The organism is Neorhizobium sp. T7_12 (assembly GCF_002968535.1).
Classification (GTDB): domain Bacteria; phylum Pseudomonadota; class Alphaproteobacteria; order Rhizobiales; family Rhizobiaceae; genus Neorhizobium; species Neorhizobium tomejilense.
Genome location: NZ_PVBK01000022.1, coordinates 1 through 57671, shown reverse-complemented (window position 1 = coordinate 57671; position 57671 = coordinate 1). Strand labels below are relative to the sequence as shown.

The following is a 57671-nucleotide window of genomic DNA, read 5'->3' as shown; positions in this document are numbered from 1 at the left end:
ACGGCCGGCGCGGTTTCGTCACCGCTTTTTACGAGCCTGAGATCGAGGTCTCGGAAACGCGGGACGACGTCTGGATCCACCCCTTCTATTATCGCCCCGACGACCTCATCGACCTCGACGACGGTAATCGTCCCGCGGGATTGGACTCCGGCTACATGTTCGGTCGGCAGACGCCTGATGGTATAGGGCCCTATCCGGACCGTGGCGAGATCGACCGAGGTTTTCTTGAAGGCCGCGGCCTGGAAATTGCCTATGCGAAGTCCAAGGTCGATGTCTTCTTCATCCACGTTCAGGGCGCCGCAAGGCTGAGGTATCCGGACGGCAACATCCGGCGGATCACCTATGCCGCCAAAGCGGGTCATCCGTTCTCGCCGATCGGCAAGCTGCTGATCGACCGCGGCGAGATCGACCCGGCGAAGATTTCCATGCAGAGCATCCGAACCTGGCTGGCTGAGAATCCGGCTAAGGTTGACGAGGTGCTTTGGCACAATCGTTCCTACATCTTCTTCCGGGAAGCGGATGTCTCCGATCCGTCGCTCGGGCCGGTGGCGGCTGCCAAGGTGCCTCTGATCCCGGGACGCTCGCTGGCGGTCGATCGCCAGATTCACACATTCGGTTTCCCCTTTTTCATCCGGTCCGAGACGCTGACCCATATGGATGGTGGCAAACCCTTCGCGCGGCTGATGCTGGCGCTCGACACCGGATCTGCGATCGTCGGCCCCGCGCGGGGCGACATTTTTACCGGCTCCGGCTTAGAGGCAGGCGAACTCGCTGGAACCGTGCGCAACGATGCGGACTTCTACATCCTCATCCCCAAGGCAGCGTCCGTCAGGTACGGCGGATGAAGGGCGGTCGCAAACTCGATCCGGAAGAGCGGATATTGTGGGGAAGGGTCGCGAAGTCGGCTCGCGCTTTGCCCGGCCGCATGAAGGAGATCTTGCAGTTCGAGGAAGCGGAGGCCGCAAAGATCGCCGCGGAGGAAGCGGCCGTCGAAGCGAAAAAGCCGAAACCCGCGCCGCGGCAGCAGAGTTATGCGGTCGAGCTTCCGGCGCCCGTCCCGGCCAGGCGTCCCGTAGGTTCTCATCAGCCGCTTGAAAAGCCCGTCAAGAAAAAGCTCGCCAAGGGTCGGCTGCCAATCGATGCCCGTCTGGATCTGCACGGACTATTTCAGGGCGAGGCCCACGACCTGCTTCTCGACTTTCTGCTACGAGCCCATGAACGCGGTCTTCGCCATGTGCTGGTGATCACCGGCAAAGGCAGCTCGATGGGCAGCGAAGGCGCATTGCGCCGCGCCGTGCCTCTGTGGTTTTCGAAAGCGGAGTTCCGGTTCCTGATCTCGTCTTACGAATGGGCGGCGCGTCATCATGGCGGGGAGGGCGCCATGTATGTGCGACTTTCCCGCGGCAGAGGGGACAATCGCGGAGATCGGGAATGACCCCATTCGGCCATGCACTGAGAGAGCTGCGCCGCCGCAAGGGCATCACCCAGCGCGAGCTTGCCGAGGCGATCGGCGTCACGCCTGCCTATCTTTCCGCCCTGGAGCATGGAAAGCGCGGCCGCCCGACCTTCGAACTGCTGCAGCGGATCGCCGGTTATTTCAACGTCATCTGGGACGAGGCGGAAGAACTTTTCCGCCTTGCCGAAGCGTCGCATCCGAAAGTCGTGCTTGATACCGCGGGTCTGCCCCCATCATACACCGGCTTTGCCAACCGACTGGCGCAGCGGATTCGCTCTTTGCCACCCGACGTGATAGAGGAAATGGACACGCTCCTCAAAAAAGCCGAGATGCGAGGCTGAATTCGCCACGCATCCACGGCTTTCATGCCGTATTGGCGAGGCTCAACCTTTAGAAACCGCCCCGATTTCCCTATATTCTGAGGGTGGAATGGCCGGTGATTCGCTTAACCGGCATCTCAAACGAATTGGAAGATACTTGATGACCGATACACCCGTCAGCGATAATGGCGCGAGTGCCGAATATGGTGCCGACTCGATCAAGGTTCTGAAGGGCCTCGATGCAGTGCGTAAGCGGCCCGGCATGTATATCGGCGATACGGACGACGGCTCCGGCCTGCATCACATGGTCTACGAAGTCGTGGACAACGCGATCGACGAGGCGCTGGCCGGCCATGCCGACCTGGTGACCGTCACGCTCAACGCGGACGGCTCCGTCACCGTGACGGATAACGGCCGCGGTATCCCGACCGATATTCACACCGGCGAGGGCGTATCGGCTGCCGAAGTGATCATGACCCAGCTCCATGCTGGCGGCAAGTTCGACCAGAATTCCTACAAGGTCTCGGGCGGTCTGCACGGCGTCGGCGTCTCGGTCGTCAACGCGCTGTCCGTCTGGTTGAAGCTGCGCATCCGCCGCAACGGCAAGCTCCACGAAATCTCCTTCACCCACGGCGTTGCCGACGGCCCGCTCAAGGTCATCGGCGAATACGAAGGTCGCTCCGGAACCGAGGTTACCTTCCTCGTAAGCTCCGAAACCTTCACGATGACCGAATACGACTACGGCACGCTCGAGCATCGTCTGCGCGAACTGGCGTTCCTGAATTCCGGCGTCAGAATCCGGCTAACGGACAAGCGCAAGCCGGACGTCAAGGAAGAGGAGATGCTGTATGACGGCGGTCTCGAAGCCTTCGTCCGTTATCTCGATCGCTCCAAGAAGCCGCTGGTCGAAAAGCCGGTCAGCATCAAGGGCGAGAAGGACGGCATGACGGTCGAAGTAGCCATGTGGTGGAACGACAGCTACCACGAAAACATGCTCTGCTTTACCAACAACATTCCCCAGCGCGATGGCGGCACCCATATGGCCGGCTTCCGCGGCGCCCTGACGCGTCAGGTGACGTCCTATGCGGATAGTTCCGGCATCACCAAGAAGGAAAAGGTCACGCTGCAGGGAGAAGACTGCCGCGAAGGCCTCACCGCGGTGCTTTCCGTCAAGGTGCCCGACCCCAAGTTTTCATCGCAGACCAAGGACAAGCTCGTTTCCTCGGAAGTTCGGCCGGTGGTCGAAAGCCTGATGAACGAAGCCCTGAGCACCTGGTTCGAGGAACATCCGACCGAAGCGAAGATTCTCGTCGGCAAGGTGGTGGAGGCGGCCGTCGCCCGCGAAGCCGCCCGCAAGGCCCGCGAACTGACCCGCCGCAAGGGTGTACTCGATATCGCATCGCTGCCCGGCAAGCTTGCCGATTGCTCCGAGCGCGACCCGGCCAAGTCCGAACTGTTCCTCGTCGAGGGCGATTCCGCCGGCGGTTCCGCCAAGCAGGGCCGTTCGCGTGAGAACCAGGCGATTCTCCCGCTCCGCGGCAAGATTCTCAACGTCGAACGTGCCCGTTTCGACAAGATGCTCGGAAGCCAGGAAATCGGCACGCTGATCACCGCGCTCGGCACATCGATCGGCAAGGACGAGTTCAACGCCGACAAGCTGCGTTACCACAAGATCATCATCATGACGGACGCCGACGTCGACGGCGCCCATATCCGCACCCTGCTTCTGACCTTCTTCTTCCGCCAGATGCCGGAATTGATCGAGCGCGGCCATATCTACATCGCCCAGCCGCCGCTCTATAAGGTCAGCCGCGGCAAGTCGATCCAGTACCTGAAGAACGAAGTCGCCCTGGAAGAGTACCTGATCACCATGGGCCTCGAAGAGGCGACGCTGACGCTCGGTTCCGGCGAAGTGCGTGCCGGACAGGATATGCGCGAAGTCATCCAGGATGCGCTGCGCCTGCGCAGCCTGGTCGAAGGCCTGCATTCCCGCTACAGCCGCTCGATCATCGAACAGGCCGCGATCGCGGGTGCCCTCAATCCGGAACTGACTGATAACCGCGAACGGGCCCAGCAGACTGCCGACGAAGTGGCTCGCCGCCTGGACATGATCGCCGAAGAGACTGAACGCGGCTGGACCGGCCATGTGACGGACGAAGGCGGCCTGCGTTTCGAGCGCATGGTGCGCGGCGTCAAGGAAGTCGCCTCCGTAGACGTGGCGCTGATCGGCTCGGCCGATGCCCGCCATATCGACCAGATGACGGCGCGCCTGCAGGAAATCTATCGCACCCCGCCGGTCCTCACCCGCAAGGATGGTCAGCAGGAAATGTCCGGCCCCCGCGCGCTGCTGGAATCGATTTTCGCGACGGGCCGCAAGGGTCTCTCCATGCAGCGTTACAAGGGCCTCGGCGAGATGAATGCCGAGCAGCTCTGGGAAACGACGCTCGATCCGAACGTCCGCTCGCTGCTGCAGGTCAGGGTCAACGATGCGACCGATGCCGACGGCCTCTTCTCGCGCCTGATGGGCGACGAAGTCGAACCGCGCCGCGAGTTCATTCAGGAAAACGCGCTGAGCGTTGCCAACCTCGACATCTGACGTTGAAGCTTTACAAAAAAGCGGCGATCCTCGGGCCGCCGTTTTTTGTTTGTCCAGTTCGAAAGTGTTTCACGTGAATCTTTCCTGTGGATAGGGATTCACGTGAAACAATTTTCGAGGCATCGCCGGCGCTCAGGGCTCTCCGGTGAATTTTCCCTCGAAGGCGATCTCCGAAACCGGCTTGCGCTTGCTTGGAACCTCCCGCTCGGCAAGGTCGTCGGGAAGCGTACTCCGGTCCGCGATGCGGCCGATCGCAGCCGCTGCCTCGGCCCGGTAACCTTCCGGAATGCCCAGCGCTTCGACGGCCTTTTCCTTGTCGAAACCCTCCATGCCATGGGCGTGATAACCGAGTTTCATCGCCTGGCAGATCACCGAGAACCAGGCAGCACCCGTATCGTAGGAATGGGTGTAGGCGAGCCGGCGCTCGCCATTGCTCGCGACCCGATAGGTCTTCGACACGACGATCATCAGCGCTGCCGCGTTCTGCGCCCAGCGCTGGTTACCCGGCGAAAGAATGTCGACGAGCACCGGAAAAGAAGGCGTTCCGCGCAGCGCATAGATGAAACGCCAGGGCTGGTTGTTGCCGGAGGAGGGCGCCCAATGGGCAGCATCGAGGATCGTCAGCATGGTCGCCTGATCGATCGTTTCCTCGGTAAACGCCCGCGGCGACCAGCGGTCGAGGAAGAAGGTATCGATCGGAAACTCCGAGTCGCGGGTGTTGCTGCTGGTCATGAGCATTCTCCGAAATTGCAGGCCGGGAGTAGATTTAACATTAACAATAGGCCCGTCGACCTGCTTGGCAACAGACTTCTGGTTGGCTGAAAACGGGCGTGACAAGCCGGGACGCATGTTCCATAAACCTCCTCGCTTAAATGGAGGATCATGTTTTGAAACTGATGCGCATTGGTGAGCCGGGCCATGAAACGCCGGCACTTTTTGACAACAAGGGCAAGATTCGCGATCTGTCCGGCCATGTCGCCGATATTGCCGGGCCTGCCATTTCCCCGGAGGGCCTTGCCAAGATCGCCGCTCTTGATCCGGAAAGCCTGCCCGAATTGCAGCCGACCCGCATCGGCGCCTGCGTCGCCGGCACCGGAAAGTTCATCTGCATCGGCCTCAACTATTCCGACCACGCGGCCGAAACCGGCGCGACCGTACCGCCGGAGCCGATCATCTTCATGAAGGCGACTTCCGCCATCGTCGGCCCGAACGACGACGTGGTCATCCCGCGGGGTTCCCAGAAGACCGACTGGGAAGTCGAGCTCGGGGTAGTCATCGGCAAGACCGCGAAATATGTCTCGGAAGCTGACGCGATGGATTATGTCGCCGGCTACTGCCTGACCAACGACGTCTCCGAACGCGCCTTCCAGGCCGAACGCTCCGGCCAGTGGACCAAGGGCAAGTCCTGCGACACCTTCGGCCCTATCGGCCCCTGGCTCGTCACCAAGGACGAAATCGCCGATCCGCAGAACCTCGGCATGTGGCTCACGGTCAATGGCGAGAAGATGCAGAACGGCTCCACCAAGACCATGGTCTACGGCGTCCGTTATCTCGTCTCTTACCTCAGCCAATTCATGTCGCTGCATCCGGGCGACATCATCTCCACCGGCACGCCTCCGGGCGTCGGCCTCGGCATGAAGCCGCAGCGTTTCCTGAAGCCTGGCGAAGTCGTCGAGCTCGGCATCGATGGCCTCGGCACCCAGCGCCAGACCTTCGTCGCCGATATCTAAATGATCGGGGACTCATGCCCGCCGGCGGGCATGAGTCCTTAACCAGGCTTGGAAGGTGGAACTTTAAGGCTTACATGTCATTCTCAAGACAGCAGAATGATCTGCGGTTCCGCCTTCCTCTTGGCCAATTCAGCCGGTATCCCCATAATGTTGCACCGCAATAGAAAAGTGCTAGCCTATCCCCACGCTGCTCCTGAACCGATCGGTTCGATGCCCCTGTCGAATGCGCTGTCGGAAATCACGAAAGGTAGCACCTCGATGTTCTATCAGTTCTACGAGATGAACCACGCCGCGATGGCTCCTGTCCGCGCTGCCGCGGATGCCATGCACTTCTTCTATTCCAACCCGCTCAATCCGTTTTCCCATACGACGATGGGCCGGACGCTGTCCGCCGGCCTTGAAGTCTTCGAGCGCGTGACGCGCCGATACGGTAAGCCGGCCTTCGATCTCCCGTTCGCGATCGTCGACGGCGAGACCGTCGCGGTGACGGAAGAGATCGTCTGGAACAAACCGTTCTGCAATCTCCTGCATTTCCGCCGTGACTTGCCGGCCGGCCGTGCACCGGACCAGAAGATCCTGATCGTCGCGCCGATGTCCGGCCATTATGCGACCCTGTTGCGCGGCACCGTGGAAGCGCTGCTGCCAAGCGCCGATGTCTATATCACGGACTGGATCGACGCCCGCATGGTGCCTATCACCGATGGCCGCTTCGATCTCGACGACTATATCGACTACATCATCGAGATGCTGCACGCGATCGGCCCTGGCGCCCATGTCATCGGTGTCTGCCAGCCCTCGGTCCCGGTGCTTGCTGCCGTGGCGGTGATGGAATCGCAGCGCGATTCGATGGTTCCGGCCTCGATGATCCTGATGGGCGGCCCGATCGACACCCGCATCAACCCGACCGCCGTCAACAAGCTCGCGGAAAAACATCCGATCGAATGGTTCCGCGACAAGGTCATCATGAACGTGCCGTGGCCGCATTCCGGTTTCATGCGCCGCGTCTATCCAGGCTTCCTGCAATTGTCCGGCTTCATGTCGATGAACCTCGACCGGCACGTGACCGCCCACAAGGAATTCTTCCAGCACCTCGTCAAGAACGACGGCGAGTCCGCCGAGAAGCACCGCGAGTTCTACGACGAATATCTGGCGGTCATGGACCTCACCGAGGAGTTTTACCTCCAGACGGTCGACACGGTCTTCATCAAGCATTCGCTGCCGAAGGGCGAGATGATGCACCGGAATGTACCGGTCGATACCAAGCTCATCCATCAGGTGGCGCTTCTGACGGTCGAGGGCGAGAACGACGATATTTCCGGTCTCGGCCAGACCAATGCGGCGCAGACCATCTGCCCCAATATCCCCGATGACATGCGCCTGCATTACATGCAGCCGGATGTCGGCCACTACGGCGTGTTCAACGGCTCGCGTTTCCGTCGGGAGATAGCCCCGCGGATCGTCGCCTTCACCCAGAAACATGCCAAGTCCGCACCGAAGAAGACTCCGGTCAAGCGTGTGATAAGGGGCGGCAAGGTCGGTTAAGCTCGGCGGGGTTCTTCGAATTCCGGTTTATATTTCAGCATCTTCTTGAATTTAATGATCCGTCTTCTTGAAGGCGGATCATGGGCTCACCAAATCGGAATGAGACGGGCTGGCATGTGGCCACCCGCTGAAACATCAGGGTGTGACCAATGAACCAGTCAGCATTGATTCGTCCGGATTGGACGCCGGCCACCATCGCGCTCATGGTGCTCGGTTTCGTCGTTTTCTGGCCTCTCGGCCTTGCCATGCTCGCCTATATTCTCTTCGGGGACAGGCTCCGCGGCTTCAAGCGCGATGCCAACGACCGCGCCGATCGCATGTTCGCCGGCTGCCGCCGGGCGAAGTCCCGCTACAACACGCATTTCACCACTGGTAACATCGCCTTCGACGATTGGCGCAAGACCGAGATCGACCGGATCGAAGAAGAACGCCGCAAGCTGGACGAAATGCGCGAAGAATTCGACAACTATGTGCGCGAGCTTCGCCGTGCCAAGGACCAGGAAGAGTTCGATCGCTTCATGCGCGAGCGGCAGAACCGCTCTTCCGGCCAGAACCCGGTTGTCGATCTCTGATCCTCCCAAGGATTCACGTGAAACGTGATGGAAAGCCGGCGTCTGTGAGGCGCCGGCTTTTTTATGTAAGGGAATCGGCTAGAAAGGGTCCATGTTCGCGCTTCTGAAAAAGCCAGTCCGCTCCAAACCTAAACCGCTCGAAACGGTTAAGCGGACTCTTGATGTCGGCGATCGGGCGATGCCGCTGACGATCAGGGAAAACCGCCGTGCCACCCGCATCACGCTCAGGATCGAACCCGGCGGCCGCGCGCTCAATCTCACCGTGCCGGCGGGCCTGCTGAAGCGCGAGATTGACGATTTTCTCGACCGCCATCAGGGCTGGCTGCTGACCAAGCTGGCGAAATTCTCTGCGGACAGTGCGATTCGCCCCGGCGGCCGTATCGCCTTTCGCGGCGTGCCTCACCGGATCGAACATACCGGCACGCTCCGCGGCCTTACCGAGGCGGTGCTGATCGACGGCGAACCGGTGCTGAGGGTGAGCGGCCTTGAGGATCATATGGGCCGCCGGCTCTCCGCCTTTTTCAAGAAGGAAGCGCGCAAGGATCTCGAAGTGCTGGTCGCCCGCCACGCCGCCGCCATCCGCAAGCCGATCAAGTCGGTCTCCATGAAGGATACCCGCAGCCGCTGGGGATCCTGCTCCTGGGATGGAAATCTCAGCTTTTCCTGGCGCATCGTCATGGCTCCGCCTCTGATCATCGACTATCTCGCCGCCCATGAAGTGGCGCACCTGAAGGAGATGAACCACGGTCCGAAATTCTGGGCCCTGTGCAGGGAGCTCTGCCCGCGCATGGAAGAAGCGCGCAAATGGCTGAAACAGCACGGCTCGCAGCTGCACGCGATCGACTTCGAGTAGGAGACCGCCTGTGGATCCTCGGTCAAGCCCTAGGATGACCAGCTTGGATGTTATCGCCCGTTGGCGATCACCAGCCGTCCGCTCCTTAGCCATCCGCCACCTTCTCCGTCGTCATCCTCGGGCTCGACCCGAGGACCCATGCCCCAAACGCGGCGCTCTCGGCTATGATTTGCCTCGACTCCGGCGGAATTTCATGCCAATCCGCACCTCATGAAACCTGATATCAAGATCTGCGGGTTGAAGACCCCCGAGGCTGTCGATCGCGCCGTGGCGCGGGGTGCCTCGCATATCGGCTTCATCTTTTTTGCCAAGAGCCCGCGTTATGTGGAACCGGACCTTGCTGGAGACCTTGCCGATCGAGTCCGTGGACGGGTGAAGCTCGTCGCGGTGACGGTCGATGCCGATGACGAGGAACTGGACGACATCGTATCCATGGTGCGGCCGGATATCCTGCAGCTGCATGGCAACGAGAGCCCGGAACGGGTTCTGCAGGTCAAGGCGCTCTTCGGCCTGCCGGTCATGAAGGCATTTTCCGTGAAGGAAGCCGGCGATCTTGACCAGGTCGATGCGTATATCGGCGTCGCTGACCGTTTTCTCTTCGATGCCAAAGCTCCCGCCGGATCTGAATTGCCGGGCGGCAACGGCATTTCCTTTGACTGGAGCCTGATGGCTTCCCTTGACGAGGGCGTGGATTACATGCTTTCGGGAGGATTGAACAAGGATAATGCCGCCATCGCCCTCAAATCGACGCGGGCGACCGGTATCGATCTATCGTCCGGCGTCGAAAGTGCGCCGGGTATCAAGGACCTTGGAATGATCGATGCGTTTTTCGATGCCGTTGCAGATGCGGGTCGGAAAAGCGCGTGAGGGAGTAGACAGTGAACGAGACGCCAAAACCCAATTCGTTCCGTTCCGGCCCCGATGAGGATGGCCGTTTCGGTATTTTCGGCGGGCGCTTCGTCGCCGAAACGCTGATGCCACTGATCCTGGATCTCCAGGGGGAATGGGAAAAGGCGAAGAACGATCCGGCCTTCCAGAAGGAACTGGCTGATCTCGGCGCCCATTATATCGGCCGCCCGAGCCCGCTCTATTTCGCCGAGCGCCTGACCGAACATCTCGGCGGCGCCAAGATCTATTTCAAGCGCGAAGAGCTGAACCATACCGGTTCGCACAAGATCAACAACTGCATTGGCCAGATCCTGCTCGCCAAGCGCATGGGCAAGACCCGTATCATCGCCGAAACTGGCGCCGGCCAGCATGGCGTTGCCTCCGCGACCGTTGCCGCCCGTTTCGGCTTCCCCTGCGTCGTGTACATGGGCGCAACCGACGTTCAGCGCCAGGCGCCGAACGTCTTCCGCATGAAGCTCCTCGGTGCTGAAGTCCGTCCGGTCACCGCCGGTCACGGCACGCTGAAGGACGCCATGAACGAGGCGCTGCGCGACTGGGTCACCAATGTCGACGACACCTATTACCTGATCGGCACCGCCGCCGGCCCGCATCCCTATCCGGAAATGGTTCGCGACTTCCAGTCGGTCATCGGCACCGAAGCCCGCGCCCAGCTGCTGGAAGCCGAAGGCAGGCTGCCTGACGTGGTCATTGCCGCCGTTGGCGGAGGGTCGAACGCGATCGGCATCTTCCATCCTTTCCTCGATGACGACAGCGTCCGGATCGTCGGCGTCGAAGCCGGTGGCCGTGGTCTCCAGGGCGTCGAGCACTGCGCCTCGATCACCGCCGGATCGCCTGGCGTCCTGCATGGCAACCGTACCTATCTGCTGCAGGACGGCGACGGCCAGATCCTCGAAGGCCATTCGATTTCGGCCGGCCTCGACTATCCGGGCATCGGTCCGGAGCACAGCTGGCTGCATTCCATCGGCCGTGCCGAATACGTGCCGATCATGGATGACGAAGCGCTCGACGCTTTCCAAATGCTGACCCGCCTCGAAGGCATTATCCCGGCGCTGGAGCCGAGCCATGCGCTCGCCGAAGTGATCAAGCGCGCCCCCAAGATGGGCAAGGACGAAATCATCCTGATGAATCTGTCGGGCCGTGGAGACAAGGACATCTTCACCGTCGGCAAGATTCTCGGCATGGAGCTTTGATATGACCGCTCGTATGGACAAACGTTTCGCGGCCCTGAAGGCCGAGGGTCGCCCCGCGCTGATCACCTACATCATGGGCGGCGATCCGGATTTCGAGACTTCGCTCGGCATCATGAAGGCACTGCCGGATGCCGGTGCCGATCTGATCGAGCTCGGCATGCCGTTTTCCGATCCGATGGCCGATGGCCCGGCGGTCCAGATGGCCGGTCAGCGCGCCCTGAAGGACGGTCAGACGCTTGCAAAGACGCTCGAGCTCGCACGCAGGTTCCGCGAAGGCGATACCGAAACGCCGATCGTCATGATGGGCTACTACAACCCGATCTATGTCTATGGCGTCGAAAAATTCCTCGATGACGTGATCGCCTCCGGCATCGACGGCCTGATCGTCGTCGACCTTCCGCCGGAAATGGATGACGAGCTCTGCATTCCGGCACTGGCCAAGGGTGTCAACTTCATCCGCCTCGCCACCCCGACCACCGACGACAAGCGTCTCCCGGCCGTCCTCAAGAACACGTCGGGTTTCGTCTATTACGTCTCGATGAACGGCATCACCGGCTCGGCCCTTCCGGATCCGTCGCTGATCGGCGGAGCCGTCAAGCGCATCAAGGGCCACACGGCTCTGCCGGTCTGCGTCGGTTTCGGCGTCAAGACTGCGGATCACGCCAAGGCAATCGGTGCTGCAGCGGACGGCGTCGTCGTCGGTTCGGCGATCGTCAGCCAGATCGCCGGCAGCCTCACCAAGGATGGCAAGGCCGGTCCGGATACCGTTGCTGCGGTCGCAACCCTGGTTCGGGGCCTTGCAACCGGCGTGCGCGCTGCCCGCCTTGTTGCCGCCGAATAGTTTCCCACATTAGGCTTGAGTTAATCGGGAGTACGCCAAGTGAACTGGATCACCAATTACGTCCGGCCGCGCATCAACTCCATGCTCGGTCGTCCCAACCGGGACGTTCCGGAAAATCTGTGGATCAAATGCCCGGAAACCGGGGAAATGGTCTTTCATAAGGATCTGGAAGAAAACAAGTGGGTCATCCCCGCTTCCGGCTTCCACATGAAGATGCCCGCCAAGGCGCGCCTTGTCGATCTTTTCGACGGCGGTGTCTTCGAGGCGTTCCCGCAGCCGAAGGTCGCCCAGGATCCCCTGAAATTCCGCGATTCGAAACGGTATGCCGACCGCCTGAAGGACAGCCGCATCAAGACCGAGCAGGAAGACACGATTCTTGCCGGCCTCGGCGAGGTCCAGGGCCTGAAGCTGGTCGCTGTCGTGCATGAATTCAACTTCATCGGCGGTTCGCTCGGCATGGCGGCTGGCGAGGCGATCGTCCGGGCCTGCGAACGAGCTCTCACCGAAAAATGCCCGCTGGTGATCTTCCCGGCTTCCGGTGGCGCCCGCATGCAGGAAGGCATCCTGTCGCTGATGCAGCTGCCGCGCACCACGGTTGCGGTCGACATGGTGAAGGAAGCGGGCCTGCCCTATATCGTTGTGCTCACCAACCCGACGACCGGCGGCGTCACGGCCTCCTACGCGATGTTGGGCGACGTCCATATCGCCGAGCCCGGTGCCGAAATCGGCTTTGCCGGCAAGCGCGTCATCGAACAGACGCTGCGCGAAAAGCTGCCCGAAGGTTTCCAGACGTCGGAATATCTGCTGGAGCACGGCATGGTCGACATGGTGGTGAAGCGCCACGACATTCCGTCGACGCTGGCCAAGATCCTGAAGATGCTGACAAAGCAGCCTGTCCAGGAGGCGCTTCCGGCGCCCATCGCGCTCAGCGCCTGACCGAAAGAGAGCATCGAGAGCCGGAGCGGCGGGATGACCACCATGAACGAGCCCGTTGTGAGCGAGGCGGAACGGGAAATCGATAGGCTGATGACCCTTCATCCGAAGGGTTTCGATCTTTCGCTCGACAGGATCACCCGCCTGCTCGAACTCCTCGGCAATCCGCACAGGAAACTGCCGCGCGTCATCCATGTGGCCGGCACCAACGGCAAGGGCTCCGTGACCGCCTTCTGCCGCGCCCTGCTCGAAGCAGGCGGTTACGCCACGCATGTCCACACGTCTCCGCATCTCGTCAACTGGCACGAACGCTACCGAATCGGCGTCAAAGGCGGCCGCAGCCAGATCGTCGGCGACGAGATGCTGGCGGATGCCCTGCGGCGCATCGCGGCGGCCAATAATGGCCAGATGATCACCGTCTTCGAGATCCTGACCGCAGCGACCTTCCTTCTGTTCTCCGAACAACCCGGCGATGCGGTGATCCTCGAAGTCGGCCTCGGCGGCCGTTTCGATGCCACCAACGTCATTTCCGATCCGGCGGTTTCGGTCATCATGCCGATCTCGCTCGACCATCAGGCCTATCTCGGCGATCGGGTCGAGCTGATTGCCGCCGAAAAGGCGGGGATCATGAAGCGCGGCCGCCCGGTGGTCATCGGCCAGCAGGAATTTGAGGCGGCCCGCGACGTGCTGGTTTCGACTGCCGAACGGCTCGGCTGTCCGACCGCCGTCTATGGCCAGGAATTTTCGGCCCACGAGGAATTTGGCCGGCTGATTTATCAAGACGAGTACGGCCTTGCCGACCTGCCTTTGCCGCGCCTGCCGGGGCGTCACCAATACGCCAACGCCGCTGCCGCCATCCGCGCCGTCAAGGCAGCTGGCTTCACCGTCACCGAAGCGATGATGGAAAAGGCGATGGCGACGGTCGAATGGCCCGCCCGCCTCCAGAAGCTGACCGAAGGTAAACTGCTGCAATATGCGCCCGAGGGTTCTGAAATCTGGCTGGATGGCGGGCACAACCCCGGCGCCGGCGAGGTAATCGCCGAGGCAATGGCATCCTTCGAGGAACGCCAGGCCCGGCCGCTTTACATCATTGCCGGCATGATCAACACCAAGGATCCGATCGGCTATTTCCGCGCTTTTGCCGACATCGCCGAACACGTCTTCACCGTGCGCATCCGCGGCAGCGAATCGGGGCTCGACCCGGTGGTTCTCGCCCATGCCGCATTCGACGCGGGCCTGGTGGCCGAACCCGCCGGCTCCACGGCCGAGGCGCTGCAGGAAATCGCCCGCCGCCAGGTGCCGGGGGGCCCGCCGCCGCGTATCCTGATCGGCGGCTCGCTTTATTTCGCCGGCAACGTACTTGCCGACAACGGCACCCCGCCGACCTGACCGGAAGGGCCGGGACCGACATAGAAAAAGCCCGGCTGCAGGGATCAGCCGGGCTTTTTTACGCGGGCATGCGACTGGAAGTTAGGCGGCGCTGGAAATCCAGGCCGAAAGGGCGGTCTTCGGAGCGGCGCCAACCTTGATGTCGGCGACTTCGCCACCCTTGAACATGGCAAGCGTCGGGATCGAGCGCACGCCGAACTGGGCAGCAAGCTCGGGATTTTCGTCGATATTCAGCTTGACGACCTTCACCTTGCCGGCGAGTTCGTTCGAAATTTCTTCGAGGCTCGGGCCAATCATTTTGCAAGGGCCGCACCATTCGGCCCAGAAATCCACGATCACCGGCTCGGCGGCGTCGAGGACTTCGGCCTGGAAGTTGCTGTTATCGACTTTTACGGTAGCCATAGGGCTCTCCTTCACGATTCTCTGTTGGTGTAAATGTGAGCTTCCCGCTCAAAGTTTTCAATGGCCGCTATCTCACTTTGTTTTGAGTTCCGCAAGCGAGCGTGACAGCAGTTCCGCCGGCAGCGTAACCACTTGCGCCGACTCGGTATAGACCAGCACGCATTCAAAATCCTTTGCCGGATAAAGCGGTTTCAGGATCTCGCGATAGATGGCGAGCTGGGCGCGATGGGAGCGCGGCACGTCCTCCGAGGTCTTCGGCGGCACGCGATTGGTCTTGTAGTCGAGGACGATCACCCGATCCTCGGTCACCACCAGCCGGTCGATGCGGCCGGAAATCGCATAGTCGCGGCCTTCCAGCGCCAGCGTGCCCATGATCGAGACTTCCGATTGGCTGCGCTCGGAAAACACAGGCCCGAGTTCGGCGTGCGAAAGCACCGACATGACCCCGGCGACGAGCTTTTCGCGCTCCGCTGCCGGCCAGAAACGGGCCGCACGGTCCGCATAACGACGGGCGGCGGAGGCACGTTCAGGCTCTGGAAAATCCGTCAGCATCTGCAGCATGCGGTGGACCAGCTTGCCCTTCTGCAGCGCCAGTCCCGCACTGTCTTTCTGATCGGCAAACAGCGGCGAAGCGACGATCAGGTCATCCGCGTCGTCATCGATCATCGTGCCGGCGCCGGAAGGGCTGAGCGGCCGCGGCAGGATTTTTTGCGCGGGCAAGGGACGGGAAAGCGCTGGCGGAAGCGGCTTTCTGTCCGCTGCCGCCGCCTCCTTGTGCGCCGCCTTCGGCGTCTGTCCGGGAGCGGCCGGAAGCCGCCATTTGAAACCGCCCCATTCGCCATCCGAGCCGTGGAACTCCGCCGGGCTGCAATGGTGTTCGTCGGCAGCGAGCGCCTTCGAGATCATCGACTGCCAGGTATCGGGATTGTCGATCTTGCCGCGATAACCGCAGACGATCAGCCGGTCCGCAGCCCGTGTCATCCCCACGTAGAGCAGCCGGCGATATTCTTCCTCGGTGGAAGTCCTGATCCGATCGTCGTCGGCTGATGTCATCGCGTTGGTCAGCATCTTGCCGGGCATCCAGGCGGGCACATTCTCGCCGGCGATCCGAAGCAGCCGGAATTTCGGCACATGCGAGGAAATGAAGGCCTTCGAGCCGCTGTCGACTAGGAACACCACCGGCGCTTCCAGGCCTTTGGAAGCGTGCACGGTCATGATCCGCACCTCGTTGCGGCCGCCGTCCTGTTCGCGCTTCACCTCCGGCGATTCGATTTCCAGCGTCGAGATGAAGGCCTGCAGGCCCGGCAATCCATTTGTTTCGTGGTCGAGCGCGAAAGTCAGGAACTCGTCGAGAATATCGCCCGCCTCGGTACCGAGCCGGCCAAGGAATTTCCGTCGCCCGCCTTGCGCCCCGAGAATCCGGGCAAACAGATCGTGAGGGCTGAGCTGCCGCGAGAGGCCGAGAAGATGCTGGAGCCGGTCGGCCGCATCTCGGAACCGGAGCGGCTGTTCGTCGCCCAGGCGGTTGAGCTGAGCCCAGGCGCTGGTATTCTCCGCCCGCAGCGCCGCGACTTCGAAGACGTCCTCTTCCGAGAGATTGAAGAGCGGGCTTTTAAGCAGCGCCGCCAGCGAAAGATCGTCCTGCGGCAGCAGCAGAAAGCGGCCGAGCGCCAGGAGATCCTGCACCGCGATATGGCTCGTCAGCCGCAGCCGGTCGGCGCCGGCGACGGGAATATTGTCGCGGCGTTTCAGTGCCCGGGTCAGCGCGTTGACGAAAGCGTCGCGCTTTCGGACCAGAACGAGGATGTCACCGGCCTCGATCGGCCGTTCGACGCCCTTTTCGATGATCGTTTCCTTGCCGATCATCTCCTCGATCCGGTTGGCGATCCGGCCGGCGAGAATGGCGGAAGGTGCCTTGTCGGGCGTCGAATCGAATGGCGCCGTCCAGTCCTCCTCCTGTTCGGCGATTTCCGGCACCACGACATCCCAGAGGTCGACGGCGCCCGGGTGGCCGATCCGGTTGGAACGGTGCTGCACCGGTTCGCCCAGTGCGCTGAGACCTCGAAAGTTCTCCTCCAGAGAAAACACCTGGTCGACGGCTGCGAGCACATCGGCCGTTGAGCGGAAGGAGAGCGGCAGCCGCACCGAGTGGAAGGCCTGGTCGCTGGCCCGCACCCGCTTCTCCGTCTCGCTGCGTTCCTCCGCGAATCGCTCCGGCCGGGCGCCCTGAAAGGAATAGATCGACTGTTTTTCGTCGCCGACGGCAAAGATGGTGCGGCGGGTCTCGCGAGCGCTGGCGCCGGAATAGAAATCCTCCGCGAGCGACTTGATCACGGTCCACTGGATCGGGCTGGTGTCCTGCGCCTCGTCGACGAGAATGTGGTCTATGCCCTGGTCGAGCTTGTAATGCACCCACGCGCCGACGCCGTCGCGGGTCAGAAGATCGGCGGTACGGGCGATCAGATCCTCGAAGTCGAGCAGGCTGCGCTGTTTCTTCAGGTCCTCGTAATCGTCGTTGAGGCGTTGCGCCAGCGTCAGCGCCGCCTTGGTAGCGAGGAACATCCGGATCAGCCGCAGTCGGTCGCGGCAAGCGACGACATGGGCACGACCGGCCGCCACGGCGTCGGTCAGTTCCGGTGCCGTCGTTGTCATCGCCTTGGCGACCAGCGAACTGTCGGCTTTCGGCTTGCCCTCGCGGGTAAGGAAAATCTGATCGAGATGCTGGGCTCGCTTCAGGACATCCGGCTCCTTGGCGACCAGTCGAAGGCCGTAAGCGACTTCCGTGACCTTCTGCCCGCCCTTCTGGTCGGCAAGCGCCAGATAGAGATCGAGCGTCAGGCCGGAGAGACCGGGCAGGGGCCAGTAGGCTGCTGCTATACTGTCTTCCGTGTCGGCTGGCCCCAACCCCAGCGCGCGCTTCAGCTCGACGCCGATGCCGCCGTGACGTTCGGCATGGGCAATGAAACGGCGGATCGCGGTGCGGTTGGCGATGATATCGCCGAGCAGCGTTTCGAGCCCGAATTCGTCGCCGAGATCCAGGACGTGCGCAAAGGCTTCTGCGAGCACCGGGTCTTCTTCCGCAGAGGTCGCCGTCAGCAGCGAGCGCCGCGCATCGGCAAGCAGGGCGGAGGCGGCGCGGTCGTCGAGCACCGAAAAATGCCCGGCGACATTGGCTTCGAGCGGAAATTGGTGCAGCAGCGCTTCGCAGAAGGCGTGGATGGTTTGGATCTTCAGCCCGCCCGGCGTTTCCAGAGCCTTCGCGAACAGCCGCCGCGCCTCCGCGAGCTTAAAAACATCCGGCTCAGCGCCTTCGATGCCAGCGATCCGCTTGCGCAGCTCGTCGTCCGAAAGCACCGTCCATTCCGAAAGCCGCTGGAAGACACGGTTCGACATTTCCGATGCGGCCGCCTTGGTATAGGTGAGGCAGAGGATCGATGAAGGCCGGCAACCGGCGAGCAGCAGGCGGATGACCCGCTGGGTCAGCACATGCGTCTTGCCGGAGCCGGCATTGGCGGAAACCCAGGCGGAACTTATAGGATCGGAGGCGAGCGATTGCTGCACCGTCGTCCAGTCGATCCACTTGATCGGGTCGTCGCCCTCCGGAGCCAGATCACTCATCGACTTCCGCCTCCTCGTCGTCGGCCGTCGACCATTCGGCAACACGGGCGAGGTGGTCGTATTCGCCGCCGAAATCATTCTGCGCCATCGGGACGAGCCGCGATGCGAAGCCGGCTTCTCCATTGCGCAGCGTGATCACGAACCGGGTGAGCTGTTCGAGGGATTCGTCGGCCAGATCGATCGCGGATTTCGGCTGCCGCTTGGCCGTCGCGCTCGAACCCTCGTTGTTGACCTTGTCTTCCCGGAACCGGTCGCCGGGACGCAGCCGGACATAGAGCAGCTGGTCAGGCGTCAACGGACCCGCATCCTTGAACGCTCCGGCCCGAAGCGCCGCCGCCTCAAGCCCGAGCTGAGGATCGAGCAGCGCCCGAGCCTGGGAAACGGAAGGGCTGAGGCCCGTCTTGTAGTCGACGATGTCCGCAAGGCCCGAACCTTTGATGTCGATCCGGTCGGCGATCCCGGTGACGCGGATGCCGGCGGGCTCCAGATCCCAGCCGGCACCGACTTCCGTCATCGTCCTGAGGATATCCGGCGCCCGCTCGACTTCCCAGTCCAGGAAGGCGCGGGCGACTTCGACAAAACGGGGCCGCCAGACGCGGTCGATATGGGTCGGCAGCTGTTCGGCGTCGAACAGTTCCTGGGTGATCCGGCGCATCGCCTCTTTGGCCGCAGGCGTGCCGGGCTTGTGGCCCTCGCGCGTGTAGCGGTCCACGATCGCGTGGTAGAGTGTACCGCGTTCGGAGGCGCCAGGATCGCGGTTGAACGGGGCGAGCGGATCGAGCTTCAGGATCCGGCGGGCATAGATGGAATAGGGGTCGCGGCGCAGGCGCCCGACCTCGCTGAAGGAATATTTTACAGGCTGCAGGTCCGCCGGAGGTTTCGGGGCCGGGCGCTTGGCAACCGGCTGGTTTTCGCCGGCGTCGATCATGGAAGCCCAATCGCGGTATTGGTGGCCGCGGCCCTTGAGATCTTCCGCAAATTGTCTTCCGCCCAGGGCCAGCAGCCGCTGCAGCCAGCGCGAGGCGACGGTCGGCGTCGATCCCTGCCGCGTCGAGCGCGACAGGATCAGATGCCGGGTGCCGCAGGCCATTTCGAAATCGTGGGCAAGCTGGCCGATCCGGCGTTCCGGCGGTTCCAGCCCCATGTCGGTCTTCATGGTGCGGGACAGGAAGGGGTTGTTGACGGTCTGGCCCGGCCAGGATCCTTCGTTGAGGCCGCCGAGTATCATCGTATCGACGCTCTGCAGCCGGGCTTCCAGCGTGCCGAAGATGAAGATGCGCGGATGGCTGAGCGAACGGGGCTTTACCGCCTCGCCTGTTGTCAGTGCCATGACGATGTCGATCCATTGGGGACCGTCCGCCTCCATCTGCCCGTCGGTGTCGATGACTTCGGAGAGCAACCCCGCCAGCCGCTCGCCAGCTTCGCCGGACCAGAGCGCCGCGAGGTTTTTCCCTTCATCCACGCAGATGGCTTCCAGCGCGCGGCCCGTGCGTTCGGCCCAGTCGGAGAGCGTCAGCTTGGCGGTGAGGCCGCGCCCGTCCGGCCGGCGGCGGATGAGGGCGGAGGCGAGCGGCTCGACCGCCTTCGCCAGCCGCCGGGCGAGGTCGCGGGCCTTGTCGACGGCGTCGGCAGGCAGCGACAGCCGCCAGTGAGGCGTATGCCGGTCTTTGAGCTGGGCAGCAAGCTGGGTTTCGAGCAGCGGCTCCAGCGCCGAAATGTCCATGTCGCCGAGGCCGCCGCGCAGCGCCAGGATTTCGAGCGCTTCGACCGCTGAACGCAGATCTTCGACTGGCAGGCCGAGGCGCATCAGCGGGTGTTTGATGAGCGCGACGATCGCCACCGGATCGCCCGGCCGGAGCGTTGCTTCGAGCAGAAGCTGGGTCAGTGTGCCCTGCGGCGTGCCGGAAAGCGGAGAACCGGCGGAATCGTCGGCGAGCAGGCCGAAACGGGAAAGCTCGGCGGTGACCCGGCGGGCCAGCGCACGATCGGGTGTGATCAGTGCCGCCTGGCTCTCGCCGCCGTCTTTTCCCGGCTGCTCAAGCGCCAGCCGGAGCGCGATGGCGATCGCCACAGCCTCCTCGCGTTCGTTCGAGGCTTCGATCAGCGAGACATCGGCAAAGGCCTGGGCCAGGAGGGAGGGGTCGGCGCTGTCTCGCCAGGTGCTCCAGCGGTCGGTCGCCTTGGCGGGCACCAGCGCCTGGGAGAGGGCTTCGGCGCGGAAGGCGAGATCGCCCGGAACTTCGCCGAGCACTTCCACGTCTTCCCGCGTCACGCCGAGCTTCCTGAGCAGCCGCGACAGGCCGAATTGCGAATGGCTGCGGCTGGCGGGTTCGGGTTTACCGTCAAATGTTTCTTCGCCGATCATCGCCCACTGATCCGCCGGCATCGAGAGGTCGAGCCCCGGCAGAACGACGGTACCGTTCGGAAGGTTAGAGATCGCGGCGATCAGATCGGCAGCGGCCGGCACCGACCCGGTCGAACCCGCGACGATCACCGGTCCCTTGTGATCCCTGGACGAAATCCGCCGTGCCTCGCCGCGCAGGATCGCCGCCTGGTGTTTCGCTGGCGAAGAACGGCGCAGTTCTTCAAGACGAAGCGGCCAGAAGGCGCTGGCGATCGACAGGAACTCGGCGGTCAGCTGCCACCAGAGCGCATGTTCGCCGGTGTCGAGTTTTTTAAGATCCGCCCAGTCGCGCTCTTCAGTCTCGACCGCGTCGATGAGCTCCGCAAGCGCCCGGGCGAGCCATATGGCATCGGCGGGGCTGGCCGGTGCGACGAGCGGTGATTCCGAATGCACGTCGAGCACGATCTTCGGAAGCTGGTTGCGCCAGGCAAGGATCAGCCGGCCGAGTTCGAGCAGGCGCGCGGTGCCGCCGATCGGCAGCGCCAGGTCCATCTCCTCAGGCGCTACGAGGTCGAAATAGCCGCTGTCGTCATCGGTTTCGCCAAGCGGCCGGATGACCGGCAGGATTGCCGAGCGGCCGCCGAGCAAATCGACGAATTCCGAGCGCAGCACGCGGGCCGAACGGCGCGTCGGCACATAGATGGTCACGTCGGCGAGCGAAAGCGGGTCGGCCGGGTCGTAGCGGAAGGTCTCGTCGAGCCGGCCGTCGCAGAGTGCCGCTGCCACGGTCTTGAGGAACGGCGCTCCGGCGGGGATCGAAAAGACCCGCTTCTTGCCGGATAGCGTGGTCATGCCTCCACCGGATAGCGGGCGATCACCGCTTCGGCTTCCGGCAGCGCTTCCGGCGTGCCGACGGTGATCCAGTGGCCGTCGAGCATGGTGCCAAAGAGCCGGCCGCGAGCGATGGCCTTGTCGAAATAGATATTGATGTTGAAGGCATCGGACGGCGCGTCATCCAGAAAAGACGGGCTCATCGCGAAGGCGCCGGCATAGACGACCGGATTGGTCGGATCGTCCCGGTAACGCCTCAACAGGCCATCCGCATCCATGCCGAAATCGTTGATACCATTGTGCCCGGTCGTGTTGTCGATATCGACGCAGAGCATCGCGATGTCCATGCGCTCGGGGTCGAAGAAATTTGCCAGGTGCTGCAGGTTGGTCGGTTTGCCGGGTGCCTCGCCGATCCAGAAGAGGTCGGCATTCATGATGAAAACCGTGCCGCGATCGAGGAGCTTCAGCCCCTTTACGATACCGCCGCCATTGTTCATCAGCGCGTCGCGCTCGTCGGAGATCAGGATTTCGAGGCCCTTGTAAGCTTCAAGATGCCCTGCCATCTGGTCGGCGAAGTGGTGCACATTGACCACCGCACGCTCGACGCCAGCTTCTTTCAGCGAATCCAGCACGTAATCGATCATCGGCTTACCGGCGACCGGCACCAGCGGCTTCGGCATTGTGTTGGTGATCGGCCGCATGCGAGTGCCGAGCCCTGCGGCAAGCACCATGGCCTGTTTGATGGGGGCTCGTTGAATGGTCATCGGCAACCGTAATTATGATTCGGGCAGTTCTATTCCAGCCCGGCGACACCAATCGCGCAAGGGGGTGAGCACATCATGCTTCAGTGCCGTCGCGAGATGGCGGAGCGTCCGCGGCATATGCTTCAGATAGCCTGGCTTGCCATCCCGCTGCAAGAGCCGAACCCAAAGGCCGGCGAGTTTGCAGTTGCGCTGCGCCGCCATGATCGCCCAGGCCTTCAGGAACGTCGGCTCGTCGAAGGCTCCGAGTGCGCGGCGGAGCGTCACGTAATCCAGCATCAACTGGTCGGCCAGCGCCTTTGGGATATCCACCCGCGCGTCCTGGACGATCGAGGCCAGGTCATAGGCGGTCGGGCCGATCATCGAATCCTGGAAATCGATCAGGCCGACGCGCCGGACGCCCGATTCATGCGGCCGCCAGATGATATTGGGCGAATGGAAATCGCGCAGCAGCAGGTTCTTCTCGACGCCGTCGAGTTCGCGGATGAGATTGTCCCAGATCTCCAGGTATTCCTGCCGCTCCTCGTCGGTCGCCGCCGTGCCGCGCTTCCAGGGTAGGTGCCAGTCGATCAGAAGCCGGGCTTCCATCTTCATCGCGGTCGGGTCGAAGTCGGGAATGTGGTGGATATGGCCGTCCCCGACCGGCAGGTCCTGGCGCATCTCGTGGCTGTGCAGGAAGGCTAGGCACACGACGCTTTCGCGGTAGCGTTCCTCGATGGGATTGCCGTCTTCGTCGACGGCCCCCTCTTCGCCGAGATTTTCGATCAGCAGGATGCCCTGGTCGTAATCCACGTGCAGCACTTCCGGCGCCGCCAGGCCCAGTTCGCGCAGGTATTCGTCGATCGCCACGAAGGGATAAGGGTCTTCGGCCAGATGCGCGACCTTGGGATAGGGCTTGCCGTCGAGAACCGGCGGCCCTTGCGCCGGGCGCGGCCAGTCCATCAGGATCAGCGTTTCGCCGTTTGCGATCGTCACGCTCTCATAGGCGCGCGTCGAAGCGTCTCCAGTGAGGAACCGCCGCCGGGCGCCGGAGTAACCATGGCTGTCGAGAAATTCCCGGATCGCCAGCACACGGCGGATACGCTGCATCTGCGTGTCCGGGGCTGTGATCGTCGCCGTCCGGCCGCTGCCGCTCTGTTCGAGCCTGAGCTGGATGCGGGCCTGCGGCAGCAGGTCGTCGGCGACCTCGGGCCATTCCACCAGGCAGATGCCGTTGGAAAGCGCCTCGTCGAAACCAAGTTCGTCGAGTTCCGAGGAATCCCCAAGCCGATAGAGATCGAAATGCGCCACCGGAATGCGCAGCTCGTAACTCTGCACCAGGGTGAAGGTCGGGCTCGGCACTTCCAGCTCGTCTTCATCAGCCAGCGCGCGCAAAAAGGCCCGGGCGAAGGTGGATTTACCGGCACCGAGATCGCCGGAAAGGGCGATCCAGTCGCCCTTCTTCAGCGCCAGCGCCATATCCGCGCCGAGGCTGATCGTTTCGGCCTCGTCGGCAAGCGTCAGGGTAAGGGCCGTCTCACCACTCATTCCGCGGCGACGGACCGCGCCGTCGTGCCGCTCGGAATGCGGCACGTAACCGTGGTTCCCTGGCCGGGCTTGCTGTCGATCGCGACATCGCCGTGATGCAGCGTCACGAAGCTTTCGACGATCGAAAGGCCGAGGCCCGCGCCCGAGCGCTTGCCGCCCTTGGCATTGGCCGAGAAGCGGTCGAACACTGTTTTCAGGATATCTTCCGGAATGCCCGGACCCTTGTCGGTCACCGAGAAGAATACGTCGCTATGGGTGCGCCAGCAGTTGAGCGTGATGGCCGATCCGTCCGGCGCAAAGTTGGTGGCATTGGTGAGCAGCTTGATGAGGATCTGCTTCAGCCGCTGCTGGTCGGCGACGATGGTGCCGAGACCGGCCGGCGCGGTGATCGCCAGCGTCACGCCGTTTTCGTGCAGCCGGTCGGCGATCTGCATGGCTACGTCGTCGAGCAGGTCGTCGATCGCCATTTCAGAATAGTTGAGCTGCATGATCCCGGCATCGACGGTCGCCAGATCGAGGATGTCGTTGACGATCGTCAGGAGAACCGACGACGACGTCGAGATATGGTCGATATATTCCGACTGCCGCTCGTTCAACGGACCAATGCCCGGCGTCTTCAGGAGATCGGTGAAGCCGATGATATTGGTCAACGGCGAGCGTAGTTCGTAGGAGACGTGCTGGACGAAATCGTTCTTGAGCTCGTCTGCCTTCTGCAGCGCCTCGTTCTTTTCTTTAAGCGCCCGTTCCGCCCGCGCGCTTGCCGTCATGTCGACGAATGTGAGCATCGTCTGGGCGTTCGGCAGCGGCGTCACGGCATAGTCGAGGATCAGGCCGGAATAAAGCTCGAACGTCCCCTGCAGCGAGGGGCGCTCGTCGTCGAAATTGGTCAGCATCTGGCCGAAGCGGCGCCAGCCATCCTGCTTGTCGTAAGATGGTGCGCAGGCGGTCTCGATCGCCTTGATATGCGTGCCCGGCTTGGATTCCTCGGCGGTGATGCCCCAGAGCGCCCGGAAGGCGGGGTTGGACAGGCGGATGCGCCCGTCCGGTCCGAAGACGGCGACGCCTTCGGACAGATGGTCGATTGTTTCGCCCTGGACCTGGACCAGCGTATTGTAACGGGTCTCGAGATCCACCTGTTCGGTAAGGTTCTCGAACACCCAGGTTGCGCCGCCCTGCGGATGGGCGGTGGCGATCACGCGCAATGTCTGGCCATTCGGCAGGTGCCAGAGGTCGGTCTGGGTGTTGGGAGATTGATAGACGGACAAGGCCGCGTCCTTCCAACTCCGCCAGCTGAGCTGCTCCGGCAGCTTGCCTTCGCTGCGCAATTTATCGAGCAGCTCGCTATTGTCCGGCCTGGAATCGAGGAAGGGCAGGGTGAACCCCCAGAGCTGCACGAAAGCCTGGTTGTAGAACTGCAGCCGGCGCTCGCCGTCGAAGATGGCGACAGGCGTTGCCAGATGGTCGAGCGTTTCGGCGTGGCTCTTCAGCGTCCGCTTCAGTTCCTCGCGCACGGCTTCCACCTCGGAAACGTCGACCGCCAAGCCTGCCGAACCGCCGGGTATGACGACGTCGACGACGTCGAACATGGTCCGGTTTCCGTGCACGACCGTGGATATCCGGTCATGGAAAGGCGAGGTGGAGGTTGCCGCCGACCTGATCTTTTCGCGTGCGATCGAGCCCAGAAATTCGCGGCCGTCCTCGAGCGCCTGCGCAGGCGTCGGAGCCTCCACGGCATCGCCATAGGCGTGGTTCACCCAGGTGAGCCTGCCCTGCGAATCGCGGCGCCAGACCGGGTGCTCGATGGCGTCGAGCAGCGAATGGAACATCATGATCGAGTTCGTCAGCCGCTCGCGCTCGATCTTGAGCTCGGCCAGTTCGGCGCGCAGGTTGTTGAGTGCGATGAAGCGGACGAAGGCCTTGCCGCCTGAAACGCGGCCCTGCACTTCCAGAATCTCGTCGCGGTTGGTCTCGACGACCATGTCGAAGGAGCGGGCTTCGACCCGCAGCAGTTCGACGGATTTTTCCAGTTCGCTGGCCGAACTGCCGCGCATCCAGCGGCCGAAGGCGAGAAATTCGCGGTCCTGCTGCGGTGCGCCGGTTTCCACCGGCAGCTGGCCGAGGAATTCAGGCTTCGAGGAACCGCTTTCCCACACGACGATCCGGCGGTTCTTGTCGGCGATCAGGGCTTCGAACTTGGAAATCCGCTGCTGCGCATCGGAAAGGGCGCTGCGCATTTCCTGGGTTTCGGCTTCCATGTTGCCGCGCTGACGCACCAGCCAGATGGCGGAAAACAGGGCGGCACCAAGCGCGCCCATCACCAGCGATGAAACGATGACTTCCGTCGAGGAAAACAGGCGGACGGCTGCATCGCCTGACTGCTGCGCAAGCGCTGCGGTCGCGAGCCCTGAAAGGGCGGTGCCCGAAAGGAAAGCGCTGCCGAATAGCGCCAAGCGGCGAAGTCTTCCAACGGTCGCATTATCGTCCGGTGTCCCCGAAACGAAACGCAAAGCCGGAGCGTCCGCTCCGCCGCAAAGGGGATCGGCCCGTTCTGACGAGCTCATTTTTTTTACCGACATATCCGGTCTGTCTCCGTCCAATTGCCGCTCATCGACAAGACATACCACTCCGCGCCTTGCCCGTAGCCGGACGGCTCCCAATCACATGGTGGGAACGTGACGATGGCCGAAAACCGCTGGTGGCTTTCGGCATCACGCTCCAGGGAAGGCGCGAATCAAGTTCTAGAACAATACTTGCTTAGGGAATCGCCGGGAAGGGATGCGCCCAAAAAAGAAACCGCGACCTTTGTCAAGGCCGCGGCTACCATATCTTGTGGATTGACCGGCTATTGATTAGTACCGGTAGTGTTCAGCCTTGAACGGTCCCGTCTGCGAGACGCCGATATAGGCTGCCTGCTCGTCGGAGAGTTCCGTCAGCTTCACGCCGAGCTTGGCGAGATGCAGGCGGGCGACCTTCTCGTCGAGGTGCTTCGGCAGGATGTAGACGTCGTTCTTGTACTCGCCCTGCTTGGTGAAGAGTTCGATCTGGGCGAGCGTCTGGTTGGTGAACGAGGCCGACATCACGAAAGACGGATGGCCGGTGGCGTTGCCGAGGTTGAGCAGCCGGCCTTCCGACAGAAGGATGATGCGGTTGCCCTTCGGGAACTCGATCATGTCGACCTGCGGCTTGACGTTGGTCCACTTGAGGTTCTTGAGCGCGGCGACCTGGATTTCATTGTCGAAGTGGCCGATATTGCCGACGATCGCCATGTCCTTCATCGCGCGCATATGGTCGATGCGAATGACGTCCTTGTTGCCAGTCGTGGTGATGAAGATGTCGGCGCTGTCGACGACGTCTTCGAGGACGACGACTTCAAAGCCGTCCATGGCGGCCTGCAGGGCGCAGATCGGATCGACTTCGGTGACCTTGACGCGGGCGCCGGCGCCGGCGAGCGAAGCGGCCGAACCCTTGCCCACGTCGCCGTAACCGCAGACGACAGCAACCTTGCCGGCCATCATCACGTCGGTGCCGCGGCGGATGCCGTCGACCAGCGATTCCTTGCAGCCGTATTTGTTGTCGAACTTCGACTTGGTGACCGAATCGTTGACGTTGATCGCCGGGAAGGGCAGCAGGCCCTTCTTGGACAGTTCGTAGAGACGGTGCACGCCCGTGGTGGTTTCTTCGGTAACGCCCTTGATTGCGTCGCGCTGCTTGGTGAACCAGCCCGGCGATGCCTTGAGGCGCTTCTTGATCTGCGCGATGAGAATTTCTTCTTCTTCCGAGGTCGGGTTAGAAAGAACGTCTTCGCCGGCTTCGGCGCGGGCGCCGAGCAGGATGTACATGGTGGCGTCGCCGCCGTCATCGAGGATCATGTTGGTGAGACCGCCATCGGCCCACTGGAAGATCTTGTCGGTGTAATCCCAGTATTCCGTCAGGGACTCGCCCTTGACGGCGAAGACCGGGATGCCGGCGGCAGCGATCGCCGCAGCAGCATGGTCCTGGGTCGAGAAGATGTTGCAGGACGCCCAGCGGATTTCTGCACCGAGGTGCTGAAGTGTCTCGATCAGAACGGCCGTCTGGATGGTCATGTGGAGCGAGCCGGAGATACGGGCGCCCTTCAGCGGCTTGGTGGTGCCGAATTCTTCGCGGCACGACATCAGGCCCGGCATTTCGGTCTCTGCGATGTCGAGTTCCTTGCGGCCGTAGGCGGCAAGATTGATATCCGCGACGACGTAATCCTTCTCAGTGCTCATAAAGCTCTCCATGTTCGGTGGTGCCCTCTCCGGCGGGGGTACGCCGGACGTGGCAAGACCCGCTTAGGCCAAGCGGAAACTGGCCAGCGGTTTAGCAGGCTTCCGGCAAGCTGGCAACGGGATATAAAGAAGTCTTTATATGTTTATGTCAGGGAAAGGTTAAGTGGCGGCGGGCGGGTCAGGCTTCTTCGCCGAACTTGTTGGCGACGAGCTGTTCCAGCGCGTTCAACGCTTCCTCGGCCTGATGGCCTTCGGCTGAGACCTCGATCGAGCATCCCGTGCTGGCGGCGAGCATCATCAGGCCCATGATCGAGGTACCGCCGACGGTCGTTCCGTCTTTGGAAACGGTAATCCGCGCATCGAAGGTTTCCACCATCTGCACGAATTTGGCGGAGGCGCGCGCATGCAGTCCACGCTTGTTGACGATCAGGAATTCACGGGAAGAGGGGGATGACATCCGGTCTGGGTTCTCATTTGCCGCTGAGGACGCGGCTTGCGACATTGATGTATTTGCGGCCGGCTTCGGAGGCCTCGGCGAGCGCCTTGTCCATGTTGTTGTCGCTGCGCACGCCGGCAAGCTTGATCAGCATCGGTAGGTTCATGCCGGCAATCACTTCGATCCTACCGCTTTCCATGACGGAAATGGAAAGATTGGAGGGCGTGCCGCCGAACATGTCCGTCAGGATGATGACGCCATGGCCTTCATCGGCATTGGTGACGGCATCGACGATATCCTGCCGCCGCTGATCCATGTCGTCCTCGGGACCGATCGATACGGTTTCGATGAATTTCTGAGGCCCGACGACATGCTCCACCGCATGACGAAATTCCTCAGCCAGCTTGCCATGGGTGACAAGCACTAGTCCGATCATGAAAACTGCCCCCTGCTATGGAAACTCGGCGCCAATATCGCATTGCAATAAGGCGGTCCAGCGGTGGGATGCCATCTTCTCCAAGTAGACTCGAAGTTCAAGTTAAAAAATCAGGCTTCAGGGTGATCAAAACGGCATCTCGGCGTGAAAATCAGACGCGACGCCGCCAGAACCGCCAAAGGGTCCGCTGCGCCGCGCCATATCCGGACGAGCGGGAGGTCGCCGAGACCGGGGATCCGGAAGCGTTCGTTTTCCGGCGGAAGCCTTTCATCTTCAGGCAGGGAGATGATCTCGACCGCGAGGTCCAGCGCCGCGGCGGAGACGCTTTCGACACGGGCGATGCCGCTACCGCGCAGTTCGATGAGGCCGGCGATCGGTTCCGGCCGGGTGGCGAGCAGATGATCGCCGTGGCGCGAGACGAGCACCTGATCGTCGGCCACCAGGGCCGCGAAAGCGCCCTGGCGCCGGGCCGCAGCGATACAGGTAAAGGCGAGCATGGATTTGCCGCTGCCGGACGGGCCGGTGAAGAGGAGACCCTTGGTGCCGATGACGATCGCGGTCGCATGGATATTGACCGGCGTCGTGCTCATTGGTCTTCGCCGCCCGGCAGCGACAGCGTGAAGCGCGCCCCCGTCACAGCATCCGTCTTGGCGTCGTGCACGTTTTCCGCCTTCAGCGAGCCGCCATGGGCCTCGGCGATCTGCCGGCTGATAGACAGGCCGAGACCGGAATTCTGGCCGAAACTCTCGCCGTCCGGCCGGTCCGTATAAAAGCGTTCGAAGATGCGGTCGATATCCTCCGCCTGGATGCCGGGACCGTTGTCCTCCACCGTCACGATCACCCGGTCCCTGGTGTGGGAGAGCCGGATGGTAATGCGGCCGCCCTTCTCGGGCACGAAGGATCGCGCGTTCTCGATGAGGTTGGTGATGATCTGCCCGAGGCGAAGATCATGGCCGTTGACCAGGAAGGCCGACCGGTTGCCGGCCTTGTTGTCCACGGTGAGACTGATCTCCACCGGCTTGCGGCCGCTGCGGATCTGCCTCGAAATATCGACGAGATTGCCGAGCAGGTTTTCCATGTCGACGGGGGTCGAATCCGAGCGGGCAAGCTCGGCGTCCAGCCGCGAAGCATCGGAAATGTCGCTGATCAGGCGGTCGAGGCGGCGCACATCATGGAAGATGATTTCCGTCAGGCGCTGCTTCGACTCCTCCGACTTCGCCAGCGGCAGGGTCTCGACGGCGCTGCGAAGCGAAGTCAGCGGGTTCTTGAGCTCATGGCTGACATCGGCCGCGAAACTCTCGATCGCATCAATGCGGTCGTAGAGCGCGTTGGTCATCTCGCGAAGCGCGATCGAAAGATTGCCGATTTCATCCTGGCGATAGGAGAAGTCCGGGATTTCTTCGCGCTGCTTGGCGCCGCGCCGCACGCGGATTGCAGCTGCCGCCAGCCGCCGGAGCGGATTGGCGATGGTCGACGACAGCAGCAGCGACAAGAGGATGTTGACCAGCGTCGCGACGCCGAAGACGCGCATGATCGCCAGCCGTTCCGCATGCACGATCTTGTCGATGTCGCCGGCCTGGGTCGACAGAAGAAGCACGCCGAGCACGGCGCGGAAACGCTGGACCGGCACGGCGACGGAAACGATCAGCTCGCCGCGGTCGGTGACGCGCACGAGCGCACCCCGAACCCCGGTCAGCGCGTTCATCACCTCCGGATAGATCGAACCGTCACCGCCAGGCGCTTCCTTGTAGACCGGCAGGTTGCCCGGCTGCAGCAGGCGGTTGATGAGGCCCGCAAACCATTCGCTCCAGGTCTGCGCTTCGTTTTCCACCGGCGGCAGGTCGAAACGTAGCACCTGTCCGCGCGAATAGAGATGGCGGGAATCGAGCAGCAGGTTCGCGTCGGCATCGAAAATCCGGGCGCGGGTGCGGGTCGGCGAAATCAGCCGCCTCAGAACCGGCGCGACGCGCTCGGGATCGATCGGAAAATCGAGGTCCTCGTCGTTCGGCACCGGCGTAATGCTCTGGCCGGCCTGCAGTTCGAGGAGTTTCTGGGGGTCGATGGTGATCGAGTTGGTATCGACCGAGGCTGAGGCGGAAATCGCGCCGGCGATGATCTCGCCCTGGGTCAGCAGGCTCTCGACGCGGGCGTCGATCAGCCCCTCGCGGAACTGGTTGAGGTAGAGAATGCCGGCGACCAGCACCACCGTCGCGGCGATATTGAAGAACAGGATGCGGCGGGTGAGGCTCGAAAAGACCGCGTGGCCGAACACCCGCCGAATGAGCGTGAAGGGACGCGACCAGAACTTCCGCGGCGCGCGGCGTGTCCCAGCCTTCTCCATTCGGGCGATATTGCTGTCGAATGTTTGATCTGCCACTGCAGTCCTTCCACCGGGCCAGCTTAGCGCTGGTCCGGCCGTGGCCTCAAGTTAACCTTTCGCAAGGGTCAAGCCGACTCGCGGAATCGATAACCCACGCCATAAAGCGTTTCGATCATATCGAAGTCGTTGTCGACCATCTTGAACTTCTTGCGCAGCCGCTTGATGTGGCTGTCGATGGTGCGATCGTCCACATAGACCTGCTCGTCATAGGCGGCGTCCATCAGCGCATCGCGGCTTTTGACGACGCCGGGCCGCTGGGCCAGGGAATGCAGGATCAGGAACTCGGTCACCGTCAGCGTCACCGGCTCGCCCTTCCAGGTGCAGGTATGGCGCTCCTGATCCATGGCAAGCTGACCGCGTTCGAGGGTGCGGGCCGCCTGCTGATCGGCTGCCATCTTGGCCCCGGCACCGCCGGCGGCTTGTGCCTCGCGGCTGCCGGCGCGTCGCAGGATCGCCTTGACGCGCTCCACCAGAAGACGCTGCGAGAACGGCTTGGTGATGAAGTCATCGGCGCCCATCTTCAGCCCGAACAGTTCGTCGATCTCTTCATCCTTGGAGGTGAGGAAGATCACCGGCAGGTCGGACTTCTGCCGCAGGCGGCGCAGAAGCTCCATGCCGTCCATGCGCGGCATCTTGATATCGAAGATCGCCAACTGCGGAGGGCGGGCGATCAGCCCGTCGAGCGCGGAAGCACCATCCGTATAGGTCTCGACCTTGTATCCTTCTGCCTCGAGTGCAATCGACACCGACGTCAGGATATTGCGGTCGTCGTCTACGAGCGCGATTGTCTGCATGCTCTCCATCTCCGTCATCATCTATGCGCATCTCCTGGAAATCACCCCAGCCAGGCGGCATCAGCCGACGCGCTTCTTGAGTATAAAGGTGGAACAAATTGTGGCAAAGATAAAGGGGACGCTGACGATCGTGCGTTTTGGCAATGGAGTTTAAGATAGCGCGGATGCGGATTGAAACCTTTATTAAACCGATTTAAAGAGGAATAAAATTTTTTAAATCGATTAAATAATTGATATTATTAAAGAATTTGCAAAGGGCCTCTTGCCCTTTTAGAAATCTGTCATTAATTTCGCGTCAGTCCCCACGGCAAGCTGAAGGAGTGCGCGCATGGAGGAGTTTGGACTTCACAACCCGTCCAAGGGTTTAGCGGCGATCGGTCTCGGCGGTGTATCGCGTGTTTATTACAATTCGTCCGAGGTTGAACTTTACGAAGAAGCAATCCGCCGCGGTGAAGCCGATCTGACGATCGACGGCGCCCTCCGCGCCGTTACCGGCCAGCACACCGGCCGCTCCCCCAAGGACAAGTTCATCGTCCGCGATGCCGGCACCGAGAAGCGTGTCTGGTGGGGCAGCGACAACAAGCCCATGAAGCCTGAACACTTCGAAGTCCTGAAGCAGGACATGCTCGCCCATGCGGCCGGCAAGACGCTGTTCGTCCAGGATCTGGTCGGCGGCGCCGATGCCGAATATGCGCTTCCGACCCGCGTCGTCAGCGAATTCGCCTGGCACGCCCTCTTCATCCGCAATCTTCTGATTCGTCCGGATCGCGCCACGCTCGAAAGCTTCGAAGAAAAGCTGACGATCATCAACCTGCCGAGCTTCAAGGCGGATCCCGCCCGCCACGGCTGCCGCACCGAGACCGTGATCGCCTGCGATTTCACCAATGGCCTCATCCTGGTCGGCGGCACCTCCTATGCTGGCGAAAACAAGAAGTCGGTCTTCTCCGTGCTCAACTACTTCCTGCCGGAACAAGGCGTCATGCCGATGCACTGCTCGGCCAATGTCGGCCCGGACGGCGATACCGCGGTGTTCTTCGGCCTGTCCGGCACCGGCAAGACCACGCTGTCGGCCGATCCGAACCGCACTCTCATCGGCGACGATGAGCATGGCTGGGGTGAAAACGGCGTCTTCAATTTCGAAGGCGGCTGCTATGCCAAGGCCATCAATCTTTCGGCCGAAGCCGAGCCGGAAATCTATGCGGCGACCCGCCGTTTCGGCACGGTGATCGAAAACGTCGTGCTCGACGGGAACCGGGTTCCGGATTTCAACGACGATTCGCTGACCGAGAATACCCGCAGCGCCTATCCGCTGCATTTCATCCCGAATGCATCGAAGACCGGCATGGCACCGCAGCCGAAGTCGATCATCATGCTGACCGCCGATGCCTTCGGCGTCATGCCGCCGATCGCCAAGCTGACGCCGGAACAGGCGATGTACCACTTCCTCTCCGGCTACACCGCCAAGGTCGCCGGCACGGAAAAGGGTGTCACAGAGCCGGAAGCGACGTTCTCGACCTGCTTCGGCGGTCCGTTCATGCCCCGTCATCCGGCCGAATACGGCAACCTGCTCAAGGAACTGATCGCCCGCCACGGGGTCGATTGCTGGCTCGTCAACACCGGCTGGACCGGCGGCGCTTACGGCGTCGGCCGTCGTATGCCGATCAAGGCGACCCGCGCCCTCCTCAGCGCTGCGCTCGATGGCAGCCTGAAGAACGCCGAGTTCCGGACCGATCCGAATTTCGGTTTCGCGGTGCCGGTCGCCGTTGAAGGCGTCGACAATGCGATCCTCGATCCCCGCTCGACCTGGGCGGATGGCGCCGCGTTCGACGCCTATGCCAAGAAGCTCGTCTCGATGTTCATCCAGAACTTCGGGCAGTACGAAGACCACGTCGACAGCAAGGTGAGAAGCGCCGCTCCGGTCATGCTTGCCGCCGCCGAATAATTTCTGCGTCTAGGGATCCACGTGAAACCGCCGGCCTTTGCGCCGGCGGTTTTCTTTTGGGCGGCTTTGTGGGAAACATGCCGCCAGAAACAGGCGTTTAGAGACCCATGGCCAGCAATCCCCTTGTCGTCAACAACCGCATCACCATCGCCGGATGGGAACTGACGGAACAATTCGTGCTGGCGGGCGGGCCGGGCGGCCAGAATGTCAACAAGGTCTCCACGGCGGTCCAGCTTTTCTACGACATCGTCAACACGCCGTCCCTGCCGGAGCGGGTGAAGGAAAACGCCATCAAGCTCGCCGGAAAACGGGTGTCGAAGGATGGCGTGCTGATGATAGAAGCGAACCGGTTCCGCAGCCAGGAGCGCAACCGGGAGGACGCGCGCGAGCGGCTGAAGGAACTGATCCTCAAGGCGGCCGAACCGCCGCCGCCGCCACGCAAGAAGACCAAGCCGACCAAGGGCTCGGTGGAGCGGCGGTTGAAGGAAAAATCCGGCCGCTCGGACGTCAAGAAGATGCGCGGCCGGCCAAGCGGCGACTAACAGCGGAGATTGATCTTTGGCGACGCTTGCGAATGGCATCAGGCACCTTCCCGACTATCTGGATCGACCGGCGCAGGAGCATCTGGTCGAACTGATACGAGACGTCGTGGCCGAGGCACCGCTCTACACGCCCGAAATGCCCGGCACCGGCAAACCCATGTCGGTGCGCATGACCAATTGCGGCCCCCTCGGCTGGGTAACGGACAAGGACCAGGGGTATCGATACCAGTCTTTTCACCCGCTGACGAAAAAGCCCTGGCCCCCGATGCCACGGGATCTGCTCGATCTCTGGGAAAAGCTCGGCGATCATCCAAAACCGCCGGAAGCCTGCCTGATCAACTTCTATTCCGACGACGCCAAGATGGGCCTGCATCAGGACCGGGACGAGAACGATCTGGCCGCCCCCGTTCTCTCCGTCTCGCTGGGCAACAGCTGCCTGTTCCGGGTCGGTGGCCGCAACCGGCAGGACCCGACCGGCTCTTTCCGGTTGGCGAGTGGGGATGTCGTCGTGCTGGGCGGAGAGGGGCGTCTCGCCTTCCACGGCGTCGATCGCATCTATCCGGGTACGTCGACGCTGCTGAAGAACGGCGGACGCATCAACCTGACGCTCCGCCGCGTGAACAGCTGACGATTTAATTCAATAGCCGACGATCGATCGCCTACAGTTTCCGCAGTTCGACTGTTTCGACCAGATGATTGCGACCCTTGCGCAGGATGAGGTCCGCCCGGGGCCTGGTCGGCAGAATGTTCTGGCGCAGGTTCTTCAGGTTGATGTTTTCCCACAATCCCTCGGCAACGGCGCGGGCCGCATCCGCATCGATCGCCGCATATTTCTTGAAGAACGAAGTCGGATCGCGGAAGGCGGTCTGGCGCAGCTTCATGAAGCGCTGGACGTACCAGTTGTGGATCTGCTCTTCGTCGGCATCGATATAGATCGAGAAATCGAAGAAGTCCGAGACGATCGGCACGATCTTGCCGTCGGCCGGCAGCGCCCGTGACTGGAGGACGTTGATGCCTTCGAAGATCAGGATGTCCGGCCGGTCGACCAGCGTGTATTCGTCCGGCAGAACGTCGTAGGTGAGATGCGAGTAACGCGGCGCCTTGACGTTCGGTTCGCCGGCCTTGATCGCCGACAGGAACCGCAGGATGGTGCCTATATCGTAGCTTTCCGGAAACCCCTTGCGCTCCATCAGGTTCTCACGGCTCAGCACGGCGTTGGGGTAGAGGAAACCGTCGGTGGTGATGAGATCCACTTTCGGGCTCGACGGCCAGCGGGCGAGCAGTTCCTTCAGGATACGTGCGGTGGTCGATTTGCCGACCGCGACCGAGCCCGCAATGCCGATGATGAAGGGCGTCTTGGTGATGTCGGAAAGGCTCAGGAAACGGTTGCGCTGCTGGAAGAGCCGTTGCGTCGCCTCCACATGCGTCGACAGCAGGCGCGACAGCGAGAGATAGATGCGCCTGACTTCATCGAGATCGATCGGGTCGTCCAGCGAACGCAGCCTCTGCACCTCGTCGGCGGTGAGCGTCAGGGGCGTGTCTGCGCGGAACTTCGCCCATTCATCCGCACTGAAGCGGTGATAGGGCGAGTAATATTCCGCATTCGAGCCGGTTTCGAGCTCAGGCGTCTCGGCGGGCTGGGAAACGATGTTCATGATGTCGGCCGGCTTGCCTTTTCTTGAAGGCCGGACTGGCCGGTCCTTCGCTGGAGTTCGTCGAGCACATCCTGCAACGGTACCGCCGCAATATTCAAGACGACCAAAAGATGATAGAGAAGATCGGCGCTTTCCGCAGTCAGATTTTTGCCGTCGTGCTTGATCGCGGCGATCACCGTTTCGACGGCTTCTTCGCCGAGCTTCTTTGCGGCCTTCTCCTGGCCGGCAGCGACCAGTTTTGCCGTCCAGGACTCCTCCGGCGATGCCTTGGCCCGCTCGGCGACGATCCGCTCGAGGTCGATCAGGGAAAATTCACTCATAACATTCTCTCCGACCGCTCAATCGAGCCGCATGGCAATGCCGTGCTCTGCCATATAGTGCTTTGCCTGACCGACCGTATAGGTCCCGAAGTGGAAAATCGATGCGGCCAGCACCGCCGTCGCGTGGCCCTGCTTGATGCCGGCGACCATGTCGTCCAGGCTTCCGACCCCGCCCGACGCGATGACCGGTGCCCTGACGCTGTCGGCGATCATCCGCGTCAGCTCCAGATCGTAGCCGCTCTTGGTACCGTCCCGGTCCATGGAGGTGACGAGCAGCTCGCCGGCGCCGCGCTCGACCATCTTGACCGCGAACTCGACGGCATCGATGCCGGTCGCGTTGCGGCCGCCATGCGTATAGATCTCCCAGGCACTCAAATTGTCGCCACCGACGGCTTGGGAACGTCGCCGCTTGGCGTCGATCGACACGACGATGCACTGGTTGCCGAACTTGTCGGCGGCCTCAGCCACGAAGTCCGGATTGTTGACCGCCGCCGAGTTGATCGCGACCTTGTCGGCGCCGGCCAGCAGCAGCTTGCGGATATCGCCGACGGCACGCACGCCGCCGCCGACGGTGAGCGGCATGAAGCAATGGTCGGCCGTGCGGGCGACGACGTCGAAGATCGTCTCGCGATTGTCGGAGGAGGCGGTGATGTCGAGGAAGCAGAGTTCGTCGGCACCGGCGGCGTCATAAGCTTTTGCAGCCTCTACGGGATCGCCGGCATCGATGAGGTCGACGAAGTTGACGCCTTTCACGACGCGGCCGTCCTTGACGTCCAGGCAGGGGATGACGCGGGCTTTGAGGGTCATGCGGCACGTCCTTCTCTGGAGCGGATCAGGGCCAGCGCTTCCTGGGGATCGATGCGGCCGTCATACAGCGCACGGCCGGAAATCGCGCCTTCGAGCCGGGCCGCATCCGGCTCCAGCATGCGGCTGATATCGTCGAGCGAGGCAAGTCCTCCCGATGCGATGACCGGAATGGAAACGGCATCGGCGAGTTCCAGCGTCGAGGCCCAGTTGATTCCGGCCAGAATGCCGTCGCGGTCGATGTCGGTATAGATGATCGCCGAAACGCCGGCGCCTTCGAATTTCTTCGCCAGTTCGATGACGCCGAGCTCTGATGCTTCCGCCCAGCCTTCGACCGCGACCTTTCCGCCCTTGGCGTCGATGCCGACAGCGACCTTGCCGGGAAACTGCTTGCAGGCCTCGATGACCAGCGCCGGATCGCGCACCGCGACGGTGCCGAGGATGACGCGGGCGAGCCCGCGCGACAGCCAGTTTTCGATATGGTCGAGCGTGCGGATGCCGCCACCGAGCTGCACGGGGTTCTTCGTGGCCTTGAGGATGGCGTCGACGGCAGCGCCGTTGACGCTTGTTCCCGCGAAGGCGCCGTTCAGGTCTACCACATGCAACCACTCGAACCCCTGGTCCTCAAAGGCCTTGGCCTGGGCTGCGGGATCGGGATTGTAGACGGTGGCCTGGTCCATGTCGCCGAGCTTGAGGCGCACGCACTGGCCGTCCTTCAGGTCGATTGCAGGAAAGAGGATCATGTCTTCGGTCCTTGAGAGTTCGCGCGAGCTCAGGGCTTCCAGCGCAGGAAATTGGAGATGAGGGCAAGCCCTAGTGTCTGGCTTTTCTCAGGGTGAAACTGGGAGCCCGCCACATTGTCGCGGCCGACGAACGCGGTCATCGAACCGCCGTACTCGGTGGTTGCGATCACGTCGCTGCGGTGCTTGGCCGCCAGATGGTAGGAATGCACGAAATAGGCGTGCAGGCCGTCCGACCCGGTCGGGATGCCGTCCAACAGCGGGTGGGGGTGATGGATATCGAGCGTGTTCCAGCCGATCTGCGGGATCTTGAGGCTGGGATCGCTCGGGGTCATCTCGACGACGTCCCCTTCGATCCAGCCGAATCCGTCGGTGGTCGTCTTTTCAAGCCCGCGCGACGACATCAGCTGCATGCCGACGCAGATGCCGAGGAAAGGGCGGCCCTTGTGCTCGACGACGTCGAGGATGGCTTCCCGCATGCCCGGCACGGCGGCGAGGCCGGCGCTGCAGTCCGCGTAGGCGCCGACGCCCGGCAGCACGATACGGTCGGCGCTAGCGACGGCCTCGGCCTTGTCGGTCAGGTCGATGACCGCGTCGATGCCGGCTTCCCGGGCAGCACGCTCAAAAGCCTTGGTCGCGGAACGAAGGTTGCCGGACCCGTAGTCGATGATTGCGACGCGCATCAGCGCCCTCCATGTTCGAAAAGGCCCATGTGCGGGGCCTGCCATCCGGCGGCGGGCGGTTTTGCCTGTTTTGCCCACTCGGCCGAGACCGGCATTGGTTGTTGCTCCGGCTGCGGCAGGCCAGAGAAATAGATCTCCTCGGCCGTGCGCAGATCGTGGGCGGAGATCACCGTTTCCAGTGTCCAGCCGCGACGGATCAGCGCTTCGGAGCGATAATGTCGGCCCTCGAGTGCCGTGAGCAGGCTGGTGGCGAAACCAAGCAGCAGACCGGCGGTCCAGAAACCAGGAACCTGCATCAGGATGCCGCTGCCGATCTGGATCAGCAGCACCACGATTCCGGCAATCCATAGCCCATGCCAGAACAGCCAGATCCACGGAAACAACAGCGCCAGCCAGGAAAACCCGTCCCGCAGAACGAGGGTCGACTGGAGATCCCTCTCGGGTCCGCGTCGCGGGTCATTGGGCGGTGTCAGAACGAGATAGCTTCTCAAGGATTGTCTCCTCAAGCAGTCAGACCAGCATTCCCTTGGTCGAAGGAACGCGATTGGCCTGCCGCGGGTCGATTTCAATGGCGGCGCGAAGTGTCCGTGCCACGGCTTTGAAGCAGGTCTCGGCGATATGATGGTTGTTGGCGCCGTAATGGTTCAGGACATGCAGCGTGATGCCGGCATTCTGGGCAAGCGCCTGAAAAAATTCCCGCACCAGTTCCGTGTCGAACGTGCCGATCTTCGGCGCGCTGAACGCGACGTTCCAGACCAGGAAAGGCCGGCCGGACACGTCGATGGCCGCCTTGGTCATCGTCTCGTCCATGGCAAGGTCGAGCGAGGCGTAACGGGTGATGCCGCGACGGTCGCCGAGCGCCTTGGAGATCGCCTGGCCGATCGCGATACCGGTGTCTTCCACGGTATGGTGGTCGTCGATATGCAGGTCGCCGGTAACCTCGATGTCCATGTCGATCAGCGAATGTCGCGAGAGCTGGTCCAGCATATGGTCGAAAAAGCCGACGCCCGTGGAAATCCTGGCCGCGCCGGCGCCGTCGAGATTGACGGAAACGGAAACGGAGGTTTCGTTGGTCTTGCGGACGATGTTGCCCACGCGTGCGGTAGTCGTCTCACCCATCTGGGTCTGCTCCATGCGATCGATCTGCGCTCCTTATCAGGCACTACGTCAAATATCCAGCAAAAGCAGGGCAGTGGCGGCGCCATCGCATCATGAGATTGCATTCGCCCTGGACCGTCTTACATAAATGTCCAACGGGGCCGGAATGCTCTGAAACGAATGCCCGCAGGACGGGCCAACAGGTGGCTTATGACAACCATTATTACTGTTCGGAAAGGCGGCAAGGTCATCATGGCCGGCGACGGCCAGGTGAGCCTCGGCCAGACCGTGATGAAGGGCAACGCCCGCAAGGTGCGCCGCATCGGCAAGGGCGAAGTGATCGCCGGTTTCGCCGGCGCGACCGCCGATGCCTTCACGCTGCTCGACCGGCTTGAAAAGAAGCTCGAACAATATCCGGGCCAGCTGATGCGCGCCGCCGTCGAGCTCGCCAAGGACTGGCGCACGGACAAGTACCTGCGCAATCTCGAAGCGATGATGCTGGTCGCCGACAAATCGACCACGCTGGCGGTTACCGGCAACGGCGACGTGCTGGAGCCGGAGCACGGAACGATCGCGATCGGGTCGGGCGGCAACTACGCCTATGCCGCCGCGCGCGCGATGATGGATTCGGACAAGTCAGCCGAGGAGATCGCCCGCAAGGCGCTGGATATCGCCGCCGATATCTGCGTCTACACCAACCATAACCTGGTCATCGAAACGCTGGATGCCGATGGCTGACGGCGCGCCCCGCTATTCGTTTCGTGATGTCGCGGCAGAGGATTTTCCTCTGCTCGCGCAGTGGCTCGCCGAGCCGCATATTGCGAAATGGTGGGGTGGGGTCGACGAGGAACTGGCAAGCATCGAATATTCGATGACCAGCGTCGAGACCCGGCCGATGATCGCGGAACTGGACGGCAGGCCGATCGCCTATCTCCAATATTACGATCCGCATCTTGAAGAGGACCATCCCTATCGGGACCAACCGAAGGGCACGCTCGGCATCGATATCTCGATCGGCATCCCCGAACTTGTCGGCATCGGCCATGGCAGCGCGGTCATCCGCCAGCTGGCCGCTGAGCTTTTCGAAAGGGGCGCGAGAAGGATCGTCATCGATCCGGACCCGGAAAACGCCCAGGCGATCCGCGCCTACGAGAAGGCCGGCTTCCGCTACGTCGACACCAGGACATCCATATACGGTCCGGCCCATTTCATGGCGCTGGACGCAAGCCAAGAAACGGATTTGACATGAGTAACTTTTCACCCCGGGAAATCGTCTCCGAGCTGGATCGGCACATCATCGGCCAGCACGACGCCAAGCGCGCGGTGGCGATCGCGCTGCGCAACCGCTGGCGCCGTCACCAGCTCGACGAGAGCCTGCGCGACGAAGTGATGCCCAAGAACATCCTGATGATCGGCCCGACCGGCGTCGGCAAGACGGAGATCTCGCGTCGCCTGGCGAAGCTCGCGGGCGCGCCCTTCATCAAGGTCGAAGCGACCAAATTCACCGAAGTCGGTTATGTCGGCCGCGATGTCGAGCAGATCATCCGCGATCTCGTCGAGATCGGCATCGGCCTCGTGCGCGACAAGATGCGCGCCGACGTGCAGGCGAAGGCCCATATGAGCGCCGAGGAACGGGTGCTCGACGCCCTGGTCGGCGCGACGTCCTCGCCGGCTACCCGCGAAAGCTTCCGCAAGAAGCTGCGCGCCGGCGAGATGGATGACAAGGAAATCGACATCGAGGTCACTGACACCGGCGCCGGCATGCCCGGCTTCGAGATTCCCGGCATGCCGGGCGCCAATATCGGCGTCCTGAACCTGTCGGAAATGTTCGGCAAGGCGATGGGCGGCCGCACCAAGAAGGTCCGCACCACCGTCAAGAAATCCTATGGCGAACTGATCCGCGACGAATCCGACAAGCTGATCGACAACGAGGTCATCCAGCGAGAGGCTGTCCGCTCGGTTGAAAACGACGGCATCGTCTTCCTCGACGAGATCGACAAGATCGCCGCCCGGGACGGCGGCATGGGCGCCGGTGTGTCCCGCGAAGGCGTACAGCGCGACCTGCTGCCGCTGGTCGAAGGCACCACGGTCTCGACCAAATACGGACCGGTGAAGACCGACCATATCCTGTTCATTGCCTCGGGCGCCTTCCATGTCTCCAAGCCCTCCGACCTCCTGCCGGAACTCCAGGGCCGCCTGCCTATCCGGGTCGAGCTGAGGCCGCTCACCAAGGAGGACTTCCGCCGCATCCTGACGGAAACCGAGGCGAGCCTTATCCGCCAGTACAAGGCGCTGATGGAAACGGAAGAACTGACGCTCGACTTCACCGAGGATGCGATCGACGCACTGGCGGATGTCGCCGTGCACCTCAACTCTTCGGTCGAGAATATCGGTGCCCGCCGGCTGCAGACCGTGATGGAACGGGTGCTCGACGAAATCTCGTTCAACGCCCCCGATCAGGGCGGCACGGCGGTGACGATCGATGCGGAATACGTTAAGAAGCATGTCGGTGACCTTGCCGCCGACACCGATCTGTCGCGCTATATTCTCTGAGCGGGCAATCGTGGCAGCCGGGCAACGTCCGGCTGCTCATTTGCCGGCGCTGACGGGATTTTGAACGCCCGCGTCTCGACACGGTCCTTGCGCCTCGCGTAAGGGAAGCGCGTTTTCATGGAAATATCCGGCGCTTGAGTGAGTCGGTTTGGAATGGCTTTCAGCATCCCGTGCCGGAGAACGGCATAGTCGAAGTCCTGGGACACGCAAAAATCTTGAAACGCATCCTTCTGGCACTGATCCTTGTCGTCGCGACGTCCGCGGCTTCTTCCGCGCTCGCTGGCGGACTTACGATGGTTCCCGAAGGAAACCGTCACGCGGAACAGCCGAAGGTTCCCGGCGCTTCCGTACGCCGGACCCGAGCCGGCCGCACCACCTTCGATGACAAATACGAGAAGATCCGCGACCTTTTGGCCTCCGACAAGAAGCTGATCGCCAAGGTGAGGTCGACGGCCGCCGATTACGGTATCGATCCGATCCACATGATCGGCGCGATCGTCGGCGAGCACACCTACAATGTCGATGCCTATGACCGGCTGCAGACCTATTACGTCAAGGCCGCCGCCTATGCCGGCAACAGTTTCCGTTTCGGCTATGGCGACGAGACCATCCAGCAGTTTCTCGACCGGCCGGAATTCAGCAAATGCGGCGATTTCGCCGATTCCTACAAGCTCTGGACCTGCCGCGAAGGCGTCTGGGAAAAGAGCTTTCGCGGCCGTTCGGTCGGCGGCACGTCGTTTCCCGACAACCGCTTCAGTGCGGTCTTTTTTCAGCCCTTCTATGCCGGCCAGACTTTTGGCCTCGGCCAGGTCAATCCGCTGACGGCGCTGATGCTCTCGGACATGGTGGCCAGAACCTCCGGTTATCCGAAGCTCGACGAGAATAAAGCGGCAGCGGTCTATGATGCGATCATGGATCCGGACAAGTCGCTCGCCTATATGGCAGCCAGCATCCGCCGCTCCATCGACGACTACAAGACGATCGCCGGCATGGATATCTCCCGCAATCCCGGCATCACCGCGACGCTCTACAATACCGGGGGTTCGACTCAGCGCGCCGCGGCCTTGGCTGCCCGCGGCGGCCTGCCGGAGGAGAATTATTACGGCTGGCTGGTCAACGACAAGCTCGTCGAGTTGAAATCTCTCCTCTGACGGCTGATATTCCCTCCATAGGAAACCCCTGAGGAGGGCTGTCCATGGACATCCGCCCCGAACCCTTCGTTCCGCCGGCACCTCCGCTTCGAGATCGACTGCTGAACCCGATCGAGGTCATCTGGACTGCGCTGCGCAATCCGCTGGAACTCTGGGGCAAGGTTTCTTACACGCTGCCCTGGTTCGAGACGAAGTTCTTCAAGGAACGGACGCTGATCGTCAATCATCCCGGGCTTATCCGGCATATCCTGGTGGACAATGTCAGCAATTACGAGATGTCGGAAATCCGCCAGCTCGTCCTTCGCCCGATCCTGCGGGACGGTCTGCTGACGGCGGAAGGCGAGGTCTGGAAACGCTGCCGCAAGGCCATGGCTCCGGTCTTCACGCCAAGACATTCCCGCGGTTTTGCCGGCCAGATGCTGAGCCAGACCGAGGAGTTCTCAAGGAAATATGCCGAGGCCGGCGCCGAGGGCTCGGTCCGGGATATTTCCGTCGACATGACCGAACTGACCTATGCCATCCTCGCCGAAACCCTGTTCTCCGGCGAGATCGCCGGGAACAAGGAGACCGTTGCCGACGATGTCGACCAGCTTCTGCATCGCATGGGGCGGATCGACCCGATGGATATGTTGCGTGCGCCGCCCTGGGTGCCACGCGTCACCCGCATCGGCGGCAGGCGGATCCTCGACAAGTTCCGGCGCGTGGTCGCAGAAACGATGCTTATGCGGCAGGAGCGGATGCGCAACCATCCGGGCGACGTGCCGCAGGATTTCCTGACGCTGCTGCTTCAGCTTGCCGGTCCGGACGGGCTGACGATGGGCGAGATCGAGGACAATATCCTCACCTTCATCGGCGCGGGGCACGAGACGACGGCCCGGGCGCTGGCCTGGACGCTCTATTGCGTCGCGGAATCGCCATCGGTACGGCAGAACATGGAGGAAGAAATCGACCGTGTTCGGGCGACCGGCGCCGATCCGGTGGAATGGCTGGAACTGATGCCCCGGGTACGGGCGGCGTTCGAGGAGGCATTGCGGCTCTATCCGCCGGCGCCTTCGATCAACCGCGAAGCGATCAGCGACGACAGCTGGACGAGCCCGGAAGGCAAGACGGTCAGGATCGACGCCGGCGTGACCGTGCTGGTCATGCCCTGGACGCTGCACCGCCACGAACTTTATTGGGAAAAGCCGCGGGCCTTCATGCCCGAGCGGTTTCTGCCCGAGAACCGCGGCAAGCTGAACCGGTTCCAATATCTGCCTTTCGGTGCGGGGCCTCGGACCTGCATCGGCGCCACCTTCGCCCTGCAGGAGGCGGTGATCGCGCTTGCGGTGCTGATGGGTCGCTATCGTTTCGATGTGACGCCCGAAACCAAGGTCTGGCCGGTCCAGAAGCTGACCACCCAGCCGCGAGATGGCCTGCTGATGCGGGTCAGTCCGCGACATCAGAGGTCTCCGGTGGTGAATTGATCTTGGCGGCCTATGCGCTATTGATCCATCGACCCGATCTTCAGGATTCTCGCGTGGCCTCATTCATTCTTCCCGGCCCTCTTCTTCTCGGAATTGATACCGGCGGCACCTATACGGATGCGGTGCTGTTCCGCGAGGGCGAAGGCGTTATCGCCAAGGCGAAATCGCTGACGACCCGGCATGATTTGGCGGTCGGCATTGCCGGTGCCGTCGATTCGGTGCTGGGAAAGAGCGCGGTTTCCGCTTCGGCTATCGGCCTCGTTTCGCTGTCGACGACGCTTGCCACCAACGCGCTGGTCGAGGGGCAGGGCGGTCGTGCCGCCCTGATCATGATCGGCTTTGCCGCGGAGGATCTGACCCGCGGCGGACTTGCGGAGGCGCTGGGAAATGACCCGGTGATCTTCCTGCCCGGAGGCCATGACGTGCATGGCAACGAAACGCCGCTCGACATGGGGGCTCTGGAGGCGGCCATGCCCACGCTTGGCGGAATGGTGTCTTCCTTTGCGGTCGCTGGTTATTTCGCTGTCCGAAATCCGGCTCATGAAATCCGGGTGAGGGACCGCATTCGCGCGCTTTCGCATCTGCCCGTCACCTGCAGCCATGAGCTTTCGTCGAAACTCGGCGGTCCCCGCCGTGCGTTGACCACGCTGCTGAATGCCCGGCTGGTGTCGATCATCGACCGGCTGGTCGGCTCCTGCGAGGGCTTTCTGACCGCGCGCGGCATCACGGCGCCGATGATGGTGGTGCGCGGCGATGGTGCGCTGATCTCGGCTGCCGAGGCCCGGCTGCGGCCGATCGAAACCATCCTCTCCGGCCCAGCGGCAAGCCTCGTCGGTGCGCATTTCCTCACCGGGCTCGATCAGGCGGTCGTCTCAGATATCGGCGGAACGACCACGGATGTTGCGGTTCTCGATGGCGGGCGGCCGAAGCTGGCGGAAGAGGGCGCCGTCGTCGGCGGTCATCGCACCATGGTGGAGGCCGTGGCGCTGCGCACCTACGGGCTTGGCGGCGATTCCGAAGTCCATGTCGACGACCGTGGTCTTGAAGCACGGCTCACGCTCGGTCCGCGCCGGCTTCTGCCGCTGAGCCTTGCCGCGATGGCCCATGGCGAGATCATCCTGTCGACGCTGGAAAGGCAGCTGCGGGCCAGCCATGCCGGACGGCACGACGGGCGCTTTGCGGTGCGAACCGGCGTGCCGGATATGATGGCCCAGGGCCTGCAGCCGCCGGAACAGGCACTTTTCGCCCGCATTGGCATTGCGCCGGTTTCGCTCAATGATCTTCTGACCATGAATTCGCAAAAGGCGGTTCTCGACCGGCTGGTTGCGAGAGGGTTGGTGCATCTCTGCGGCATCACCCCGTCCGATGCCCTGCACGTGCTCGGCCGCCAGAACCAATGGTGCGGAGAAGCTGCAAGTCTGGGTCTCGAACTTGCTGCCCGGCGCAAGGACGGCGCAGGGCGCGGGATCGCCGCTTCCCCGGAAGACTTGGCCGAGAAGATCGTGAGCCGGCTGACGCGCCAGTCGTCTGAAGCGGTGCTCGCCGCCTGTCTTTCCGAAGACGGCGCCGAAGCCATCGATCCGGCGGTTTCGCTTGCCGTCGACCGAGCGCTGAAACGCATTCCCGGCATCGCCCGGTTCTCCGTCTCGCTGGATCGTCCGCTGATCGGGCTCGGCGCTTCGGCACCCGTCTATTATCCGGCGGTCGCGGATATGCTCGGCGCGCAGTCGGTCATACCGGCCGATGCCGATGTCGCGAATGCCGTCGGGGCTGTGGTCGGCCAGGTCCGTGCCAGCGTCACCATTGTTGTCACTTCCCCGGAAGAGGGCCGATTTATAGTGTCCGGAGCGGGCGAGCGTATTGCGGTCATCGGCGAAACCGAAGCACTGGCAACGGCCCGTGACCGTGCAATCACAGCCGCGCTGGCGCAGGCGAGTGAGGATGGCGCCAAGGACGCCGCCGTGACCGTCTCGGAAGAACTGGATGCGCCGGAAATCGAGGGCTCGCGAAAGCTCATAGAGGCACGGATTACTGCCGTGGCCGTCGGCAGGCCCAGGATAGCCGTTTTCCAGGTGGCTTAGCCGTCCCATGTTCCTCGACGCCCAGAATGTATCGCCCTTTTAAGCTCTCTTCAAAAGGGCGTAAGTTGACCGGCATTTATTCCAGCCGGGAAAAACTGCAGTGATCACCAATCTCGCCGATCTGGAAATCTTCGTCAAAGTGGCGGCCACCGGAAACATGTCGGTGGCGGCAAAGGGCCTCGGCATTTCCCCGGCGGTGGTCTCAAAGCGCATCAAGCGGCTGGAGGAGCAGTTGGGGACGCGCCTCCTGCAGCGGACCACCCGCCAGGTCGGGATGACCGACGCAGGCAAGGGTTTTTACGACAGGATCGCCAACGTCCTGACCGGGATCGAGGATGCCGAGCAGTTTGTCTCCGGCCGGTCGACCGAGATCGCCGGCAATCTGCGCATCTCCGCGCCGACTTCGTTCGGGCGGATGCATATCGCGCCTCATCTGCCGGCATTCATGCAGGCAAACCCGCATCTGTCGATCGACCTGATGCTGTCGGACGAGTTCACGGATATCATCGCCCAGGGTTTTGACGTGGCGATCCGCATATCCGAGCTGAAAGATTCGAGCCTTGTCGCCCGCAAGCTTGTGCAGGTCCGGCGCATTCTCTGCGCCTCTCCCTCCTACATCGAGCGGCACGGCGCCCCGACAAGCATTGAGGAACTGGCAGACCATCAATGCCTCACGGCCCATAATGGCGAACCCTGGAGGTTGGAAGGTCCCAAAGGCCCGCTGATTTACCGACCGGCTGGAAGGCTGAACACAAATTCGAGCGAGGTCATCCGCGAAGCGGTAATCGCCGGCCTCGGCATTGCGCTAAGATCCACCTGGGACATCGGCAACGAACTCCAGGACGGGCGTCTGGTGAGTGTAATGCCAGGGTACGAAGGCTCCAAAAATGTCTCGGTCTCGGGGGTCTATCCGAGCCGGCAGCATCTTCCCTCCAAGGTCCGGGCGTTCATCGAGTATCTGGCGGGCCTCTATGGGCCGACGCCTTATTGGGAGCGGCATTCCCCGGAGGCAGGCCGGAAATAGCTGCTATCAGCGGGGATTATTTCCGATATGGCATAGGTCATTCAATATTTGTGCAATTGCAATTTCGCTCGCTAACAAAGACAGTCGCGGCATGAAAAATTCGGAGGAACCGATGGCCCGTATCGAAAAAAATGGTCTTGCAATCGACGAGAAGCTCCACGACTTCCTGGTGAAGGAAGCGCTGCCGGGCACCGGTGTCGATGCCGGCCGCTTCTTCTCCGAGTTTTCGAAGATCGTCCACGATCTGGCGCCGAAGAACCGCGAGCTTCTCGCCAAGCGCGACGCCTTCCAGGCAAAGCTCGATGGCTGGTACCGCGAGAACGGCGCCCCCAGCGATCTGGCCGTTTATGAAGCCTTCCTCCGCGACATCGGGTATCTGCTGCCGGAAGGGCCGGATTTCACGGTTTCGACCGACAAGGTCGATCCGGAAATCGCCGAGATCGCCGGCCCGCAGCTCGTCGTACCGGTCATGAATGCCCGTTATGCGCTGAATGCCGCCAATGCCCGCTGGGGTTCGCTCTACGATGCACTCTATGGCACGGACGCCATTCCCGAGACGGACGGTGCCGAAAAGGGCAAGGGCTACAACCCGATCCGAGGCGCCAAGGTCATCGCCTGGGCGCGGGATTTTCTCGATCAGTCGGTGCCGCTATTTGGCGCAAGCTGGACGGACGTCACCTCGTTTGTCGTGACGGGCGGAATGCTTGCGGCGGCAGCCCAGGACGGCAAGACGGTCAATCTTGCCGATCCGGCGCAGTTTGCCGGCTATCTCGGAGAACCCGCCGAGCCGACGCATCTGCTGTTGACGAAGAACGGCCTGCATATCGAAATCCTGATCGATGCCACGACGGCGATCGGCAAGGACGATCCCGCCCGGATTTCCGATGTCTGGCTGGAATCGGCACTGACTGCCATCATGGACTGCGAGGATTCGATCGCCGCCGTCGATGCCGAGGACAAGGTCGTCGTCTACCGCAACTGGCTCGGCCTGATGAACGGCGACCTTCAGGAGGAGGTGGCCAAGGGCGGCAAGTCCTTCATCCGCAAGCTCAACCCGGATACCGCCTTCAAGTCGCCCGCGGGTGGCGAGATCACCGTGAAGCGCCGCTCGCTGATGCTGATCCGCAATGTCGGTCACCTGATGACCAATCCGGCAGTGTTGGATAGCGAGGGCAGGGAGGTGCCGGAAGGCATCATGGACGCCATGGTGACGGCGCTGATCGCCATCAACGATATCGGCCCCAACGGTCGGCGCCAGAACTCGCGGGCCGGCTCCATGTATGTGGTGAAGCCGAAGATGCACGGGCCGGAAGAGGTCGCCTTCGCCTGCGAGATCTTTGCCCGGGTCGAACAGGCGCTCGGTCTTCCCACCAATTCCATGAAAATGGGCATCATGGACGAGGAGCGCCGCACCACCATCAACCTCAAGGCCTGCATCCGGGAGGCGCGCGAGCGCGTCGTGTTCATCAATACCGGCTTCCTCGACCGTACCGGCGACGAGATCCACACCTCGATGGAAGCAGGCCCGATGATCCGCAAGGGCGACATGAAACAGGCCGCCTGGATTGCGGCCTACGAGAACTGGAACGTCGATATCGGCCTCGAATGCGGCCTGTCCGGCCATGCGCAGATCGGCAAGGGCATGTGGGCCATGCCGGACTTGATGGCGGCGATGCTGGAGCAGAAGATCGCCCACCCGAGAGCCGGCGCCAACACCGCCTGGGTTCCGTCGCCGACCGCAGCCACGCTGCATGCCACCCACTATCACAAGGTCGACGTTACCGCCGTTCAGGCCGGCCTGAAGAGCCGCCCCCGCGCCAAACTGTCGGATATCCTCTCCGTGCCGGTCGCCGTTCGGCCGAACTGGACCGCGGAGGAAATCCAGCGCGAGCTCGACAACAACGCGCAAGGGATTCTCGGCTATGTCGTCCGCTGGATCGATCAGGGCGTCGGTTGCTCGAAGGTGCCGGACATCAATAATGTCGGCCTGATGGAAGACCGCGCGACGCTGCGCATCTCGGCCCAGCACATGGCGAACTGGCTCCATCACAAGCTGGTCAGCGAGGAACAGATCGTCGAGACGATGAAACGCATGGCCGGCGTCGTCGACGGCCAGAATGCCGGAGACCCGCTCTACATCCCGATGAGCAGGGATTTCGACGGTTCCGTCGCCTTCCAGGCCGCGCTCGATCTGGTGCTCAAGGGGCGCGAGCAGCCGAACGGTTATACCGAGCCGGTCCTCCATCGCCGCCGTCTCGAGCTGAAAGCCAAGCTCGCCGGCTGACCGGAAAGTAAAGAGCTGGACAAAGAAAAAGGCCGCCGGAGACATCTCTCGGCGGCCTTTTCGTATTCTCGTCGAATTTCGCGATTACTGGACCACCACGACCTTGGTTTCGCGGCCCGGACGGACGCGGCTGTAAAGGTCGATGACGTCCTGGTTGATCAGGCGGATGCAGCCCGACGAAGCCGCGGTGCCGATCGAGTTCCATTCCGGCGTACCGTGCAGACGGAAGAGCGTATCCTGGCCCTTTTCGTTGAACAGGTACATGGCGCGGGCGCCGAGCGGGTTGCTGAGGCCGGGGCCCATGCCGTCTTCGACGTATTTTGCGACGTCCGGACGACGGCCGGCCATTTCCTTCGGCGGATGCCAGGTCGGCCATTCCTGTTTCCAGGCGACATAGGCCGTGCCGGACCAGGCAAAACCCTGCTTGCCGACGCCGATGCCGTAGCGCATCGCCTTGCCGTTCGGCATGATGTAGTAGAGATGGCGCTCACGTGTGTTGACGACGATCGTGCCCGGCTTTTCGCTGGTCTGATAGCTGACGATCTGGCGGACGTACTGTTTGTCCACCTTGTTGATCGGGATTGCCGGAAGCGTATAGCCGGCGTCTCTCACCGAACCGTAGGAGTCGGTAAAGATCTGTTCGGTGTAGGAGGCCGTGGCCACCTGGGTGCCGCCGCCGGGAATCGTGGAGGCGCAACCGGCCAAGGCGGCAGTTGCCAACAAGCCGAGTGCGAGCATGCTAGTGCGAAAGCGCATGGAGATCTCTTGGATAAACGAATCGATTTAGATGGGCCTTTGGCCCACCTTTGATGACGGGTTATTTTCGATTAGACTACGCTTGGCAAGCGCTGCAGCGCATCAAAACAGAGCCGGCGCATGATTGAATAAAGCCATGGCGTTTTTGCAACATCATGGAAACGGTTTTTCGGGATTCTATGACTATACTCAACCTTGCCAGTAATAATCCGTTAATAGATGGGCGGCAGTCGGCCCGCGCCATGCTGGTCCGCAAGGGCGTCCAGATTCTGCTCCACGACATGCGGCATGCGATATTGCCGGAACTCGTGCTGTCGAGCGGAAGGCGCGCCGATTTGGTGACCATTTCTGAAAAGGGCGAGATCTGGATCGTCGAGATCAAGACGTCGATCGAGGATTTTCGCGTCGACCGTAAGTGGCCGGAATACCGGTACTTCTGCGACCGCCTGTTTTTCGCGACGCACAAGGACGTGCCTCTCGACATCTTCCCGGAGGATTGCGGCCTTTTCCTCTCGGACGGTTATGGCGGGCATCTGCTACGTGACGCACCGGAACACAGACTGCCGCCCTCCACCCGCAAGGCGATGACGCTGAACTTCTCACGCGCCGCCGCCCAGCGCCTGATGTTGGCGGAATGGGCGACCGGCAAGACATTCGATGATGCCGAGAGCGATGGCGGCTGATTATTTCGGCGCGCGCTTGGCGAGGATACGCTGCAGCGTACGGCGATGCATGTTGAGCCGGCGCGCCGTCTCGGACACATTGCGCTCGCACATCTCGTAGACCCGCTGGATATGTTCCCAGCGCACGCGATCCGCCGACATCGGGTTTTCCGGCACGTCCGCGCGCTCGCCCGGCCGCTGCGTCAGCGCGCCAAAAATGTCGTCGGCATCGGCGGGCTTGGCGAGATAATCGAGCGCCCCGAGCTTTACCGCGGTCACGGCCGTTGCGATATTGCCGTAGCCGGTCAGCACGATCACCTTGGTGTCCTCGCGGCTCTGACGGATCGCTTCGATCACATCCAGCCCGTTGCCGTCGCCGAGGCGCAAATCCACCACCGCATATTTCGGCGGCCGCGCCTTCGTCTTGGCGATGCCTTCCGCGACGGACTCCGCCGTGTCGACCAGAAAGCCGCGGGTCTCCATCGCCCGGGCCAGCCGGCGCAGGAACGGCCCGTCGTCATCGACGATCAGCAGCGAAGGGTCAGGCCCGAGTTCTGGGTCGGCATGAGCCTTGGTCGGTTCCGGGTGTGTTTCCATCTCTTTTTCTCCGCGGGTTTCGAAGGCCCGCTTGCCTTTTCATGATGATCGGCCGGCTGGCCGGCCTATTTCAAGTCCTGCGCATCCATCACCGAGCGTGGCCATTCGATATGAATGCGGGCACCCGGTTCGCCGCTGTCACGGTTGCCGAAGAGGATCGAGGCCCCGGATCGTTCGAGCAGCGTCTTGGCGATGAAGAGGCCGAGGCCAAGCCCACCGGCCCGTTCGTCTTCCTTGGGCCTCTTCGTCATATAGGGTTCGCCGATCCGCGAAAGAATATCCGGCGCATAACCCTGGCCATCGTCCTCGATGGTGATCGCCACCCGCTCGGCGTCGTGCTCCACCGTGAGGATCACCTTGCTCCTGGCATAATCGACGGCATTTTCGATCAGGTTGCCGAGCCCATATATAATGCCGGCATTGCGGTTTCCGACTGGCTCGTTGGTCCGGTCGTTTTTCTCGATAATTTCGATTTCGATGCCGAATTGCCGATGCGGCGCCACCACCTCTTCGACCAGGGAGGAAAGCGGCAGCCGGCGCATATGTTCCTCGCTTTCGGCGGAAAGCGAGGTGAGCCGGCGAAGGATGTCGCGGCAGCGCTCGCTCTGGCTTCGCAGCAGCAGCACATCCTCGCGGAACTTGTCGTCCGGCGCCAGTTCGCGCTCCATCTCCTTGGCGACGACGCTGATGGTTGCGAGCGGCGTGCCGAGTTCATGGGCCGCGGCGGCGGCCAGCCCGTCGAGCTGCGAAAGATGCTTTTCCCGCTCCAGGACCAGTTCGGTCGCCGCCAGCGCATCGGCAAGCAGCGTCGCCTCATGGCTGACGCGATAGGCATAGAAGGCCGCAAACATCATCATCGAGGCGATCGAACACCAGACGCCGAGCTGCATGACCGGCTGGATCCGAAGCGGCTCGCCCTCGTACCAGGGCACCGGATAGGGCGAAAAGGCGAGCACCGTGGTGCAGACCAGCGCGAAAACGATCAGCACAAGCGAATGGCGCAGCGGCTGAGAAGCGAAAGCGATGATGACCGGAACGCAGATCAGCGGTGCAAAGGGGTTGGCAAGCCCGCCGGTGATGAACAGCAGCGCCGCCATCTGCAGCAGGTCGAAACCGAGCAGCGCCAGCGCCGATTTCGGCCCCAGCCGATGGGTCGGCGGAAACCAGGCCGATAGCGTGAGATTGGCGACCGCAAGCGCGCCGACCAGGATGCCAGCTTCCTGAAGAGGCAGCGGAAACTGCAGCAGCAGCCCGACGATGACCACGGTGATCGTCTGGCCGGCGACCGCGAGCCAGCGCAGCCGCACCAGCGTCTGAAGCCGGATCCGCCGGCTCGAAGGGCCGAATTGCGCAAACCGCACTGAAGGACTGTCTACGCTCACCGTCTGCTCTTTACCTTGCCCTATATTAAGTGACTTGAGGCAGCCTTCATAAACCGGCTCGACCTCAGGTCGCAGGCGGCATTCTGTCACGTCCCGCGCGGTTTGGCACGTGTCGTCGGCGCAGCCTCGGCCGGGTCTTCCGGCCAGGGATGTTTGGGATAGCGGCCGCGCATTTCGGCCCGCACATCCTTCCAGGAACCGGCCCAGAAGCCGGGCAGGTCCCGCGTCGTCTGGATCGGCCGATGCGCCGGCGAGTTGAGCTCGAGCAGCAGCGGCAGCTTTCCGCCGGCGATCGCCGGATGTTTCTTCAGCCCGAACAGTTCCTGCACCCGGATTGCCAGGACCGGCTCCTCGCCATCGTAACGGATCGGATGCCGCTCGCCCGTAGGCGCCTCGAAATGCGTCGGTGCCAGCTTGTTGAGATTCTGGGATACCTCATGCGGAATGAGCGAACGAAGCCCTTCCGAAAGACTGCCGGGAGCGATGGAATCGATGCCCGATGTACTGCCCTGGAACGGGACGAACCAGTCATCGAGCCGGGCGAGCAGCGCCTCGTCGCTCATATCAGGCCAGGGCTCACCGATCGACCGTTTGAGGAAGCCGATCCGGTCGCGCAAATGCGCACCTTCCTTGGAGAATGGCAGGACCTGAAGCCCCAGTTCCCGCACGCCGTCCGCAAGCGCCTGTGCGGCCCGTTCGCCGCTCGGCCGGGGCAAAGGCCTTTCCTCAAAGATGATGGCGCCGAGCCGCGTCACCTTGCGGGCGCGTACCTGCCGGCTCGCCCGGTCGAAGAAACACTCCTCGCTCTCGCGGATCGCGTCGGAAAGCTCGGCCTCGACGTCCGCCCGGCTGATCTCTGCTGCTGAGAGAATGCGAGCCTGCGCCGCCCGCCCTGTCAGATCGGCGATGACCAGCATCTGTGATGCCGCCAGCCGCTCGGTCTCCTGCAGTTCCGCGCCGCGCCCGTTCGCCATCACGAAACGTCCGCGTCCGCCGCGCTGGAGCGCGATCCGGTCCGGATAGGCGTGCAGGAGAATACGCCCCGCCAGAACCGGTTCCGTCGATTGCGATCGCTTCGGCAGGTTCGAAAAGATCCGATCCGCGAGCTTGCGGGCCGCATCGGCCCTGTCGCCACGTTCGTTGCGGAACCGCCGCAGCCGTTCATCGAGATCGATGTCGCTGCCGCCGAGCCCCTGTTCGGTCAGGAGGACGGCAAGCAGGCTCGCCGGCCTGCCGAAACCCTCCTCCGCCACGGAAATCGCCATGGCTGCAAGCCGCGGCGGAAGCGCCAGCTCTCGCATCAGCCGGCCCTTTTCCGTCAGCCCGCCCTGAGGGTCGAGTGCGCCGAGCTGGGTCAGCAGCACCTTTGCCTCATTGAAGGCGGGCCCGGGAGGCGGATCGAGAAATGCAAGCCGCTTCGGATCCTGGACGCCCCAATGGGCAAGATCGAGAACCAGGCCGGAAAGATCGCTTGCCAGAATCTGCGGTGGCGTGAACGCCTGCAGCGCTGCCGTCTGCCCCGGATGCCAGAGGCGCATCGCGATGCCCGGTTCGGTACGGCCGGCACGGCCCGCCCGTTGATCTGCCGAGGCGCGGGAAACACGCACCGTCTCCAGCCGGGTGATCCCGGTCGAGGGCTCGAACACCGGCAGGCGCTGCAACCCGCTGTCGATGACGATCCTCACTCCGTCTATAGTAATGGAGGTTTCGGCGATCGACGTCGCCAGCACGATCTTGCGTTGCCTGGCGGGCGCCGGCCGGATCGCCAGATCCTGCTCCCTCTGGGAAAGATTGCCATAAAGCGGCACGACCACGGTCTCCGGGCCGAACCGGTTCGCGAGCCGCTCGGCCGTGCGCAGGATTTCCGCCTGGCCCGGCAGGAAAGCCAGGATGGAGCCCGTGTCATTCGCGTGCGCCTCGACGATCGCCCGCGTCATCGCGTCTTCGATCCTTTCGTTCGGTGCGCGATCGCGATGCTGGATGTCGATCGGAAAAGTCCGGCCCTCGCTCTTGATGACAGGAGGCTCGCCAAGCAGGCCCGCCACCCGCTCCACATCCAGTGTCGCCGACATAACAAGGATCTTCAGATCGTCGCGCAGTGCCGATTGCACATCCAGCGCCAGCGCCAGACCGAAATCCGCGTCGAGCGACCGCTCGTGGAACTCGTCGAAGATCACCGCTGAGACACCGGTCAGTTCCGGATCGTCAAGAATCATCCGGGCGAAAACGCCCTCCGTCACCACTTCGACCCGCGTCTTCGCCGAGACCTTGTTGTCGAGCCGCATCCGGTATCCGACCCTCTCGCCGACCTGTTCGCCGAGCAGCGACGCCATACGGGACGCGGCTGCGCGCGCCGCCAGCCGCCGCGGCTCGAGCAGGATGATCTTTCCGGTGCACCAGGCCTGGTCGAGCAGCGCGAGCGGCACCAGCGTCGTCTTGCCGGCGCCCGGTGGGGCGGAAAGGACCGCGCGCGTACCTTCGGCCAGCGCCACCATTATATTGCCTAGTACGTCGGTAACGGGAAGCCTTGGCAGGTTCTTGGTGATCGGACCTGCCTCATGCGCTGAGGCCATCAGTGCGAAACCTGTCCGCTGACATGACGATAGGCGAGGATCGCTCCGGCAAGATCCTCGAGCGCTGCGCCCACCGACTTGAAGAGCGTGATCTCGTCCGCGCTTGTGCGGCCGGGATGTTTTCCATGCGCGAGTTCGGCCAGCTCCGCCTTGATCCCGTCCTTCGACAGCGCGCCGCTTGCAAGCGGCAGAACGATGTCGCCACCTTCCTTCATGGCGCCGGCACGCGTATCGACGAAAACCGACGCGCGCCGCACCGCTTCGTCGTCGCTCTCGCGCATGCTCGGTTTGAAGGCGCCGACGAGATCCAGATGCGCACCCGGCTTCAGCCATTCGCCGCGGATCAGCGGCTCGCTCGATAGCGTCGCGCAGGAAATGATGTCCGCCTGTCCGGCCGCGACGGCCAGATCCGTGACGGCCACCGCGTCGAGCCCGAGCATCCGTGCTTCGTGCGCCGTCTCTTCGGCCTTCTCTATATTGCGCCCCCAGATGCGGAAATGTTTGAGCGGCCGTGTGATCGCATGGGCCTGCATGAGGTTGAGCGAAAGCCGGCCGGTTCCGACCATCAGCATGGTCTCGGCATCTTCCCGCGCGAGATACCGGGCGGCGAGCGCCGAGGTCGCGGCAGTGCGCCTCGCCGTCAGCTCGCCGCCCTCGACGATCGCCAGCATCTCGCCGGTCTTGCCCGACGAAAGAAGGTAGCTGCCGAAGATGGTCGATAGGGACCGGAGATGATTGTCCGGAAACAGGTTGAGGATCTTGACGCCGATATGGTCGCCCGGCACCCAGGCGGGCATCAGCAGCATGACCGCATTTGCCTCACCCGGCACCTCCATCTCATGATGGTGGCGCACCGGCATGACGCAGTCGCTTTTGAACATCGCCTCGATCGCCGCGATGAGTTCCGCAAAGGGGAGTGCATCCCGGGTCTGCACTTCATTCAATACCAGCATGTCATACTCCAGCCGCCAGAAATCGGTTTTACCCTAACAACGGGAAATCGCCGCGTAAAATGGGTTTTTCGGCGCTCCGGAGCTGCCCTTTCGTTAAGCGCTGCTCATTTTATGACCGTAAATCGCGTGTTTCGGGCAGGTCCCGAGAAAAATGACAGTTTTTTGAAAATGGCTGTTGACTTCAAACTGGGGTCGGCTCTATAACCCGCTCACTGAACGAGGGCGGCGGCGCTGCTGGCGACGACGACTTTCGTTCTTCAGAAATCACTGATTGATTGGCGCATGCTGGTTGGGACCG

The 57671-nt window shown here is 62.5% G+C and carries 50 protein-coding genes (1 of these 50 running past the window's edge); 25 read left to right on the top strand and 25 right to left on the bottom strand.

From position 1 onward, the window contains the following. The 4 genes from C5J26_RS28415 to gyrB all read left to right on the top strand — a co-directional run. On the top strand, positions 1 to 845 hold the 3' portion of the coding sequence (locus C5J26_RS28415; RefSeq protein WP_105404815.1) for a murein transglycosylase A. 274 nt of this gene lie to the left of the window's left edge; the window shows 845 of its 1119 coding nt (coding positions 275–1119); the start codon falls outside the window, past its left edge; the stop codon is at positions 843 to 845. Continuing rightward, the gene (locus tag C5J26_RS28410; protein ID WP_105404814.1) at positions 842 to 1435 is read left to right on the top strand and encodes a Smr/MutS family protein; all 594 of its coding nucleotides are present in this window, start codon (positions 842 to 844) and stop codon (positions 1433 to 1435) included. The genes C5J26_RS28415 and C5J26_RS28410 overlap by 4 nt, the downstream gene beginning before the upstream one ends. Continuing rightward, on the top strand, positions 1432 to 1797 hold the full coding sequence (locus C5J26_RS28405; RefSeq protein WP_038547381.1) for a helix-turn-helix domain-containing protein: 366 nt from the start codon (positions 1432 to 1434) through the stop codon (positions 1795 to 1797). The genes C5J26_RS28410 and C5J26_RS28405 overlap by 4 nt, the downstream gene beginning before the upstream one ends. Positions 1798 to 1936: 139 nt before the next feature. Beyond that, positions 1937 to 4372, top strand: a complete 2436-nt coding sequence (gene gyrB / locus C5J26_RS28400) for a DNA topoisomerase (ATP-hydrolyzing) subunit B (RefSeq protein ID WP_105404813.1) — start codon at positions 1937 to 1939, stop codon at positions 4370 to 4372. A gap of 132 nt (positions 4373 to 4504) precedes the next feature. Here gyrB and C5J26_RS28395 read toward each other — a convergent pair whose 3' ends face one another. Beyond that, positions 4505 to 5104: a nitroreductase family protein gene (locus C5J26_RS28395; RefSeq protein ID WP_105404812.1), complete on the bottom strand. Its 600-nt coding sequence runs from the start codon at positions 5102 to 5104 to the stop codon at positions 4505 to 4507. Positions 5105 to 5259: 155 nt separating this feature from the next. Between C5J26_RS28395 and C5J26_RS28390 the strand changes: the two genes are divergently transcribed. The 9 genes from C5J26_RS28390 to C5J26_RS28350 all read left to right on the top strand — a co-directional run bounded on the left by C5J26_RS28390 (position 5260) and on the right by C5J26_RS28350 (position 14331). Continuing rightward, positions 5260 to 6102, top strand: coding sequence for a fumarylacetoacetate hydrolase family protein (locus tag C5J26_RS28390; protein WP_105404811.1), 843 nt, complete (start codon positions 5260 to 5262; stop codon positions 6100 to 6102). Between the two features lie 258 nt (positions 6103 to 6360). Next, on the top strand, positions 6361 to 7644 hold the full coding sequence (locus tag C5J26_RS28385) for a polyhydroxyalkanoate depolymerase (protein ID WP_105404839.1): 1284 nt from the start codon (positions 6361 to 6363) through the stop codon (positions 7642 to 7644). A 149-nt stretch (positions 7645 to 7793) separates the two neighbouring features. Then, positions 7794 to 8216 (top strand): DUF2852 domain-containing protein, encoded by a 423-nt coding sequence (locus tag C5J26_RS28380; protein WP_046668110.1) that lies wholly within the window; start codon positions 7794 to 7796, stop codon positions 8214 to 8216. Positions 8217 to 8307: 91 nt separating this feature from the next. Next, positions 8308 to 9069, top strand: coding sequence for a M48 family metallopeptidase (locus C5J26_RS28375; protein WP_046606625.1), 762 nt, complete (start codon positions 8308 to 8310; stop codon positions 9067 to 9069). 210 nt (positions 9070 to 9279) lie between these two features. Next, entirely contained in the window at positions 9280 to 9936 is a 657-nt protein-coding gene (locus C5J26_RS28370) for a phosphoribosylanthranilate isomerase (RefSeq protein ID WP_105404810.1), read from the top strand. 11 nt (positions 9937 to 9947) lie between these two features. Continuing rightward, positions 9948 to 11168 carry a tryptophan synthase subunit beta gene (gene trpB / locus C5J26_RS28365; RefSeq protein ID WP_105404809.1) on the top strand — a complete coding sequence of 407 codons (1221 nt, stop codon included), beginning with the start codon at positions 9948 to 9950 and terminating at the stop codon, positions 11166 to 11168. Position 11169: 1 nt separating this feature from the next. Then, entirely contained in the window at positions 11170 to 12009 is an 840-nt protein-coding gene (gene trpA, locus C5J26_RS28360; RefSeq protein WP_105404808.1) for a tryptophan synthase subunit alpha, read from the top strand. 39 nt (positions 12010 to 12048) lie between these two features. Next, positions 12049 to 12945 carry an acetyl-CoA carboxylase, carboxyltransferase subunit beta gene (gene accD / locus C5J26_RS28355; protein WP_105404807.1) on the top strand — a complete coding sequence of 299 codons (897 nt, stop codon included), beginning with the start codon at positions 12049 to 12051 and terminating at the stop codon, positions 12943 to 12945. Between the two features lie 33 nt (positions 12946 to 12978). Beyond that, positions 12979 to 14331 carry a folylpolyglutamate synthase/dihydrofolate synthase family protein gene (locus C5J26_RS28350; protein WP_245441308.1) on the top strand — a complete coding sequence of 451 codons (1353 nt, stop codon included), beginning with the start codon at positions 12979 to 12981 and terminating at the stop codon, positions 14329 to 14331. Between the two features lie 81 nt (positions 14332 to 14412). Here C5J26_RS28350 and trxA read toward each other — a convergent pair whose 3' ends face one another. The 12 genes from trxA to chvI all read right to left on the bottom strand — a co-directional run bounded on the left by trxA (position 14413) and on the right by chvI (position 32110). Further along, positions 14413 to 14733 (bottom strand): thioredoxin, encoded by a 321-nt coding sequence (gene trxA / locus C5J26_RS28345; protein ID WP_038547409.1) that lies wholly within the window; start codon positions 14731 to 14733, stop codon positions 14413 to 14415. 72 nt (positions 14734 to 14805) lie between these two features. After that, on the bottom strand, positions 14806 to 18351 hold the full coding sequence (gene addA / locus C5J26_RS28340) for a double-strand break repair helicase AddA (protein WP_105404806.1): 3546 nt from the start codon (positions 18349 to 18351) through the stop codon (positions 14806 to 14808). After that, positions 18344 to 21547 (bottom strand): double-strand break repair protein AddB, encoded by a 3204-nt coding sequence (gene addB / locus C5J26_RS28335; RefSeq protein WP_105404805.1) that lies wholly within the window; start codon positions 21545 to 21547, stop codon positions 18344 to 18346. The genes addA and addB overlap by 8 nt, the downstream gene beginning before the upstream one ends. Next, entirely contained in the window at positions 21544 to 22290 is a 747-nt protein-coding gene (locus C5J26_RS28330; RefSeq protein WP_105404804.1) for a nucleotidyltransferase family protein, read from the bottom strand. Before C5J26_RS28330 ends, addB begins: the two co-directional genes overlap by 4 nt. 12 nt (positions 22291 to 22302) lie before the next feature. Beyond that, positions 22303 to 23814, bottom strand: coding sequence for a tRNA (adenosine(37)-N6)-threonylcarbamoyltransferase complex ATPase subunit type 1 TsaE (gene tsaE / locus C5J26_RS28325; RefSeq protein WP_105404837.1), 1512 nt, complete (start codon positions 23812 to 23814; stop codon positions 22303 to 22305). After that, a complete protein-coding gene (locus tag C5J26_RS28320) occupies positions 23811 to 26390 on the bottom strand; it encodes a PAS domain-containing sensor histidine kinase (RefSeq protein ID WP_245441307.1) in 2580 nt (859 codons plus the stop codon). Before C5J26_RS28320 ends, tsaE begins: the two co-directional genes overlap by 4 nt. A 273-nt stretch (positions 26391 to 26663) precedes the next feature. After that, a complete protein-coding gene (gene ahcY / locus C5J26_RS28315) occupies positions 26664 to 28064 on the bottom strand; it encodes an adenosylhomocysteinase (RefSeq protein WP_105404803.1) in 1401 nt (466 codons plus the stop codon). A 178-nt stretch (positions 28065 to 28242) separates the two neighbouring features. Then, positions 28243 to 28521: an HPr family phosphocarrier protein gene (locus tag C5J26_RS28310; RefSeq protein WP_105404802.1), complete on the bottom strand. Its 279-nt coding sequence runs from the start codon at positions 28519 to 28521 to the stop codon at positions 28243 to 28245. Positions 28522 to 28534: 13 nt separating this feature from the next. Then, on the bottom strand, positions 28535 to 28936 hold the full coding sequence (locus tag C5J26_RS28305) for a PTS sugar transporter subunit IIA (protein WP_037086324.1): 402 nt from the start codon (positions 28934 to 28936) through the stop codon (positions 28535 to 28537). Positions 28937 to 29046: 110 nt separating this feature from the next. Beyond that, positions 29047 to 29526: an HPr kinase/phosphorylase gene (locus C5J26_RS28300; RefSeq protein ID WP_105404801.1), complete on the bottom strand. Its 480-nt coding sequence runs from the start codon at positions 29524 to 29526 to the stop codon at positions 29047 to 29049. Continuing rightward, positions 29523 to 31277, bottom strand: coding sequence for a sensor histidine kinase (locus C5J26_RS28295; protein WP_245441309.1), 1755 nt, complete (start codon positions 31275 to 31277; stop codon positions 29523 to 29525). The genes C5J26_RS28300 and C5J26_RS28295 overlap by 4 nt, the downstream gene beginning before the upstream one ends. Before the next feature lie 104 nt (positions 31278 to 31381). Continuing rightward, the gene (gene chvI / locus C5J26_RS28290; protein WP_105404799.1) at positions 31382 to 32110 is read right to left on the bottom strand and encodes a two-component system response regulator ChvI; all 729 of its coding nucleotides are present in this window, start codon (positions 32108 to 32110) and stop codon (positions 31382 to 31384) included. Positions 32111 to 32438: 328 nt separating this feature from the next. On the opposite strand from chvI, the gene C5J26_RS28285 reads away from it, so the two are divergent. The 3 genes from C5J26_RS28285 (at position 32439) to C5J26_RS28275 (ending at position 35222) form a co-directional block, all read left to right on the top strand. Then, a complete protein-coding gene (locus tag C5J26_RS28285) occupies positions 32439 to 34052 on the top strand; it encodes a phosphoenolpyruvate carboxykinase (protein ID WP_105404798.1) in 1614 nt (537 codons plus the stop codon). Between the two features lie 107 nt (positions 34053 to 34159). Continuing rightward, positions 34160 to 34594 (top strand): alternative ribosome rescue aminoacyl-tRNA hydrolase ArfB, encoded by a 435-nt coding sequence (arfB, locus tag C5J26_RS28280; RefSeq protein ID WP_105404797.1) that lies wholly within the window; start codon positions 34160 to 34162, stop codon positions 34592 to 34594. A gap of 16 nt (positions 34595 to 34610) precedes the next feature. After that, on the top strand, positions 34611 to 35222 hold the full coding sequence (locus C5J26_RS28275) for an alpha-ketoglutarate-dependent dioxygenase AlkB (protein WP_105404796.1): 612 nt from the start codon (positions 34611 to 34613) through the stop codon (positions 35220 to 35222). Positions 35223 to 35253: 31 nt separating this feature from the next. Here the strand turns inward: C5J26_RS28275 and coaA are convergent, their stop codons facing one another. The 7 genes from coaA to hisB are packed head-to-tail and all read right to left on the bottom strand — an operon-like array spanning position 35254 to position 39915. After that, positions 35254 to 36249, bottom strand: a complete 996-nt coding sequence (gene coaA, locus C5J26_RS28270) for a type I pantothenate kinase (protein ID WP_105404795.1) — start codon at positions 36247 to 36249, stop codon at positions 35254 to 35256. Then, positions 36246 to 36569 carry a phosphoribosyl-ATP diphosphatase gene (locus C5J26_RS28265; protein ID WP_105404794.1) on the bottom strand — a complete coding sequence of 108 codons (324 nt, stop codon included), beginning with the start codon at positions 36567 to 36569 and terminating at the stop codon, positions 36246 to 36248. The genes coaA and C5J26_RS28265 overlap by 4 nt, the downstream gene beginning before the upstream one ends. 18 nt (positions 36570 to 36587) lie before the next feature. Continuing rightward, positions 36588 to 37376 carry an imidazole glycerol phosphate synthase subunit HisF gene (gene hisF / locus C5J26_RS28260; RefSeq protein WP_105404793.1) on the bottom strand — a complete coding sequence of 263 codons (789 nt, stop codon included), beginning with the start codon at positions 37374 to 37376 and terminating at the stop codon, positions 36588 to 36590. Further along, complete coding sequence (gene hisA / locus C5J26_RS28255; RefSeq protein ID WP_105404792.1) at positions 37373 to 38116, bottom strand: 1-(5-phosphoribosyl)-5-[(5-phosphoribosylamino)methylideneamino]imidazole-4-carboxamide isomerase; 744 nt, start codon at positions 38114 to 38116, stop codon at positions 37373 to 37375. Before hisA ends, hisF begins: the two co-directional genes overlap by 4 nt. Positions 38117 to 38145: 29 nt before the next feature. Beyond that, positions 38146 to 38796: an imidazole glycerol phosphate synthase subunit HisH gene (gene hisH, locus C5J26_RS28250; RefSeq protein WP_105404791.1), complete on the bottom strand. Its 651-nt coding sequence runs from the start codon at positions 38794 to 38796 to the stop codon at positions 38146 to 38148. Further along, the gene (locus C5J26_RS28245) at positions 38796 to 39287 is read right to left on the bottom strand and encodes a DUF2628 domain-containing protein (protein ID WP_172746145.1); all 492 of its coding nucleotides are present in this window, start codon (positions 39285 to 39287) and stop codon (positions 38796 to 38798) included. Before C5J26_RS28245 ends, hisH begins: the two co-directional genes overlap by 1 nt. Positions 39288 to 39306: 19 nt before the next feature. Further along, a complete protein-coding gene (gene hisB, locus C5J26_RS28240) occupies positions 39307 to 39915 on the bottom strand; it encodes an imidazoleglycerol-phosphate dehydratase HisB (RefSeq protein WP_046668209.1) in 609 nt (202 codons plus the stop codon). A 189-nt stretch (positions 39916 to 40104) separates the two neighbouring features. On the opposite strand from hisB, the gene hslV reads away from it, so the two are divergent. From hslV to C5J26_RS28200, 8 genes are all read left to right on the top strand, one after another. After that, positions 40105 to 40632, top strand: coding sequence for an ATP-dependent protease subunit HslV (gene hslV / locus C5J26_RS28235; RefSeq protein ID WP_038547464.1), 528 nt, complete (start codon positions 40105 to 40107; stop codon positions 40630 to 40632). Beyond that, positions 40619 to 41143, top strand: coding sequence for a GNAT family N-acetyltransferase (locus tag C5J26_RS28230; RefSeq protein ID WP_105404789.1), 525 nt, complete (start codon positions 40619 to 40621; stop codon positions 41141 to 41143). Before hslV ends, C5J26_RS28230 begins: the two co-directional genes overlap by 14 nt. Further along, positions 41140 to 42447, top strand: a complete 1308-nt coding sequence (gene hslU, locus C5J26_RS28225; RefSeq protein WP_105404788.1) for an ATP-dependent protease ATPase subunit HslU — start codon at positions 41140 to 41142, stop codon at positions 42445 to 42447. Before C5J26_RS28230 ends, hslU begins: the two co-directional genes overlap by 4 nt. A gap of 215 nt (positions 42448 to 42662) precedes the next feature. Beyond that, entirely contained in the window at positions 42663 to 43598 is a 936-nt protein-coding gene (locus C5J26_RS28220) for a DUF1402 family protein (RefSeq protein ID WP_105404787.1), read from the top strand. A gap of 44 nt (positions 43599 to 43642) precedes the next feature. Then, entirely contained in the window at positions 43643 to 45061 is a 1419-nt protein-coding gene (locus C5J26_RS28215; RefSeq protein WP_105404786.1) for a cytochrome P450, read from the top strand. 53 nt (positions 45062 to 45114) lie between these two features. Continuing rightward, positions 45115 to 47142, top strand: coding sequence for a hydantoinase/oxoprolinase N-terminal domain-containing protein (locus C5J26_RS28210; protein ID WP_206051234.1), 2028 nt, complete (start codon positions 45115 to 45117; stop codon positions 47140 to 47142). 103 nt (positions 47143 to 47245) lie between these two features. After that, entirely contained in the window at positions 47246 to 48166 is a 921-nt protein-coding gene (locus tag C5J26_RS28205; protein ID WP_105404834.1) for a LysR family transcriptional regulator, read from the top strand. 112 nt (positions 48167 to 48278) lie between these two features. After that, a complete protein-coding gene (locus tag C5J26_RS28200; protein WP_105404785.1) occupies positions 48279 to 50450 on the top strand; it encodes a malate synthase G in 2172 nt (723 codons plus the stop codon). Between the two features lie 84 nt (positions 50451 to 50534). On the opposite strand, the gene C5J26_RS28195 is transcribed toward C5J26_RS28200, so the two are convergent. Further along, the gene (locus C5J26_RS28195; protein WP_046668083.1) at positions 50535 to 51206 is read right to left on the bottom strand and encodes a L,D-transpeptidase; all 672 of its coding nucleotides are present in this window, start codon (positions 51204 to 51206) and stop codon (positions 50535 to 50537) included. 179 nt (positions 51207 to 51385) lie between these two features. Between C5J26_RS28195 and C5J26_RS28190 the strand changes: the two genes are divergently transcribed. Continuing rightward, positions 51386 to 51889 carry an MmcB family DNA repair protein gene (locus C5J26_RS28190; protein WP_105404784.1) on the top strand — a complete coding sequence of 168 codons (504 nt, stop codon included), beginning with the start codon at positions 51386 to 51388 and terminating at the stop codon, positions 51887 to 51889. Here C5J26_RS28190 and C5J26_RS28185 read toward each other — a convergent pair whose 3' ends face one another. The 4 genes from C5J26_RS28185 to C5J26_RS28170 form a co-directional block, all read right to left on the bottom strand. After that, positions 51890 to 52465, bottom strand: a complete 576-nt coding sequence (locus C5J26_RS28185; RefSeq protein ID WP_046607960.1) for an ActR/PrrA/RegA family redox response regulator transcription factor — start codon at positions 52463 to 52465, stop codon at positions 51890 to 51892. A gap of 65 nt (positions 52466 to 52530) precedes the next feature. Further along, complete coding sequence (locus tag C5J26_RS28180; RefSeq protein ID WP_245441306.1) at positions 52531 to 53847, bottom strand: ActS/PrrB/RegB family redox-sensitive histidine kinase; 1317 nt, start codon at positions 53845 to 53847, stop codon at positions 52531 to 52533. A gap of 86 nt (positions 53848 to 53933) precedes the next feature. Beyond that, positions 53934 to 56420 carry an ATP-dependent helicase HrpB gene (gene hrpB, locus C5J26_RS28175; protein ID WP_105404782.1) on the bottom strand — a complete coding sequence of 829 codons (2487 nt, stop codon included), beginning with the start codon at positions 56418 to 56420 and terminating at the stop codon, positions 53934 to 53936. Further along, a complete protein-coding gene (locus tag C5J26_RS28170) occupies positions 56420 to 57373 on the bottom strand; it encodes an ornithine cyclodeaminase family protein (RefSeq protein ID WP_105404781.1) in 954 nt (317 codons plus the stop codon). The genes hrpB and C5J26_RS28170 overlap by 1 nt, the downstream gene beginning before the upstream one ends. Between the last annotated feature and the right edge of the window lie 298 nt (positions 57374 to 57671).

Coding starts and splice junctions, on each gene's coding strand:
- trpA (WP_105404808.1), top strand. CDS start 11,170: ATGACCGCTCGTATGGACAAACGTTTCGCGGCCCTGAAGGCCGAGGGT.
- addB (WP_105404805.1), bottom strand. CDS start 21,547: ATGACCACGCTATCCGGCAAGAAGCGGGTCTTTTCGATCCCCGCCGGA.
- C5J26_RS28310 (WP_105404802.1), bottom strand. CDS start 28,521: ATGTCATCCCCCTCTTCCCGTGAATTCCTGATCGTCAACAAGCGTGGA.
- C5J26_RS28350 (WP_245441308.1), top strand. CDS start 12,979: ATGACCACCATGAACGAGCCCGTTGTGAGCGAGGCGGAACGGGAAATC.
- C5J26_RS28320 (WP_245441307.1), bottom strand. CDS start 26,390: ATGTCGGTAAAAAAAATGAGCTCGTCAGAACGGGCCGATCCCCTTTGC.
- C5J26_RS28375 (WP_046606625.1), top strand. CDS start 8,308: ATGTTCGCGCTTCTGAAAAAGCCAGTCCGCTCCAAACCTAAACCGCTC.
- hslV (WP_038547464.1), top strand. CDS start 40,105: ATGACAACCATTATTACTGTTCGGAAAGGCGGCAAGGTCATCATGGCC.
- arfB (WP_105404797.1), top strand. CDS start 34,160: ATGGCCAGCAATCCCCTTGTCGTCAACAACCGCATCACCATCGCCGGA.
- C5J26_RS28410 (WP_105404814.1), top strand. CDS start 842: ATGAAGGGCGGTCGCAAACTCGATCCGGAAGAGCGGATATTGTGGGGA.
- C5J26_RS28265 (WP_105404794.1), bottom strand. CDS start 36,569: ATGAGTGAATTTTCCCTGATCGACCTCGAGCGGATCGTCGCCGAGCGG.
- C5J26_RS28395 (WP_105404812.1), bottom strand. CDS start 5,104: ATGACCAGCAGCAACACCCGCGACTCGGAGTTTCCGATCGATACCTTC.
- gyrB (WP_105404813.1), top strand. CDS start 1,937: ATGACCGATACACCCGTCAGCGATAATGGCGCGAGTGCCGAATATGGT.
- C5J26_RS28385 (WP_105404839.1), top strand. CDS start 6,361: ATGTTCTATCAGTTCTACGAGATGAACCACGCCGCGATGGCTCCTGTC.
- hisB (WP_046668209.1), bottom strand. CDS start 39,915: ATGGGTGAGACGACTACCGCACGCGTGGGCAACATCGTCCGCAAGACC.
- addA (WP_105404806.1), bottom strand. CDS start 18,351: ATGAGTGATCTGGCTCCGGAGGGCGACGACCCGATCAAGTGGATCGAC.
- C5J26_RS28190 (WP_105404784.1), top strand. CDS start 51,386: ATGACTATACTCAACCTTGCCAGTAATAATCCGTTAATAGATGGGCGG.
- C5J26_RS28170 (WP_105404781.1), bottom strand. CDS start 57,373: ATGCTGGTATTGAATGAAGTGCAGACCCGGGATGCACTCCCCTTTGCG.
- hrpB (WP_105404782.1), bottom strand. CDS start 56,420: ATGGCCTCAGCGCATGAGGCAGGTCCGATCACCAAGAACCTGCCAAGG.
- C5J26_RS28300 (WP_105404801.1), bottom strand. CDS start 29,526: ATGAGCACGACGCCGGTCAATATCCATGCGACCGCGATCGTCATCGGC.
- C5J26_RS28330 (WP_105404804.1), bottom strand. CDS start 22,290: ATGACCATTCAACGAGCCCCCATCAAACAGGCCATGGTGCTTGCCGCA.
- C5J26_RS28200 (WP_105404785.1), top strand. CDS start 48,279: ATGGCCCGTATCGAAAAAAATGGTCTTGCAATCGACGAGAAGCTCCAC.
- C5J26_RS28230 (WP_105404789.1), top strand. CDS start 40,619: ATGCCGATGGCTGACGGCGCGCCCCGCTATTCGTTTCGTGATGTCGCG.
- C5J26_RS28405 (WP_038547381.1), top strand. CDS start 1,432: ATGACCCCATTCGGCCATGCACTGAGAGAGCTGCGCCGCCGCAAGGGC.
- hslU (WP_105404788.1), top strand. CDS start 41,140: ATGAGTAACTTTTCACCCCGGGAAATCGTCTCCGAGCTGGATCGGCAC.
- C5J26_RS28195 (WP_046668083.1), bottom strand. CDS start 51,206: ATGCGCTTTCGCACTAGCATGCTCGCACTCGGCTTGTTGGCAACTGCC.
- chvI (WP_105404799.1), bottom strand. CDS start 32,110: ATGCAGACAATCGCGCTCGTAGACGACGACCGCAATATCCTGACGTCG.
- ahcY (WP_105404803.1), bottom strand. CDS start 28,064: ATGAGCACTGAGAAGGATTACGTCGTCGCGGATATCAATCTTGCCGCC.
- C5J26_RS28185 (WP_046607960.1), bottom strand. CDS start 52,465: ATGGAAACACACCCGGAACCGACCAAGGCTCATGCCGACCCAGAACTC.
- C5J26_RS28215 (WP_105404786.1), top strand. CDS start 43,643: ATGGACATCCGCCCCGAACCCTTCGTTCCGCCGGCACCTCCGCTTCGA.
- C5J26_RS28380 (WP_046668110.1), top strand. CDS start 7,794: ATGAACCAGTCAGCATTGATTCGTCCGGATTGGACGCCGGCCACCATC.
- C5J26_RS28305 (WP_037086324.1), bottom strand. CDS start 28,936: ATGATCGGACTAGTGCTTGTCACCCATGGCAAGCTGGCTGAGGAATTT.
- trxA (WP_038547409.1), bottom strand. CDS start 14,733: ATGGCTACCGTAAAAGTCGATAACAGCAACTTCCAGGCCGAAGTCCTC.
- coaA (WP_105404795.1), bottom strand. CDS start 36,249: ATGAACATCGTTTCCCAGCCCGCCGAGACGCCTGAGCTCGAAACCGGC.
- C5J26_RS28370 (WP_105404810.1), top strand. CDS start 9,280: ATGAAACCTGATATCAAGATCTGCGGGTTGAAGACCCCCGAGGCTGTC.
- hisF (WP_105404793.1), bottom strand. CDS start 37,376: ATGACCCTCAAAGCCCGCGTCATCCCCTGCCTGGACGTCAAGGACGGC.
- C5J26_RS28295 (WP_245441309.1), bottom strand. CDS start 31,277: ATGGAGAAGGCTGGGACACGCCGCGCGCCGCGGAAGTTCTGGTCGCGT.
- tsaE (WP_105404837.1), bottom strand. CDS start 23,814: ATGAGTGGTGAGACGGCCCTTACCCTGACGCTTGCCGACGAGGCCGAA.
- C5J26_RS28285 (WP_105404798.1), top strand. CDS start 32,439: ATGGAGGAGTTTGGACTTCACAACCCGTCCAAGGGTTTAGCGGCGATC.
- hisA (WP_105404792.1), bottom strand. CDS start 38,116: ATGATCCTCTTTCCTGCAATCGACCTGAAGGACGGCCAGTGCGTGCGC.
- hisH (WP_105404791.1), bottom strand. CDS start 38,796: ATGCGCGTCGCAATCATCGACTACGGGTCCGGCAACCTTCGTTCCGCG.